Source organism: Virgibacillus alimentarius (assembly GCF_017874635.1).
Taxonomy (GTDB): domain Bacteria; phylum Bacillota; class Bacilli; order Bacillales; family Amphibacillaceae; genus Virgibacillus_B; species Virgibacillus_B alimentarius.
This window is the reverse complement of the sequence record NZ_JAGIKX010000017.1, coordinates 1-57,671: the sequence shown is the minus strand read 5'-3', so window position 1 is coordinate 57,671 and position 57,671 is coordinate 1. Positions and strand designations below refer to the sequence as shown.

Here is a 57,671-nt window from a genome sequence, read left to right as displayed (position 1 = left end):
CGATCGTCCAGCTGTGGCTTAAATACTTTTACAGATAAATTTCCAAACGTCGCACGGCGGACCCTGCGGATGAGTTCTTCTGACTTTCCAGAAAACATACTGCCGCAGATCACTTCTATCCAGCCACTATGTTTCATCACTTGCATGAGCGGGTACTCCCTTCAACATTCATCACAGATTCTCTTTAAGTATTTTACATCATTTAGACAAAAATAAAAACAGGCAGATGGTAGACAATGTGCCTGTTTTTCACGTGAACCGGCAAAAACCCGTTCAGTTTTTACTTCATATTATATTTTTTCTTAAAGCGGTCTACGCGGCCGCCGACTTTGTCTGCTTTTTGCTTCCCAGTGTAAAATGGGTGAGTATCTGAGCTAATTTCAACACGGATTAACGGATAAGTGTTACCGTCTTCCCACTCAATTGTTTCATCTGAATTTTTTGTTGATCCGCTCAAGAATTTAAAGTCAGAGCTTGTATCAAGAAATACAACTTTTCTGTATTCCGGATGAATATCTTTTTTCATTTCATTCCACTCCTTTTTGCCCTGCATCCCCATGGAAACAGAGTTATTGTAAGAGCCGTCATAGGTTTTATACCTTATCTAAACTCACATAAAAAGATTATAACAGTCTGCTTGACTGATTGCAATAGTCTATCCTTATTCGTGACTATTTTATATAACAAAGCTACCGGCTTATGCCTTTTCGCTTCATTTCATCATCCATTAATTGGAGAAACTCCTCGTTATTTTTAGATGACTTGATTCGTCTTAGGAAACGCTCGAGGAAATCACTGGAATCTTTCATTCCTTTTCGGATGGCCCACATTTTGTCAAGATGATCTTTGTCTAGAAGCAATTCTTCTTTTCTTGTACCAGAACGCAAGATATCAATAGCTGGGAAAATGCGCCTTTCCGCTAGTCCGCGATCTAGATGCAATTCCATATTACCTGTCCCTTTAAACTCCTCGTAAATCACGTCATCCATACGTGAGCCTGTATCGACTAAAGCAGTAGCCAAGATGGTGAAACTTCCACCTTCTTCAATATTTCTTGCTGCACCAAAAAATCGTTTTGGACGGTGAAATGCTGCCGGATCAATTCCTCCTGAAAGCGTACGACCGCTTGGAGGAATCACCAAATTGTAGGCACGAGCTAAACGGGTAATACTATCCATGAGTACGATGACATCGCGTTTGTGCTCTACGAGGCGCATTGCACGTTCTAAGACAAGTTCAGATACTTTAATATGGCTTTCAGGCACTTCATCAAATGTGGAACTGACAACATCCACATCACCACTTACCGACCGTTCAATGTCTGTTACTTCTTCTGGACGCTCGTCCACAAGTAAGATAATTAACTTCGCCTCAGGATGATTCGCAGAAATACTGTTAGCAATGTCTTTCAGCAGCATTGTTTTTCCTGCTTTTGGCGGAGATACGATAAGTCCGCGCTGACCAAATCCTACAGGGGTCATTAAATCCATGATTCTCGTTGAAACGTTTTTGGTGCTCTTTTCCAAATGCATTAATCGTTCTGGATATAGTGCTGTTAATGCTGGGAAATGTACACGTTCTTTTGATGTTTCCGGATTTTCATCGTTCACCGCATCAACATGTAGCAGTCCGTAATAACGCTCATTTTCTTTTGGTGGTCGTACCTTCCCGGACACCTTATCCCCATTACGAAGATCAAAGCGGCGAATTTGTGAAGCGGAAATATAGATATCCTCTGCACTCGGGGAATAATTAATTGGGCGGAGAAAGCCAAACCCTTCTGAAGGAATAATTTCTAAAATTCCATCCATAAATAAAAAACCATCTTTTTCAGCTTGTGCTTTTAAAATAGAAAATATTAATTCTTTTTTTGTAAGTTTTGCATAATATGAAACTTTGTATTCTCTTGCTAATGCGTAAATCTCTTTTAATGTTAAGGCTTCCAAGCTTGAAATTGTCAAAGCTGCCATCATATCACCATGCCTATTCATTTTACTTATTTCTCTTATTAAATTAAAAAACTAAAATAGTTTGATAAATGCAATTGAATGTATAAAACAACCTCATATTAGATATGAATTCGTTTATTAAGAGATGGAAGGTTGTCTGTAAATACCTGAAGAATATTTAGAAGCTAGAATAGAAGTTTGCAATCATACGTTGTTGTTCACATTACGGTTCAAATCGTCATACGAACATTCCTTTATATGTTAACCAAACGATACAATTATTAAACATCTTTTATCATACTGGTTTGTCGGCAAAAATTCAACTCTATTTTTTTCAAGCATAGATTTAATAGATAGAGAAGCCAAGATGTGGCTTCTCTGCTTTCTATGATCATTCCCATTTAAAAAGTTATGACTCCATAACTAAGTTTGGCTTTTTATTTAAGCTGTGTTTACCGTCAATAAAACGAACCGTACCACTTTTTGCGCGCATGACAACTGTTTGCGTGGTTGCTTTTTGTCCTTTAAATTGAACCCCTTTTAACAGTTCACCATCTGTAACTCCTGAAGCAGCAAAAATGGCATCGTCGCCACTGCATAAATCATCCATATAAAATACTTTGTTGATATCCGTGATCCCCATCGCTTTACAGCGCTCTCTCTCTTCATCATTCGATGGGACAAGTTTTCCTTGGATTTCTCCACCTAAACACTTTAATGCGACAGCAGCTAAAACACCTTCAGGCGCTCCTCCAACTCCAAATAACACATCGACACCTGTTTCATCAAATGCAGTATTCATGGCTCCTGCTACATCCCCATCCGGAATTAGTTTAATTCTTGCACCTGCTTCACGGATTTCTTCAATTAATTCTTTGTGACGCGGGCGATCCAGAACAACGGCAACAACATCTTCTATTTGTTTATTTTTTGCTTTTGCCACTGCGGCTAAATTTTCTTTTGTGGAAGCATTAATATCTACTGCCCCTACAGCTTCTGGTCCAACTGCTATTTTTTTCATATACATATCTGGTGCATGCAAAAGGTTGCCTCCGTCCGCAATAGCAATAACGGCTAGGGCATTCCAGGTACCTTGTGCTACAATCGATGTTCCCTCTAATGGATCAACAGCGACATCCACCAAAGGGCCACTTCCAGTCCCTAGTTTTTCTCCGATATAAAGCATTGGCGCTTCGTCCATTTCTCCTTCACCAATGACAACCGTACCTTGCATTGGAATCGTATCAAACACATCCCGCATTGCAGACGTTGCTGCATCATCTGCTTCTTCCTTTTTACCTCTTCCCATCCAGCGTGCGGACGATAAAGCAGCTGCCTCTGTAACACGGACGATTTCCATTGTTAAACTTCTTTCCATCGATTCCCTCTCCTTTTTATCCTGTATGTAAAACATAAGATGATTACACTAAAAGTAGCAAAGGAAGGACGCTTAAGCTGAGCGAAGATTGCTTAAACATACCTTCACCACTAGATTTTACTGCATTATAAATTTTGAAATTGCTTCACTTCTTGTTCTGTCATATCTTCACGCCATATGTTTGCACCGAGGTTGTTCAATTTCTCAGTTATTTTTTCATAACCTCGCTCAATATGCTCAATGCCAGTAATTTCCGTAATCCCATTTGCCATTAACCCCGCTATAATGAGGGCTGCACCAGCTCGCAGATCAGAAGCTTTCACCCTGGCTCCTTCTAATTGCACTGGTCCTGATACGATCACAGACCCACCTTCTACTTTTATTGATGCATTCATTCGTCTTAACTCATCAATATGCTTCAGTCGTGCAGAATAAATCGTATCTGTAATTACCCCTGTATTGACTGCCTTGGTTAATAATGACGTGAAAGGCTGCTGAAGATCTGTTGGAAATCCTGGATAAACCAACGTTTTAACATCCACACTTTTCAGTGGCTTCTGAGGCATGATGCGAAGCTGCTCATCTTTTTCTTCGATGGATACATCCATCTCACGTAACTTCGCCAGTAAAGACTCTATGTGTTGCGGAATAACGTTATCAATCGTTACATCAGTTCCTTGGGCAGCAGCTGCGATCGCATAGGTTCCTGCCTCTATTCGGTCCGGAATAATCGTATGCTTGCAGCCGTTTAGAGAAGAAACACCTTCTATTCGAATAACGTCCGTTCCTACCCCTTTTATTTTTGCTCCCATATTCGTCAGCAATGTAGCAACATCAATAATTTCCGGCTCTTTAGCCGCGTTTTCAATCACTGTTTTTCCTTTCGCTCTCACTGCAGCGAGCATAATATTGATGGTAGCTCCCACACTGACAACGTCCAAATAAATTCTTGCTCCAGTAAGCTCTTTAGCACGAAGATAAATAGCTCCTTGTTCATTCGTTACCTCAGCGCCAAGTGCTTCAAATCCTTTAATATGTTGGTCAATTGGACGAGGCCCTAAATAGCAGCCACCAGGAAGCCCAATAACAGCTTTTTTAAATTTGCCAAGCATGGCTCCCATAAAATAATAAGAAGCACGAAGCTGTTTTACTTTCCCGTTAGGCAATGGCATGTCAATCATTTCTGCCGGGTCGATGTGTACGGTTTGTCCATCCCAAGATACATGACCGCCTATTTCTTCTAGTAAGTCTCCAAGTGTATAAACATCCGAAATTTCCGGAAGACCTTCGATAGATACGTCAGAATCAGCCAATATAGCTGCAGGCAGCAAGGCAACAGCGCTATTTTTCGCTCCGCTGACCCTAACCTTGCCATTTAGCAGGTGACCACCTTCAACTAATATTTTCTTCATTTAAAAACCCCACTTTTGAAGCCGTCTCACCAGGGACTTACCCTGTCTTTGAGAAGCTGGCACATTGTTGTAGAACTCACTTTTTCATCATGAAAGCACAGAACATGTATCGCTAACGCTGATGCATGTTCTTGTTTTTTGCAGCTATCAGGAAAAGCAGCAAAGTCTTTCTAATGTTAGCTTGTGCAGCTTTTCCATTATTATGCAATTAATTTTGCTTATTCCAGTCTGCAAGAAACTTTTCAATTCCTTGATCTGTTAATGGATGTTTTACGATTTGACCAAATAGTTTATATGGAACTGTAGCAATGTGGGCGCCATTTACTGCAGCATCAACAATATGTAGCGGGTGTCTGATTGATGCAGCAATAATTTCTGTGTGGATTTGATGCCGGTTAAATATTTCTGAAATGGTTGCAATTAATTGCATCCCGTCATGACCAATATCATCTAAGCGACCTAAAAATGGAGATACATATGTCGCTCCGGCGCGAGCAGCTAACAATGCTTGCGTTGCATTAAAGATGAGCGTTACATTTGTTTTAATATTAAGGTCACTAAATGCCTTTACCGCTTTTAGGCCTTCTAGGGTCATTGGCACTTTCACCGTAATATTAGGAGCAATAGCTGCTAATTCTTTTCCTTCTTGAATCATTCCTTCTGCATCTTCTGCAATAACCTCTGCGCTTACCGAACCTGAGACTACATCCGTAATTTCTCTCAGACGGTCATGGAATGATATACCTTCTTTAGCCACTAAACTTGGATTTGTCGTTACACCTGAAAGCACACCCAGCTCCTGTGCTGCTCGAATATCATCAATATTCGCTGTATCTACAAAAAATTTCATACCTTTCCATCCTCTCCTTTTATATGGTAATTGGATTTTTCCATATTTGAAACGTAAAATGAAGTTTTTATTATCCTTTAAGGCTCGTGATCCAGGATTCAAATAGGCCTTTTATGCTTTTTCTGAAGAACCAAATTCAACACCTATTGCCAATCACTGTCTATATTTACATAAACGTTAGCACTGCATAAGCTATGAAACGCATGCACGAAATCTTGGATCTAAATCAACTACATAATAAGAATACCAACAACTGTGCTAAGGCGCAACAATAGTGTGTCTTTTTTAATTGGAAGATTTCACCTTAGTCAGGTAAATATTGATTTCACTTTTTCAACTACTGCTTTAATATCAAACGGTTTGGCCAAAACCCCTTTTAATAAATGGTACTTATCTGTTTCTCTATCCATTTCTTCTACTAAACCACTCATTAACATAACTGGAACCTGCATGTTATCTTGTTCCATTCGATTCAAAACCTCAATACCATTAATAATGGGCAATCTGTAATCCAAAATCACTAAATCAAAGTGTTTTTTTGCTAATGTATCCAGCGTTTCCTTTCCTGTCTCCGCAGTATGAACCTTATAACCCTCGTTTTCAAAAACATCTGTTAATAATAATCGGATACCAGGCTGATCATCTACAATTAATATCTCTCTCTGCATATCATGACGCCTCTTTTCTTTTTCTTTCTTTACTATTCAAATCCATTCGATAAAGACCCTCACAAATCCTGCCAACGTTACGAAAATAAATTTTATAAAAAAGAACCGGCTTGGGAGCTATATAAGCTTTTCCAGCCGGTTCTTCTTTTTTGACAGTTATAAATGCAAAATATCAATAAGAAAGAAACATCTTGACATCTAGCGAATTATTCACCTTTACGTTGAACTACTGCATTAATAAACCCATCAAATAATGCATGCGGTTTTATCGGGCGTGATTTAAATTCCGGATGAAACTGACAAGCAACAAACCATGGATGATCGTTTAATTCGATAATTTCAACGAGTTTTCCATCTGGGCTCATACCAGAGAAAGTCATACCATTTTCTTCAAATTGCTTGCGATATGCATTATTAAATTCATAACGGTGGCGATGGCGTTCATGAATGACGTCCTCGTTATTATATACATGCTTCGTTTTACTTCCGTCTTTTAATGCACATGGATAGACGCCAAGCCTCAACGTTCCACCCATATCCGCAACATTCTCTTGATCCGGCAAGAGGCCAATAATCGGATGCTCGGTATCCGGGTTGATTTCTTGAGAGTGTGCATGCTCAAGTCCTAATACATTTCGTGCAAATTCAACAGACGCAAGCTGCATACCTAAGCAGATTCCGAAAAAAGGAATTTCCTTTTCTCTAGCATAGCGGATCGCTTCAATTTTCCCTTCAATACCCCGATCACCAAACCCGCCAGGAACAATGATGCCATCCACATGTGACAATTCTTTTTGAATAGATTCTGCTTCTAATTTTTCGGAGTTAATCCAGTGAATGCGAATGTCAGCATCATAGGAGTAGCCTGCATGCTTCAGGGATTCCACGACGGAAAGATACGCATCTGGAAGTTCTACATATTTTCCAACGACACCAATATCAATCGCCTTGGAAAGTCCTCGTACGCGGTCAACCAATTTCTTCCATTCATCCATATTTGCAGGTTCGCAATCGATGCCAAAATGATCACATGCTAGCTGATCCAGTTTTTGCTTTTGCAAGGAAAGGGGCACTTGATAAAGTGTGTCTGCATCATGCATCTCAATTACTGCTTTTTCATTTATATCACAGAATAGTGATATTTTTTCCTTCAGGCTTTTACTAATCGTCATTTCCGTACGCAAAATAATCGCATCTGGCTGGATGCCAAGGGACCGCAATTCTTTAACACTATGTTGCGTCGGCTTTGTTTTTATTTCACCGGCTGCCTTAATGAAAGGTACGAGTGTACAGTGGATGTACATGACATGCTCTCTACCAATATCACTTTTAATTTGTCGTATTGCTTCCAAAAATGGCAGGGATTCAATATCCCCAACCGTACCGCCAATTTCCGTGATCACTACATCTGCATTCGTCGCTTCCCCAGCTCGGAATACTTGATCTTTAATTTCATTGGTAATATGCGGAATAACTTGGACGGTTCCTCCTAAATAATCTCCTCGACGTTCTTTTTTGATGACACTGGAGTAAACTTTTCCTGTTGTAATGTTGCTATATTTATTTAAATTAATATCGATAAATCGTTCATAATGTCCTAAATCTAAATCGGTTTCCGCACCATCTTCTGTTACAAAAACTTCTCCATGCTGATATGGGCTCATCGTGCCAGGATCAACGTTAATATAAGGATCAAATTTTTGAATTGTTACCTTTAAACCTCTGTTTTTTAATAAACGCCCTAGTGAAGCAGCTGTTATTCCTTTTCCTAGTGATGAAACAACGCCACCGGTTACAAAAATATACTTGGTCACTCTTTATCCCTCTTCCTTATATAGTTGTTAGGTTTCACTTTATCACTAGTATGTAATTCATACCTGCATACTATATTGTGCACCTATTATACGTAAAAATAATCACAAAATTTGCAGGTGCCCACTTATAAAAAAAATAAACGCTTCCCCAGCAAATAGGGGAAACGCTTTGATATTTTTATATGATTTCAAGAGCCCAATAGAAATTGTACGCTTAAGGATTAAAAAAGTCAAGATAGCTTTACACGCTATTTTTCTTCCTCATCATCATCGAAATCTTCATCGCCAAATTCCTCATCAAGATTTTCATCCAAACCCTTTTCATACTGTTCATCATTAGATTCTTCATCAAAGTCACCGAAGTCTTCTTCAATATCTAATTTTTCATCTTCAAATGTTACTTTTTTCTCCGCTTTTTCATTTTTCTTCTTTTTCGCCGTCTTTTTCTTCTTCTTCTTTGGAGTTGCTGTTAATGTCTCATCAATTTTTTCTACTGGGTACCAACGCTTCAGTCCCCACATTCCTGAACCTAGCGTGAGGAAGCGACCGTCTAAATTTAAATCGGTATAAAAGGTAACGATTTTTTCATCTGTTTGACTCTCCGTAAATTCTTTTATCTCCGCAATCTTATTAAAAACTTCTTTAAAGTCCATTGCCTTCTGTTCATCTATTAAGATTAATCTTCCAAGTTCAATCATTGACATGTTTTGTAGCTCTTCATGGCCATAGTTTTGTAAACCCACAGTAGCGCACTCCCTTTTCAGTAGTTAAAAAGGGGTTTGACCCCTTAATTTTTAATATCATAACAAGTCTGATTTGCTTTGTCTAGTGAGATCTTATTTTTCGTCTGAATACATTACATGGGCCTTTTGATTTTTCACTTTGCTACAGGCAATGGCCATTAGCTAGTCTTCCCTTTTAATATCAATCGCTTGCAGCAGGAAATGGATTTGTCTGTCAATATATTCTTCTAATGAGAATTGTTTCTGCAGCATCCATCTTCTAAATCCCCACATTTGTCCTTGGACAAAGATATTATTTGCAAGTATTTCTGCATCCGCCTGCTCCATTTTATGTGGCAAACTGGTTATGATCAGATGCTCTAGCATATCAACCATTTCTCTTTCTTTTTTTAATACATATTCCTTCTTTTCCCCCTCTAGGGATTTCACTTCCTGATACATGATGATGACGCCTTCTTGCATCTCATCGATAAGCCGAAAATAAGACTTCGTAACATTTATCAAATTTTCTAAAGAAGGGGATTCATGATCAATGCTTTCTTCTAAACACGCATGTACTTGATCATAAATTGCATCGCAAACAAGAAATAGAACATCTTCCTTGGTCCGAATGTACTCGTAAAGTGTACCAATACTAAAACCTGCTTCCTTAGCAATTTCTCTTGTTGTTGTTTTATGAAATCCCTTTTCCTTAAAAAGGGTTATCGCTCCCTCAATCATCTGATTCCGTCTTTTTTCAATTAATTCCTTGTCTTTGACCGAAGAAAGGATTTGATCTTCTGTCATTTTTATAGAAACCCCCTTCTCTTACATTGTTCACATTCCCGCAACTCTATCCATATTATTCTTTCGTTAGCAGCCTTCCGATTACGAGCCGCTGTACTTCATTTGTTCCTTCATAAATTTGTGTAATTTTAGCATCCCGCATGAACCGCTCCACAGGATAGTCTTTTGTATATCCATATCCGCCAAATACTTGGACCGCTTCTACGGTCACACGCATCGCTGTATCACCAGCATACAATTTTGACATCGCCGATGCTTTTGAATATGGAAGGCCCTCCGACTCCAAATAGGCAGCTTGATAGGTTAATAGACGTGAAGCTTCAACTTCTGTTGCCATATCTGCCAGTTTAAAAGATATACCTTGATTGTGTGCGATCGGTTTTCCGAATTGTTCACGTTCTTTGGCATAATCTACCGCAGCATCAAGGGCACCTTGAGCAATCCCTAAAGCTTGAGCAGCAATACCGTTTCGACCGCCGTCGAGCGTGGTCATAGCAATTTTAAAGCCCTCGCCCTCTTCACCTAAACGATTCTCCTTTGGAATACGACAGTTTTCGAAAATCAGTTCCGTTGTTGGGGAGGAACGAATCCCAAGTTTCTTTTCTTTTTTACCAAATGTAAATCCTTCTGTCCCTTTTTCGACAATAAATGCTGTAATTCCTTTATGGTTTGCATTTGTATCTGTTTTTGCAAAAACAATATAAATATCAGCAACGCCACCATTCGTAATCCAAACTTTATTCCCATTTAATATGTAATCATCATTATCTTTGCGGGCTATTGTTTTCATAGAAACGACATCACTGCCCGCACCAGGCTCAGATAAGGCATAAGCTCCTAATGCTTCTCCTGACGCAAGACGGTATAAAAAGTTCTTTTTCTGTTCTTCGTTCCCGTAAGTATAAATCGGCCAGCTAGCAAGCGATAGATGTGCAGATAAGGTTACACCCGTAGAAGCACAGACACGTGATAGCTCTTCAACTGCGATACAATAGCTGACATAATCTGCATTAATCCCGCCATATTCTTCTGGCCAAGGAATACCCGTTAACCCAAGTTCTGCCATTTTTTCAAAAATCACTCGATCAAAGCGCTCTTCCTCATCGCGTTCAGCAGCTGTAGGTCCAACCTCATTTTCTGCGAAATCACGCACCATTTTTCGTAGCATTTCTTGTTCTTCCGTTAATTGAAAATCCATTGTTTTTCCTCCCCATCCTGATCGCATCCATCATTAATCTTTTAAAATTTGTTTTGCAATCACCATATGTTGTATTTCATTTGTTCCTTCATAAATTTCAGTCACCTTTGCATCACGGAAAAACCGTTCAACAGGGTAATCCTCCGTATATCCGTAACCTCCATGCACTTGAACAGCTTCAACTGCTGTTTTGGTCGCTGTTTTTGCAGCATACAGTTTCGCCATGGAAACTTCCTTCACGCAATGCTTCCCGTTTTCCATCAGCGATGCAGCATGATAGGTTAATTGTTTTGCAGCTTCCACTGCAGTAGCCATATCAGCCAGCTTAAAAGAAACACCTTGATGATGCGCAATTGCTTTGCCAAACTGCTCCCGTTCTTTTGCATAAGCGACCGCCTGCTCAAGCGCACCTTCGCTAATTCCCAGTGCCTGGGCAGCTATCCCGATACGTCCAACATTTAAATTGGACATGGCAATTTTAAAACCTTCTCCTTCTATACCAAGAAGCTGTGTTTTCGGGACGATACACTGATCAAAATTTAACTGCACTGTACTTGAGCCGCGCAGCCCCATTTTCTTCTCGTTTTTCCCTATCTCAAGACCCGGGCTGTTTTTTTCGACAATAAATGCACTAATTCCCTTTGATCCTTTTTCATTACCTGTACGTGCAAACGTAATAAATGTATCAGCTTCCGCTCCATTCGTAATAAATACTTTTGAACCGTTTAAAATATAATGATCTCCTACGTCTATTGCTTTCGTTTTTAAATTGGCAGCGTCTGATCCGGATCCAGGTTCGGTCAAAGCAAATGCGCCTAGGTACTCTCCGCTAGCAAGTTTCGGGACATAACGCTGTTTTTGTTCTTCACTACCAAAATCAACGATCGGATTAGTTCCAACGGAGGTGTGGACAGATAAAATAACACCTAAAGCGGCACTTACCTTGGATATTTCATGGATTGCTATAATGTATGAAATAAAGTCCATCCCGCTTCCACCATATTTTTCTGGAATAGGTATTCCCATCAACCCTAATTCGCCCATTTTCTGGATAATTCCCTCTGGAAATCGACCGTCGCTTTCCATACTTTCTATGTTTGGAGCTATTTCGGCGTGAGCAAAATCTCGAACCATTTTCCGCATCATCACTTGCTCTTCGGTAAAGCGGGTATTCATGCTGGCCCTCTCCCTTCAAGGTGTTTCCTCTTTTAATGATACTGATAAAAACCTCTGCCTGTTTTCTTACCTAACCATCCTGCTTTCACGTATTTTCTCAGCAATGGACATGGGCGATATTTGCTGTCACTAAACCCTTCATATAGCACTTCCATAATATAGAGGCAAGTATCCAGACCGATGAAATCGGCCAATGTTAATGGTCCCATTGGATGATTCATCCCAAGCTTCATGACCGTATCAATATCTTCCGGCGTGGCAACGCCTTCATAGACAGCGAAAATTGCTTCGTTTATCATTGGCATTAGCACACGGTTCGCTGCGAATCCCGGAAAATCCGCCACCTCGACGGGTGCTTTCTGTAATTCTTTTGTCATCGTTTCTATCGTTTCATATGTTTCGTCGCTTGTTTGCAGACCACGGATGACTTCAACAAGCTTCATCACTGGTACAGGATTCATAAAATGCATCCCGATCACTTTCTCTGGTCGGTTTGTTGCCGCAGCAATTTCCGTTATCGGAAGTGATGATGTATTGGATGCTAAAATGGTTTGTTCTGGCATTATTTCATCAAGCTGACGGAACACTTTTGTTTTCACATCCATGTTTTCCACAATCGCTTCAATCACAAGATCACAATGACCGCCATCTTTTATTTGAGTGGAAGTCTTCAGTCTTCCTAATGTCTTCGATTTATCCGCTTCTGTAATTCGTTCTTTATCCACTGCACGTTGCAGTAACTTTTCTATTTTATTTACCCCATTTTGAAGTGCATCTTGATTTACATCATTTAACAGCACCTCATAGCCTGCTTGCATGCAAACCTGCGCTATCCCGGCCCCCATCTGACCTGCGCCAATGACCATTACATTCTTTACTGTCATGAACATATTCCTCCTCCTGAGTGCTTTCTCCAGTTAAGATTTCGGTACTTCAATCAACACGGCGTCACCCTGACCGCCACCACTACAAATTGCTGCAATTCCAAGACCTCCGCCTCGGCGTTTTAATTCATGAATCAATGTTAAAATAATCCGCGCACCACTCGCACCAATCGGATGCCCTAAGGCAACGGCCCCTCCGTTCACATTCACTTTTTCTGAATCAATACCTGCGATTTCACCGCTAGCTAAGGAAACTGCTGCAAATGCTTCGTTAATTTCAAATAAATCAATATCCTCTTTCTTTTTACCGGTTTTCTCCAAAAGCTTATTGATGACCAGGCCTGGTGTTTGCGGGAATTTTTCCGCCTCTATCGCTACCTCCGCATGCCCTAAAACAAATGCCAATGGACTTTTTCCTAACTTTTCTGCCTTTTCATCAGACATTAACACAAAGGCACATGCACCATCATTCACCCCTGGTGCGTTCCCCGCTGTAATCGTTCCATCAGATCCAAAAGCAGAAGGCAATTTCGCCAATTTTTCGATACTAGTATCTTTTCGTGGTGCTTCATCTGTATCAACAATCATTGGATCACCTTTACGACGGGGGACTTCAAGGGCTACAATTTCCCCGGCAAACTTCCCTTCTTCGATTGCTTTTACCGCTCGTTGATGGCTTCGGTAGGACCATTCATCCTGTGCGTCTCTTGTTAATCCAAATTCATTTGCTGTATCATTTCCGTAATTGCCCATATGCACTCCTTGAAAAGAGCAGGTTAATCCATCATGGATCATCATATCTTTCACAGCCTTATCTCCCATACGATTTCCCCAGCGTGCATCGGGTAAAAAATAAGGAGCATTGCTCATGCTTTCCATGCCACCTGCTACAATTACTTCCTCATCACCAAGACGGATGAGCTGATCTGCCAATGTGACACTGCGAAGTCCAGACGCACATACCTTATTGATCGTTTCTGTTTTTACATTCCAAGGGATTCCGGCCTCCCTTGCAGCCTGCCTTGACGGGATTTGGCCTTGGCCTCCTTGCAAAACAGTTCCCATAATCACTTCATCAATTTCAGTGTTTTCCAGTTCTGCACGATCTAGTGCTGCATGTATTGCCTTTCCGCCCAATTTGGATGCTGTAAATGATTTTAGGCTTCCTCCGAATTTTCCAAACGGTGTTCTGGCACCTGATACAATAACGGTTCTTCTCATAGAAAACATCCCCTTCTTTGTATGATTATTTTTGATTCCCACGCTGCTTTCATGATTGAACGCTCGCTCAATTAGCTTATTCTACAAAAGGAGAGAAAAATCCTCCCCTTTTATCATTTCATCATCAACTAGAACGTCTATGCTGTTTTACTATCTTCTTTTGCAAATACAGATAATGCTAGAATTTCAGCAACATCCATCGTACTAATATCTTCTTCTACTTCTTTTGCCTTTGTTCCATCACTTAACATCGTTAAACAGAAAGGACATGCACTTGAAATCATGGATGGCTCCACTTCTAAGGCTTGCTCCGTTCGTGCTACGTTAATGCGGTTACCTGTCGTTTCCTCTGTCCACATTAAGCCCCCACCTGCACCACAGCACATGCCATTCTCACGATTACGTTTCATCTCTACCAATTCGAGCCCTGGAATAGATTTTAAGATTTCTCTTGGCGGATCATATACCCCGTTATATCTGCCCAGATAGCAAGAATCGTGATAAGTTAATCGTTGGTTAATTTCACCGGTTGGTTTTAGCTTTCCATTCATCACAAGGTCAAATAGCATTTGTGAGTGATGATACACTTCTGCTTCAAAACCAAAATCAGGATATTCATTTTTAAAGATATTATAAGCATGCGGATCAATGGTAACAATTTTTGTTACATTGTGTTTATTAAACTCTTTTATATTCTTTTCAGCAATTTCCTGGAATAAAAACTCATTCCCAATACGGCGAGCCGTATCTCCAGAATTCGCTTCTTTATTTCCTAAAATAGCAAAGTTAATCCCTGCTTGATTCATTAATTTCGCAAAGGCAATTGCTATTTTCTGACTGCGGCTGTCGAATGAGCCCATGGAGCTCACCCAGAATAGGTATTCAAAATCTTTATCTTCTTTTTTCAATTCTTTGATTGTCGGGATGTACACCGACTCGTCCAGCTCACGCCATTTAATGCGATCTTTTTTCGATAGTCCCCAAGGATTCCCTTGACGCTCGATATTCATCACTGCGCGCTGGATATCAGAATCCATTTTCCCTTCTGTCATTACGAGGTAACGGCGCAGATCAATGATTTTATCGACATGTTCGTTCATTACCGGACAGGCATCTTCACAAGCACGGCAAGTGGTACAACCGGAAATTTCCTCTTCTGTCATGACATCCCCAATCAAATCGACACTTTCTACCGTTGCTGCGGCTTCCTTATTACCGGCATTAGCTAATTGGTTTCCTTGTGTATTTGAAAATGCAAAGGTTGGAACCCAAGGTGTCTTCCCTGTAACAGCTGCCCCTTTTTCTGTCAGATGATCACGAATTTTAATCATTAAGTCCATCGGTGACAGCATTTTTCCTGTTCCTGCAGCCGGACAAACGTCTGTACAACGGCCACATTCTACACAAGCATAAAGATCAAGCAACTGGAATTGTGTAAAGTCTTCCACTTTTCCGACGCCAAAGGAAACATCTTCTTCATCTTCCATTTCATCTAAATCGAAATTAACCTTAGATAATTTTCCAGGGACTCGCTTACTTAAGAATACATTAATTGGTGCAGCAATTAAGTGCGCGTGTTTGGATTGTGGTACATATACGAGAAAAGCCAAAAGCGTTATCGTGTGTACCCACCATGCAATGAAAAAGACAATCATTGCAGCTGTTGGTGACATCCAACCGAATAATAGTGCGATACCGCTCGCAATTGGAGATGACCAGCTCGCTCCTGTTTCAAACCAGATTTGCATCATCCCATTGCCAAGTAATACGGAAAGCATCAATGTTCCAATAAATATAAGAACTAAACCTGCTTTAAAACCACGCTTTAATCTTACTAGTTTCTCCATGTACCGTCGGTAAAATGCCCAAGCGACAGCTACTAAGATCATTAATGTAACTAATTCCTGAAAAAAGACAAATCCAGGATAAAGTGGCCCAAATGGTAAATGATTACCAGGAGAAATCCCTTTGATAAACATATCAATTGCACCAAACTGGACAAGAATAAACCCGTAAAACATCATGACATGAATCGTCCCCGACTTTTTATCCTTCAGCAGCTTGGACTGTCCAAATACGATTTTTATGATTTTTCGTATTCGTTCTTTTATTTCCCCGTCAAACTCTGATTTCTGCCCTAGATCAATATAGGCTTTCCGTGTTGCTATTACCCTTGCAAACAAGTAAATTGCATAAATGGTAACAGCGATGAATGCTAATAAGTTCACAATCAAAAAGGTATCCATCAACCAGCTTCCCCTTCCTGCACAATATTATGAAAAATGATAACGATTCCATTTATCAGAAATATCTTAGGAGAATTTTCTGATAAATACTATACTACTACTTTAACTATGAATGAGCATTCAGTCAACACCTTTTTAAAAAAATATTTTCCTCATGACCTAACATGAGGAAAATAAAGGGAGTGTTTACATTTTCTCTGGCGCTGTGACACCAATTAAACGAAGGCCATTACGAAGCGTAATGCGCACTGCTTTCATGAGTGCAATACGTGCTTTTGTTCTTTCCGGTTGGTCCTCGTCCAAAACTTTTTCTGCATTATAAAAGCTATGGAGCAAGCTAGCTAAGTCAAAAACATATTGTGTCACTTTATGTGGTGTATGTTTACTTGCAGCATCTGCAATTGTCTTTGGAAACTCCCCTAGTTTTTTTAGTAAATCCACTTCTTTTTCAGTGGTTAAAAGGGTTGGATCCATATCTTGCTCAAAAGAAAATCCTTTGTTTGCTGCTTGTTTTAGCATCGTACATATTCTTGCATGGGCGTACTGTACGTAATAAACTGGGTTTTCATTGGACTGTGAACGGGCCAAATCGAGATCAAAATCGAGCTGCGAATCATTGGAACGTGTTACAAAAAAGTAGCGAACAGCATCTATACCCACGTCACTCATTAATTCGCGAAGGGCCACCGCTTTTCCAGTTCTTTTACTCATACGAAGCTTCTCACCATTTTCAAATAGATTGACCATTTGAATAATTTGCACCTCGAACTTATCAGAAGCATATCCTAAAGCCAAAATAGCTGCACGCATTCTCGGAATATATCCGTGATGATCAGCTCCCCATACGTTAATGATTTTATCAAAACCACGTTCTAGTTTGTCTTGATGATAGGCGATGTCCGGCATCAAATAAGTGTAGCTTCCATCGCTTTTGATAAGCACACGATCCTTATCATCGCCAAAGTCTGTTGAGCGCAGCCATGTTGCATCGTCCTTTTCATAGACGAATCCGCCATCTTTTAGTTTGGCGAGTGCATCATGAATCTTATCATGATAAAGCGTCCGTTCGGAGAACCAATTATCAAAATGGACACGGAAATCCGCTAAATCTTCCTCAATTTTTTTCAGTTCATACTGGAGACCATACTCCTTAAAAAAGGAAAGTCTTTCCGCTCGATCCTTCTCTTTCCACTCCTGTCCATACGCTTCCTTAATTTTTTCGCCAATTCCAATAATATCATCTCCATGATACCCATCTTCAGGCATCGTTACGTTCTCACCAAGTGCTTGCAGATAGCGGGCTTCGACCGAAAGCGCTAACTGATCAATTTGATTACCAGCATCGTTAATATAATATTCACGTTCAACATCATATCCTGAAGCAGCTAGAATATTACAGAGGACATCTCCAAAAGCTGCTCCGCGTGCATGACCAAGATGCAAGTCGCCAGTTGGGTTTACAGACACAAATTCAACCTGCACTTTCTCCCCTTGCCCTGTATTTGTCTTCCCGTAATTTTCATCCGTTTTTAAAATCGTCGGGATAAGCTCTCCTAAATAGTCGTTTTTCATGAAAAAATTAATAAATCCAGGGCCGGCAATTTCTACTTTAGAAATCGAAGCCTTCGAGTGATCTAAATGTTCCATAATATCTTTGGCAATTTGCTTCGGTGCTTTTTTTGCGATCCGGGCAAGCTGCATGGCAATATTGGTTGCAAAGTCCCCATGTGCTTTCTCTTTTGGCTTTTCTAAAATGATTTGCGGGAGCTCTTCCTTTGCAGCAAGATCTGCTTTTAAAACCGCCTCACCAATTTCCTGCTTTAATATATCCTCTGTTTGTGCTAAAACATTCACTTCATGCACCCTCCTCATTATATGTCAAGGTTAAATAATGATCGCGTTTCTCTTTGCCGTTTAATTTTACCGAATAAGCTATTTTCAGCTGACCATTCTGATCTGTACGCAACGGTTGATGTGTGATTGATGATGTAAAAGTCTCCATATGCATTGTACCATAAGGGTGCTTAAAAACACTTTCAGTCGCACGCTGCATGTGGAATTGCTGATTCATCATCACATTCCCTGTTCGCTTGATCGTTACTTTATCAGGCTGAATCGTAATAAAATTTTTGATCCATGCCTTCTCCTCTGTTTGTTCTTCAAAGGTAAGCACAACCATTTGATTTTTTTCATAAAGTTTTCCTCTTTGTCTAACCATGTTATGTTCCTTTTCACCATCATCATCAATGATCGTACAAAGCTCAATAAACACTTCTTTATCGTTATGTCCCATCGTATTCGCTCCTGCTAAGAATAAATCATATAATTCCTTATTATAGCGGGAAAAGGAGGCTTTTATCAATACTAAGGTGAAAACTCTTCAAACAAGTTTATTTCGTCCGTTTTTTTCCAATAATGATGGTAATGTACTCAAATTGGAGCTGTCATCTTATGAAACGAAAACTTGGCAATTTTTTAAAAAAACATCTGCTTCTCACCGGTATATTAAGTACGATGCTAATTGGATTTTGTTTTATTATCGGTGTCTATTTTATTAGCTTTCTGTTGGGCCCACCGAATTTAATGAACCAACAAAATACCGTTTACTACAGTAATAGCGAAGAAGTCATCGGAGAAGAAAATGGATATGGAAGCCGTTTTCACACAGACTTAGATGAAATATCACCGTATTTGATCGATGCTGCCATTGCTGTGGAAGACCGGCATTTTTATGAGCATAACGGCTTCGATTTCAAACGTATTCTTGGTGCGATTATTGATAATATAAAAAACTTATCTTTAAAAGAAGGGGCAAGCACCATTTCCCAGCAATTGGCAAGGAATTTATATTTATCCCATGAAAAAACATGGACAAGGAAATTAAAAGAAGCTTTTTATACCATACGTCTGGAAATGTATTACTCCAAAGACGAAATTTTAACCGCTTATTTAAATACGATTTATTATGGCCATGGAGCATATGGAATCGAAGAAGCAAGCAATTACTTTTTTAACAAATCGGCAGGGGAATTAGATCTAGCAGAAGCGGCTATGCTTGCAGGTATTCCAAAAGGACCGTCGTACTATTCCCCCTTTAATAACATGGAAAAAGCAACGGATCGCAAGGAACACATATTAGAACTGCTGCTTCGCACAAACCAAATATCGGAGGATGAATATAATAGCGCAATAAATGAAAAGCTGAAATTCGCTAAAACGGAAGATACAGAAGAGGATACGATTGCTCCATATTTTCAGGATATGGTTTTAGAAGAAGCGGCTGCATTATTAGATCATAATAAAGAAGCGGTCCGATCTGGTGGTTACCAAATCTTTACAACGCTTGATATCAAAGCACAAAAAAAGTTAGAGAACGCAGTGGAGAAAACCATTCATCCCGCAAGTGACATCGAAACAAGTGCGATTGCTATGGACCCTAGTAATGGAAGTATTCGTGCATTAATTGGTGGTCGCGATTATAAAAAGAGTTCCTTTAACCGCGCCCATAAAGCCAAGCGCATGCCAGGTTCTACGTTTAAACCTTTTCTCTACTATGCTGCTTTAAATAATGGGTATACACCAAGTACAAAGCTCTTGAGTAAACCGACTGTATTTGAACTCGATAATGGAGAGGTTTATGAACCTAGTAATTTTAATGGATACTATGCAGATAAACCGATTACATTAGCTCAAGCATTAGCCTTGTCAGACAATATTTTCGCAGTAAAAACGAATATGTACCTAGGCTCTGATAAACTCGTTGAAACTGCAAGAGACTTTGGGATCACTAGTAAACTTCCCGCCGTTCCTTCACTCGCCTTAGGAACAGCAACCGTATCCGTAGAAGAAATGGTGGCCGGTTATGGAATGCTGGCAAATGGCGGGAAAGAAATAGCATCACATACGATTGAAAAAATTGTAGATCCCCAAGGGAACGTTTTACTGGATCTTGATGATAAAGAAGGCGAGCAAATACTCGATCCAAAACAGACTTTTATTCTTACTCATTTAATGACTGGTATGTTCGATACAACGTTAAATGGTTATATGGCGGTGACCGGATCAACCATCACAGACCAGCTGACACGCACATATGCTGGAAAATCCGGATCGACAGACGGGGACAGCTGGATGATTGGCTATAGCCCGAGCCTTGTCACTGGTGTGTGGACGGGCTATGACGATAACCGGCCAATAGAAGTTGTAAAGGAAACAACATACGCCAAAAATATATGGGCAACCTTTATGGAAGCTGCACATCAAGAACTGCCAGATAAAAGCTTTAGCGTTCCAGATGGGATTATTGGGGTCCGGATTGACCCAGAGACAGGAAAGAAAGCTACTTCCTATTGTCCAACAAGTCGCATGATGTATTTTGAGAAAGGAAAAGAACCAAAAAGCCATTGTACAACCCATTTTCCAGGTGGGAAAAATAAAAAAGAAAAAGAGAAGAAAGGCAAACTGGAGCGACTATTTGATCTATTTAGGTAATAGATAGAGAGGGAATGTTTCACATAGCTGCAGCGGGGTTTCTAACGGCACAAACAATAGGAACAAACGCTGATGATTTGTTGCTCGAGTACGTAACCTTATTGCGCGAGTACATTCCCTCATTGCGGGACCCGTAACCTCAAGCACCATCGTCCAATACAATGAAAAAGAAGCCGACTCCATATAAGGTCCGTCTACCTTATTGAGTCGGCTTCTTTATTGTCCTAGTAATACATGAGTAGCCCATGTACCAATTATTTTACAAATTTCTGATGTAAAGTACAAGATTTTCGCTAAGTATTCATGGTTCAGTCACAAAATGTTCATTATTTTGGAAGTGCTTCTTTTAATTCATCCGTCGAATTATTCCACATGTCTTCGTCGAATTCTACAAGAAAGTCACGCAGTAGCTTTTTTGAATGGTCATCCATATGCTCTACAACGATTTTACCTTTTAATGATTTTTCCATATGTGTTACATGCTGTGGCATTGATTTATACGCACGTTTATTTGGTTTGTCAACAAGCAGCTCACTTCCGGCCACACCAGCAAAATATGGTCCATGATCATTTTTCTCCACTGTAACCCAAACGATCCAATACAATCTTGGGTTTGGTACTTCGCTGCGATCATTTAAATATTTAACACGTCTTTCGATTGCACTTCTTGCGTGCATCGCATCCATATCCACATATGCTTCATTTCCGTCCGGATCTATAATAACCGGTGACATGTTTTCCAAGCTGATGGAACCCATTCCATATCCGCCATGTCCATCCGTAGAGTCATCTTTAATGATGGTAAATGTATTTTTCTTTTTATTTGAAGATTTATCTGAATTCATTCAAGGAATCCTCCTTCACATTCATTTTCTACATCCATTGTAGCATAGGACACGTCCCCTTTTCATTCATCTGACTATATCACCTCGTCGATAAATCCCCATGCACGTGCTATTTCTTCCGCACTGTATTTTTGTTTCGGCTTCAATTCGTGCACTTTTGCCTCCACATCGCTTTTTTCAAGATCGGCAAAATACAGCATGGTTGCGACGAGTTCAAGGAAACGCGAGCTTTGTCCATTTAGCAAGCTCACCTTCTCTTCCATATCAGGCATATCAAGGCTGAATTGATTTAAAAAATCGTTACCTGCCGAAGTGATTTGATAGTGGTATTGATAATAGTGCCCTTTATCCTCTTTGATTTCGTCAAGAAAATGCAAATTACAGAGCTCTTCTACACGTAAAGTAAGCTCCTCCGAATACGGCCCGTATATATGAAAACGATATTTTTCCTCAAACGGGATGTTACATTGCTGCAAAATATAAATGATTTTCTGTAGTTTCTTTCTTCCTGTCACTTTTGTGGCCACATGAAAGAACTTGATTAACTTAGCATGATTAGTCAACAAGTTGACCCTCTCCTTGCCCATACAGTATTTCTTTGATTTGTTTTTTAAGTTTATGATCCTTTACAGCTTCGAGTAAATCTTTTGGAAAATATAGTTTATGGTCTGTTCGCTTTTTACCTGAGATCGACTCGACAATATCCGAATGGCGAGATAATTCCTTCAATTCATGATTAGGCATTTGCAAGTGAATTGGCAAACGCTCTTCCTCTTCTCCAGGTCGATAAAAATCATACGGCAAATCAGATGAAGAGTCAACAACCAAATAATAATCTGGATGAATGCCCACATCCTGGAACAGACGATATAATTCCATCCACTCCTTCATCTGTGTGTTCGGATTAAATTCAATATATTTAAATAGACGACGGTTGATAAACCTTTCGCACAGATCATATAAAATGAAGTCATCTTCCTCTAGCCATGACTGAAAATAATAATAAACTACTGCTTCATCCAACCGCAAATAATCCCTTAACGTAATTTCCTGATTAAAAAATGACTGGAAATGGGTCGGTTTTAATTTAAATGTATAGCCTGTCTCATATAAAAATTTTACCCGATGTAAAATCTTCGATAAAATAACTTCCGCGCTTCTCGTTACTGGATGAAAATAGACTTGCCAGTACATCTGATAGCGGCTCATAATATAGTCTTCCACCGCATGCATCCCAGTCGATTTAATAACAACCTGGTCCTCAATCGGGCGCATCACTCTTAAAATCCGTTCCATATCAAAGTGACCATAACTTACACCAGTGTAATATGCATCCCGCTGCAAATAATCCATCCGATCTGCATCAATCTGACTGGAAATCAGACTTACAACTAATTTGTCAGCGTACGTTTTTGCAATAACATCTGCGACTTGCTTTGGAAATTCAGGACTAACTCGTTTTAAAATACGGTGAATATTCGTATCCTCCAGGATGATTTTCCGAGTAAACTGCTCATGATCCAGTTTAAATACTTTCTCAAAGGAGTGGGAAAACGGGCCATGGCCTAAATCATGAAGTAGTGCCGCACAAAGGCTAAGGATGCGCTCTTCCCTATTCCAATGCGGATAATTCGTAAATTTCCCAATCATCCTTCGAACAATTTCATATACACCTAAGGAGTGATTAAAGCGGCTATGCTCTGCACCATGAAATGTCAAATACGTTGTGCCTAACTGTTTAATTCGACGCAACCGCTGAAATTCTGGTGCAGCAATTAAATCCCAAACAATGCGGTCCTTCACATGCACGTATCGATGTACAGGATCTTTAAACACCTTTTCTTCATTTAATTGTTCATCTTTATATGCCATCCTGATTACTCACCCTATTTCTTTTCATAACTTCACTTGTGTTATATTATATATTAGTTGACCAAAGTAAAAAAGAGATACTGACAACAAGCGAGTAGAAAAAGGAGAAATTATGAAGAACTGGAAAGAAATTATTCAACATGGAACTTTTCGTTACTTCGACCATTCAGGTAACATCGATTTTCACAATAAACCTTATACAGCATTGACATCTTTTGCCATTGATGATGCACTTGCTCATTCCGTTAGTGATCAACTCTCACCTCCCGTCATGCGTCTATGGGTCCATCCAAACACCGTTGTACTTGGAATACCAGATGCACGTTTGCCTCAGATTGAGGAAGGTGTGAAGCAATTAACTGCGGAAGGTTTTCGTGTCATTATCCGAAATTCAGGCGGACTCGCTGTAGCGCTTGATGAAGGAGTTTTAAATATCTCCCTTGTTTTGCCCGGTGTCAAACACATCTCTATTCATGACTGTTACGAGGCGATGGTTAGCTTTGTGCAGCATATGCTTCGCGATTTAACAGATAAAATACAAGCTTATGAAATCGTCGGGTCCTATTGTCCTGGTGACTATGATTTAAGTATCGATGGGAAGAAATTTGCCGGCATTTCACAGCGGCGCATTAAAGATGGAGCATCGATTCAAATCTATTTAGACGTAGAAGGAGATAGTTTCGAGCGAGCAGCTTTAATTAAGCGATTTTATGATAAAAGTAACATTTCCCAAGCATCCCGATTCGCCTATCCGGAAATCAAACCGGAAGTAATGGCATCGTTATCCACATTACTAAATCAACCATTGACGGTGGAAGATATGAAAAAACGCGCACTGGGTACACTAAAAGAACTATGTGACACCATTGTTGAGTCCAACTTTACAAACGCAGAATATGTCACATTTCAAAAACGATATGATCAAATGATCAAACGGAATGAAAAAATCGCTTGCCTGCAATAAAATAAAAAAGAAGCCTGCAGGAAATACTTCTCACTGCAAGCTTTTTTCTTATTTTGCCTGTGCGGCAGTAATCAATGCTAATTTAAAAACATCCTCTGCACTACATCCTCGTGATAAATCATTTACCGGTTTGGTTAACCCTTGAAGTACTGGTCCAACCGCTTCAAATTCACCTAAACGTTCAGCAATTTTATAACCGATATTCCCTGCTTCCAGGCTAGGGAAAATAAATACATTTGCATTTCCTTTTAGCATAGCATCCGGCGCCTTTTTCGCTGCGACACTAGGAACAAATGCCGCATCAAATTGAATTTCGCCGTCAATAACAAGTGAAGCATTTCGTTCTTTGGCAAGTTTAACCGCTTGCTCTACCTTTTCTGTTTCCTCCGACTGGGCGGAGCCTTTTGTAGAGAAACTAAGCATGGCGATTCGTGGATCTATATCAAATAATTTTGCAGTTTCTGCACTTTCCATCGCTATTTCTGCCAAGTCTTCGCTCGTCGGGGCAATATTTATCGCACAATCCGCAAATACATATTTCTCTTCTCCTCTGACCATAATGAATACACCAGACGTCTTATTGATTCCTTCTTTTGTCTTCATTATCTGTAAGGCAGGGCGAACCGTATCCGCTGTAGAGTGTGCAGCACCACTTACCAAACCGTCTGCTTGATTCATATAAACAAGCATTGTTCCAAAATAGTTTTCATCACATAATTGTTTTTCGGCATCCACTTTTGATACTTTCCCTTTACGCCTTTGCACAAAAGCTTCGACCATTGCATCAAACTGCTCATATCGGCTCGGATCGATCAATTGACAAGCATCGATATTCACACCCATCGTCTCAGCCTGTTTCATTACCTTCACTTGATCACCAAGCAGAATTGGAGTCACCATTCCCATTTTGCTTAACTTGCTAGCGGCTTGCAAAATTCTCGCGTCCAGTCCTTCTGGAAAAACAATACGTTTATCCGTCTGTTGGATTTTCGCCTTTATATCATCAAATAGATTACTCATTCATTATCCCTCCTAAGAAACAGGTCTTCCTATTTAAATAATAATCGATCTTCTTCTCCTTTTAAAGAAACTTGGCGCTTGGCAATTTCGACAAATCCATGACAGCCGTATCTACTTTCATGCTAAAACCTTGGCAAGCCACGTCTCGTGCTATTTTTGCCCCCTTTTTCCTAAAAAAGCTTTTCCATGAATATTGTATCCCAATTATGATATAGTAAAAATATATTCATACTTTATTACATAAGGAGAGATTATGATGGTCGAAGCAGTAGAAACCATGGATGGTTGGTATAGTTTACATGATATGCGCGTCATGGATTGGACTTCTTGGAAATTAGCATCAAGTGAAGAAAGAACAGCAGCAATCGCTGAATTTAAAAACCTGCTCACAAAGTGGGAAGACGTAGAAGAAGCTGAGAACGGAAGCCATGTTATGTATCAGGCTATCGGACAAAAAGCAGACTTCATGTTTATGTTCCTGCGCCCGACAATGGAAGAATTAGCTGATTTGGAAACAGCTTTTAACAAAACAAAGCTTGCTGAGTTTTTAATTCCTTCTTATTCATACGTTTCTGTGATTGAACTTGCTAAATACCGTCCACAAGAAGACGGTGTTGACCCAGAGACACTTCCAGAAACACAAGCACGATTAAAACCAATTCTGCCTAAGTGGAACCATATGTCTTTCTATCCAATGAGCAGACGTCGTGAAGGCAATGATAACTGGTATACACTAGAAAAAGACGCTCGCGGTAAACTTCTTTATGAACACAGCAAAACCGGTCGTCAGTATGCTGGAAAGGTAAAACAATTTATTAGCGGATCCATTGGTTTTGATGACATGGAGTGGGGAGTTACCCTATTTGCCCACGATGTGTTACAACTAAAGAAAGTTGTCTATCAAATGCGCTTTGATGAAGCAACAGCCCGTTACGGAGAATTCGCTGAATTTTTTGTTGGCAATCATTTGGCTAAAGAGGATCTGGCTGCATATTTACACGTATAAACACCCTTTTCAAAGGCTGGGACAAAACCCCAGTAAATGTAAAAGAAGTTCGGGAGTCCCGTCTCTAGATGGAACTCCCGAACTTCTTTTTTTTACTTTTCCGTGCGATTTATACTTATTTAGCAATCCCGTTAACTTGCACTGCAGGTGGCTGCTTTCCGCGGGCACGGCCTCAGCCTCCTCGCATGAATCAGATTGTTTTGCCGCTGGATTTAGAAATTAAAGGACCGATGATCGAACCCATTTTTACTTATTCTTGGCTAGTTATGTCCCAACCTTTTTATTTTTACTCTTTCCTGTCATATCGATCAGACCTTTTACATAATCATTACTAGTAGACTTTGCATCAAGATTGAACAAAAGTGAGGTGTTTTTGTGGCAGTTGTTGCTCACACCGAAAAAGACGTGAATTTACTGGCACGGTTAATGCGCGCCGAAGCAGAAGGGGAAGGCAAACTTGGAATGCTAATGGTTGGAAATACAGGCATCAATCGCGTTATCTCGGATTGTTTGGATTTTGAAAGTTTAACATCGATCAGGGATATGGTTTTTCAAAGCCCTGGTGGGTTTGAAGCAACGCAAAAAGGGTACTTTTACCAACGTGCTCGTGAAGTTGATAAACGATTAGCACGGAGGGTTATTCAGGGAGAACGTTTCCATCCAGCCACTAATACGCTATGGTTTTTTGAGCCACCCGGGGCCTGCCCAGCGCAATGGTTTAACCAGTGGAATGTAGGGCGCTATAAAGCCCATTGCTTTTATGCACCTTCATCAGCTGAATGTCCTGCTGTTTATTAGTGTAAAAAGATATTTCAGGAGGTTTTTTTATGAGTGAAAAGAATCATCATGTAAATCAGAGTTATCCAAATTATTATTACCCGCCTGCATCTCCTATGTATTATCCACCTGCATTTGGATACAGGCAAACACCGCCAAACCAGAATCAAAACCAGCAATATCCACCACAATATCCACTATATGCTCAAACGCAACAAGGAGCTGGGAATAACGCACAAGGCATGATGCCGATGGAGCAATCTTATATTGAAAACATCCTTCGTTTAAATCGGGGAAAAGAAGCTACTGTCCATATGACTTTTGAAGGAGATAACCAAAAGATATTTAAAGGAACTGTCGAAGCTGCTGGAAGGGATCATCTCATTTTAAGTGATCCGCAAACTGGAAGAAGATATTTATTATTAATGGTTTATCTCGATTATATTACTTTTGATGAAGAAATTAATTATGCTTATCCATATACTAGTTCCGCAGGGCAAACGGCCACGTACCCTGCAAGATAATTGATACTCCCGATAAAAAAGGGTGACGCACGAAGTCGATCCAAAACGTTATCGATCTTGTGGTCATCCTTTTTTACAAGCATTATGTTTTACCCTAAAAGGGGCGTTGCAAATGAAACATCCATATGAAAAATTTATGAATATCGAATTAGTATCTATCTTGCTTAGTATTTTAGTTGGTGTTGTTGCGTTTATTCAAGGCTATTTATTCCTCATCTTTTTAGCACTTTATCTAGTAGTTATCAGCTTGTCTTGTGATGCACTCATTAAATGGTATACCCATTATAAAAATGAGGCAATCATGCAATTTGTGCGATCTGGCATGCTATTTTTGCTTACGACTTACTTACTGTTAAGCCTATAAAAATTTAACGATAGCATATCCGAGTAATACCCAGCCGACTAAAAAAGCTACACCACCAAACGGTGTTATCATTGCAAGCAATTTTACACCAGTAGTTGAATAAAGGTAAAGACTACCGGAAAATAAAACAATCCCTATGAAAAACATCCATCCGGACCAAAGCAAGCCATTGCTTTGAATTTTTGCAAGCATTAGTCCTACGACAAGTAATGCCATTGTATGAAACATTTGATAATTGACCGCTTTCTCCCAAATTCCTAATGACTTTTCGGAAATTTTACCTTCTAAACCATGCGCTCCGAATGCTCCTAATGCTACAGCTAAAAATCCATTAATAACGCCAAGTAGTAGAAATAACTTCATTTTGTACACGCTCCGTTTCTTTCACGTTTAAAAATCAAAAATTGAGTTTCCATTGGCTTCTTCATGATCCATGCTTTGCTTTTGAACTGTCTTATATTCACTGGATTGCCGTGATTGATTTCCAATCATTGCTTTCATTTCTTCCTGAGAGATCGCTTTCGAGTTAGACGTATCCGTTTCCTGCAATAATAAATCGCATAATAATTGAACATGGGAAACATGTCTTTTCATAACTTCTTCCTTTTCGTGAAATTTCTTCGCCTTTTGTAATTCCGCCATCATTTTATTTATAACGGCTTGATTGGTTATTGCCACCATGATCACCCTTTCGGATCTTTGCCTTTCCAATTATAACATGAATCGTTTCTATTTTCTTTTCATATATGCTTGAGCTGACCAATGAAAATAAGCCCTGGGGTTATCCCACGGCTTATGCTTTCTCTACATCTCTATGATAATATATAAAGATAATCCTTAACATTAAGTAAAGTTCTTCTATGTGATGAACATACCGTATCAACAAAGCCTGTTTTATCGATTCTGCTGCCCATTCGCCAAACTGAAACATGCATGACTCCAAAAAGCCATTCCTAAAATCCACACACCTATAGCTACATTCATTCACAGCAACATCTTATGACCTTGGTTTTCTTAAACACTCTGACTTTGCAAACGTTTACATTCGTCTTTCTCTTGTTCCTTTTTGTAATTATCATACATCCATTGCAGAAATTCCTTTTCTTTCCCTTGCAACTGTCTGCCAAGTTTCTTCCTTGTATCCTCACATACTTTCAAGAAGCTTTCCATAAAGTTAAGATACCCCCTCAAATTGAGTGACCTTATAACACTTTTTTCCATTATAACCCGGTAGCACTAGGATAGCAATACAATTTTTATAAATTTACAAAATTTACTGATAATATGACGCAATTATACAAGACCTGTAAATTTGCGTCATATCACCATATGGGGGAATATTTATACGATTTTCTCATAATCTGGCGATGAATGAACAGAATGAAATTGATCTTTATACACAAGATGCTCTCTTGTGAATTTGGTCGGGCTGTCAATACCAGCAGTAGCAGCCATTTCAAAAACGCCTTGTCGTATAGCAACTAAATAATTGCATACACGGTACTTTTTCTCTTCTACACTTAACCCATTTTGCAGCTTGCGGTCAGTTGTAGCCACACCAACAGGACAATTATTTGTATGGCAAACTTGAGCCATAATACACCCAACACTAAGCATAAACCCTCGGGCAATATTAATCATATCTGCTCCTAAAGCAAGAGCCATTGCAATTTTGTCAGGGGTAAGCAATTTCCCTGAGGCAACCATATGTGTTTGATCTCGGATTTCATACTTTTTCAATAAATCATCAACGAGAGGCAAAGCAGCAAATGTTGGTAAACCAACCGATTGTGCTAATTCATAATACGTTGCACCCGTTCCTCCATCTCCTCCGTCAACGGTAATAAAATCTGGTACAATCCCAGTTTCCTTCATCGCTCGAACAAATTCTTCCACTTGACTTTCATTACCAACCACGATTTTCGTTCCTACTGGCTTCCCACCCACATCGCGCATTTTTTGAACAAATTCAAGCAATCCTCTGCTGTCTGAGAATTCCCTGAATCGATTCGGGCTATCAATTGTCGTCCAAGGTTTTATTTTACGAATTTCTGCAATTTCCTCTGTTACCTTTTCACCTTCTACGTGACCGCCTCGGGTCTTTGCTCCTTGTCCAAGCTTCAATTCAAATGCTTTTACTTGTTCGATATCGCTTTTCTTCTTAAATTCTTCCCATGAAAACTCTCCATCATCTGTTCGTACCCCAAACAGCCCTGGACTTATTTGCATAATCAGGTCCACATCGCCTTTTAAATGATACGGGGACAGACTTCCTTCTCCGGTATTCATCCAGGTTCCTCCAGCCATTCCCAAGCCTTTGGAAAGTGCTGTAATCGCATGATCCCCCAAGGATCCGAAGCTCATTGCTGATTGACCAATAAATCCTTTTATCTGGAAAGGCTTTTCCACCGTATCTTTACCAAGGACGATCGCCTCCTCATCCGGTAAATAATACGGGTTTAAAATCCCTTCTTCATGATGTTCCTTCCTGCTGAAAAGCTTCTCATTATCTATATGATATAATCTCGTTCTTATCTTAGGCTCCTGCTCCAGCTTCATTTCCTCTTTTTGCTTTGGAAACATATGATTTACGATATACAACCCAGATTCATCAAAATCACGTTCCGATCCAAATCCGATCATCCGGTCATTATATTTCGCCGCCTTATATACATATTCAAATTCCCCCCGGTTAAAAGGTTTGCCTTCATTATTATTATTAAATAAATACTGACGTAATTCAGGTCCCATTTTCTCAAGAATATAGCGCATTTTCCCTAAAACAGGATAATTCCGTAATATGGAATGTTCACGCTGCTTCTGATCATGGAAAAAAACACGAATAAACAGAATTAGTGGAACAACAGCCACAATTCCCATGAGAATAATAATTGTAATTAAAAGATCGACTACCACTTTACATTCCCCCATTTACAAAACAATATCAAAAAGTCTTTATATGTACACAAAACCCTCCTTCCCATTTCACCCTGAGACTAAACATAAAAAAACCCCCAAAAGTTAGTTTTCTACGTTAACTTTCGGGGGGTACCGATCCACTCTTTTATGTTTCCTTATTCACTTTTTCTTCCAGTTCTGTCAACCGTGCTCTTAGCTCATCGATATCATCTTTTGTTGCTATTCCCATATCTTTGACGATTTTCTTTGTTTGTTCAAATTGCTTTGTATTCCATTCTTCACTTTTCTGTTCGCCTTTTTCTACAAAGTCATTTAATACTGACTTTGCTTGTTCTTGCGTTAACTCATTTTTTTCCACTAGCTCTTTTAATTTGCTGTCCAATTTCTCCTTCCCGCTAACTGCTGCACCAAGTCCTAATAAAAAACCTTTTTTTAACGTTTCATTCATTTTTTATAGCACCTACCTTCTCGATTGAATCATATAATAATGTTTGACTAAACTTGCGAATAATATTAGAAAAAAGATACCAATGGCAGAAATACTAATCGTCTCAAGTATCGCCAGCGCAAAGTGATTAGCATAGATGGCAAACCCCATGCTGATTAATAGCATGATAAAGCTAGTTATTTCGACTAACAAATAATAATGATGCTTAAGCTTTGCTTGTTGCTTTTCTCTGTCCCACTGCCTATCTTTTTCCCCACTCTCTAACCAATTTAGCATAGCTTTTGGAAAAGAGAAAGCGGGTTGAACTGTTTCTTTTGCAATTTGCTTATAAACGGATTCGGTTATACTCCTTCCCCCAACCCACTCTTTAATCTTTGGCTTTGCCCATTTTTTCAAGTCAGCTTCCGGATAAAGATTGACCAGAATTCCAAAAATAATGGAAATAGCTCTTCCTAAATAAAGATAATCTGCAGGCAGTTGAATTGGCTGATCTTTAATAATATGGCGAACATCTTTCATCAGCTGATCTATCACTTGCGTATCCATTCGCTTCATCGATCCATCTTCATACATTTCAACTGTATGCTCAAGTATTTTTCTCAATTTCCGCTTATTCGCATTCGGTAAGATAAAATTCATTTCCTCAAGTATTTCAATCACATTATCATAATCATCGGTTATTAAACTTTGAATAAGACGCTTAAAATAATGTGTATCCTGCTTCCTTATTTCTCCTACCATTCCAAAGTCTATAATGACGATTGTTCCATCCTGCTGCATTAATATGTTCCCTGCATGCGGATCTGCATGAAAATAGCCATTACTTAAAAATTGATCGATATAAAAATAAAATAAAGATTTCGCAGTCCGCTTCGGGCTGATTTGGTGTCTGTTTAAGAAATGAAGATCTGTAATTTTCGCACCATCTACCCATTCCATAACAAGTACTTTTTTTGTACATAACTTTTTATAATACCCTGGAATATAGATAGAAGATTTGTTATGGTAGCGTTCTTTAAAATAAGTTCCATAATGTAATTCCTGTTCAAAATCCAGTTCTTTCGCCATGACATAAATTAACTCTTGATAAAGCTCGCTTAAATCTGCCTTTTTACCGAATGATGTAAAAGTGGAAATGATCCAAAAAACAATCTTCAGTGCTTTAAAGTCCATGTGAAAAATATCTTGAACCCGGTACCGCTGTACTTTAATGGCGACATCTGATCCATCTTTTAATGTTGCCCGGTATACTTCTCCTATCGATGCTGAAGCTATCGATGACTTGCTTATTTCTTTCAGGTGGTGATCAAGGTTTGCGTTCCACTCCTTTTCCAGAATCGCTTTCGCATAATCAAAATGCATCGCAGGAACACGATCAACAAGTCCTGTTAATTCTTTAATAAATACATCTGGCATGATATCTGCTCTTGTACCTAGAAATTGACCTACCTTTATCAATACACCACCCAGTTTAATTGCATTTCTTCTATATTCTTTTGCCATTTTAATCAAAAGATTATTCCATTTTTGTTTGGTACGTTCATCCCAAATACGATTCCGTATATGAAAAGAATAAATTTGATAAATAAATTTAACTGTCATCCATACAATGATTGTAGTGCGATAAATAATATTGTATTTCAAAGCATTCCTCACCTTCAGCATCTTAATAAACTTTTCCCGCTACACCATTCACAATAAACACTGATTTATACGATAGTGTATGTAAAATAGCAAAAAAAATGAAAGCCTTAAAAAATCTAATTGATTTTATAATCAGCACATTGTATAATTATACATTATAAAGAATATTTATTCTTACGCACGCACTTCAAGGGGGAGACAACGTTGGGGAAGAAATATAAAATAACAGATCATTTACGATTTATTATTCCTTCATTAATTGGCATCTTCTTTTTTATGGTACCAATTAAAATGGAGAATGGATATACAATACCAATTGGATTATTAGCAGATTGGATTCAAGGTGAGCTTGCTGATCAACTATCTGCTATTATGATGATCATTATTGTGCTTACAGCAATCATCACGATAATTGCTAAAATAATTGGCGAAGAAACAATGATGAAGACCCCGTTTTTCCATCAATTGTTTTACGTTAGTCCTTTTTGGGTGATTACAAGAGTCATTGCAGCTATTTTTGCGATCATGGCCTTTTTTCAATTAGGACCCGAAGCCATTCACGGAGAAGCCACAGGACAGGAACTTTTAGACGGGTTATTACATGTTTTATTTGCTGTGTTTTTATTTGCAGGTCTGATCTTACCATTGTTAATGAACTTTGGATTACTGGACTTTTTTGGAACATTAATGACGAAAGTGATGCGTCCCCTTTTTAAACTACCCGGACGGTCATCCATTGATACCTTAGCATCATGGATTGGCGATGGCACAATTGGTGTTTTGCTTACAAGCAGACAATACGAAGACGGTCTTTACACGAAGCGTGAGGCAGCCATTATCGGAACAACTTTCTCTGTTGTATCCATTACATTTACGCTAGCTGTTATCGGAGAAGTCGGCCTTGAGCACATGTTTGTTCCATTTTACTTAACCGTTCTTATTGCCGGATTTGTTGCTGCTCTTATTATGCCGCGTATTCCGCCATTATCCCGTAAACCAAATACGTATATAGATGACAAGTCTACTGCAGTAAGTGAAGAAATTCCAGAAGGTTATAACGCACTTTCCTATGGTTATGAAAAAGCTATTGAACGAAGCAAAAAAGAAACAAGTGTTTATAAATTTTTCAAAGAAGGCGGACAAAATGTGCTGGACATGTGGATGGGTGTCGCTCCTATCGTTATGGCCTTCGGTTTAATTGCACTGATGATCGCTGAATATACACCATTCTTTCAATGGTTAGGCATACCATTTGTACCGTTGCTTGAATGGATGCAAATTCCAAATGCGCAGGAAGCGTCTGAAACTATTTTAATTGGGTTTGCTGACATGTTTCTGCCAGCCGTTATTGGCTCATCCATCGATGCAGAAATAACCCGTTTTATTGTTGCTGCATTATCCGTCACACAGCTCATTTATATGTCTGAAGTCGGCGGTGTTGTGCTAGGATCCAAAGTACCTGTTTCATTTAAGGATTTATTCATTATTTTTATCCTAAGAACGATTATTACACTACCTGTGATCGTTATTATCGCTCATATTATATTCTAAAATAAAAAAACGGAATGCCGATCGTCTTAGCACGACTAAGATCAGTCACGCATACCTTTATATCCCAATTTAAAAATAGCAGGAGTCGCAGTGACCCTGCTATTTTTTATCGAAATGGTCTGTTCTACAACTTCCATTAGGATTCTGATTGTGTTTTGTTCTTTTCATCATTTTTTGGCGATACTAAGTTTTTAATCATCGATGCCTTTCCCTCGATAAAAGGCTGCCAAACACTTAACATTGGTTTACTTGACAATAGAAGCACAATTGCTGCTGCTATCACAGAAAGTCCTAGCAAATCTAACATGTTATCTACCTTAAATAACTCAGCTTGACGGAAATACTGAATGAAAAATCCGTGCAATAGATAAACATATAATGTTCTCGTACCTAAAAAGGTTAACCAGCCATTCTTTTGAGGAACCCATGCCAGTATACTCATTGCCATGATTACTGATGTAGCATATACCAATAAACGTGCAAGTCCGCCATATTCCGGCATTCCTAAGTCACCATACGATTTAGAAGCAAGCAGCCATCCAGAGTTCAGATCAGGTGCAATATAAATAGCGGCTGCTACAATAACCAATACAACCAGGGAAGCTATTTTTACACTTTTACGCTTCAAGAACATCACATGATCTTTTGTCAGCCAGTAGCCGATTAAGAAAAATGGAAAGAAGACAAAAGTCCTGGACAAACTGAATGTATGCCCGATTTCTCCAAAATATCCGACGAGTAACCCTAGTAGCACAGCAAGCGTTACACCTAATGCCGCTGGTATTTTTTTAAACCAAGACAAAAGGATATGCCAACAAAACAGACTAAATAAAAACCATAAAGACCAGTGTGGATAAAACATTCCCACTTGCCAATTTTCTTTTCCGATAAAGAAGTAATAGCCTGTATAGAGGAGTTGGAAAATAATATAAGGAATCAGCAGCTTTTTAGCTAGATTTACGATATACTCCTTATTCCCGGATCCTTTTGCAAAAAAACCTGCCAAAAAAATAAATGCTGGCATATGAAATGTATATATCCACAAATATAGCGTATTTATTTCATGTGATGCGTCAATGAAGGGTTGAATCATATGGCCAAACACCACTAAAAAAATCAATATTAATTTCGCATTATCAAAATATGCATATCTCTTCATGTTCTTCATCCCTTTACAATCGTACTATATTCAATTATATTTCTTTTTTTTAGCGTTTTAAACCAAATCCATTTAAATTACTCCGATTTAACACATCTGTTATTATCTTGTAAACAAAATGAGAAAATGAGTCTGATTTGTAACACAATTCAAATCGAATATGCATGTCCACTAGGAAGAATTGTCCAATAAAAAATGCCCCCTTCTCCTGGAGGCATTTATGTTAAGATGTAGCCTTTTTCTTTGAAGCAGTTGTTTTTCGCTTCGGCTGTTTTGGTTTTGGTTTATCTTTTTTAGCTTTATCCAACGAGGCTTGGAGTGCATCCATTAAATTAGCCACATTATCCGGCTCTTGTTTTCTTTCTTTCCCTGAAACGACTTGCTCTTTGTTTTTCCGCTCCTCAATTAACTCAAGCAAAGCAGTTCGATACGCATCGTTATATTTTTCTGGATCAAATGTCGTTGTTAATTGCTCAATCAGCATTTTAGCAGTATCAATTTCCTTTTTATTCACATTTGTTTTTTCCGGTACATTTGGAACATCCTGTGTATTTCGTACCTCATCCGGATAGTGGATCGTTTCTACAACTAACGTATTCTGGTAGATACGGATGACGGCTAATTGTTCCTTGGACCGAATCATCATTTTAGCCACGCCTATTTTCCCAGTTTCCTCTAAAGCTGTACGCAATAAGCCATATGCTTTTCCTCCACCCTCGTTTGGGGATAAATAATAACTTTTCTCAAAATAGACCGGATCAATTTCATCCAATTTTACAAAATCCATAATTTCAACAGCTTTGTCTCCCTGCTCTTGCTTTAATGCCTTCAAATCTTCTTCATCTAACTTTACAAATTTATTTTTCGCGTATTCATAAGCTTTAACAATTTCATCATTTTCCACTTTCCGATCACATACAGGGCAAACTTTTTCATACTTAATCGGGGACTCGCATTCCTTATGTAGCTGCCTTAGTGAAATATCCTTATTTTCCGTTGCAGCGTGCATTTTAACCGGAATATTCACAAGCCCAAAACTAATCGTACCTTTCCACATCGTGTGCATAAAAACACCCCTCGTATAGTATATTTAAGCTTTTTTTCAGCCTATTAACTCTTACAAATTTACAAAAATCTCATTGTTGATAACTACGCTACCTTCACTACTGGCGGACGGTTTCCGCGGGCATGGCTTGGGCCTCCTCGGAAGAAACCCACTTCCTGCGGGGGTCTCAAGACTCACGCTATTTCCGCAGGAGTCACCACCACCCGTTCCAGGTAACTCAGTTTGTGCATGAATAGTCTGCTGAGTGCTATGCCAAATACGCTGGACGATTCACGGCTGAGGATACTTCCCTGACACGAAATGGGAATCAATACCTGCGATATTAATTTGTGTTGCTTTTTTTAAACAAATTGAACCTTGATAATCAAATATTTAATTAATATTTTTTTGACATATCACCGCAGGTCTTTCGTTGTTAGTTTTTGCGTTTTATATGCTCTTTATGCAGCTAATGCTGCACGAAAATGGACGTCTTATCCTAAAGTTATCAACAAATGTTTGTGAATGATGTGAACAACTTTTAAAAACCCTATTTCTATAACCCCTGAAATGTGGACATATTTTGTGGATAATTAAGGTTATTCCTGTGGATATTGTGTGTAAGTGCGATAAATGTTTCTATCTTCATCTTTATTTGCCGTTACAGTTGTGGATAAAAAGTTTTGGAAAGACGGTATAAATCACGTGCTAAAGTCGCAATTTAATAAGATGGAGGTGTTTTCCTTTGGACGTTATGAAGCCAATTCCCAGTGAAGATATACCAATGGGAGCGGACTGGTTGTATGAAGTAAAATATGATGGATTTCGCTGTGTAATCCATTGGGAAAAAGAAAAAATTACACTTACTAGCAGGAATAATAAAAGTTTAACTGAAAAGTTTCCAGAGATCGTCTCTTTTTTTCAAGGACAACAATCTTTCATCAATGATCTTTTGCCACTTCATCTAGACGGAGAGCTTGTTATTTTAAATAATTCTTATCAAGCTAATTTTTCGCTCATTCAAAAGCGTGGAAGATTAAAAAACCAAACATCTATCAAGAAAGAAGCTAGCAATCGTCCCGCTCGTTTTCTAGCCTTTGACCTTTTGATGCAGCGAGGGAAAAGTGAAAAAAAGACCCCTTACTACAAACGAAAAAAAATGCTTCAGAAGCTTTTTGAAAAAATGAAGACAGAAAATATCTCCAATAAACCTGCTGATTTCGTAGAAGCACATGCCAATCCCCATCAATTACAAGAAATGATTTTTCATTATAAAGGGGAAGGTATTGTTGCTAAACGTAAGTCAAGCACCTACCTTAGCGGAAAAAAACATCAAGACTGGTTTAAAATAAAAAACTGGCGTGTGATCCACGGATTTCTAACACAGCTACATACAAAAAATGACTATTTTACGGTAAATGTTTACGAACAGGAGGCTATACTGGAAATAGGGAAGTGTAAACATGGATTAAGCAAGGAAACTGCAGCAACACTAAAACAACTCTTTTTAACACAAGGAGAAAAACAAGGAGAAATGTACACGTTACCACCAGCAATCTGCACCTCCGTCCGGACGCTTGATTTGTATAAAGAAGAGATTCGCGAGCCAGAATTTTTGGAAGTATTGCCTGATCTATCCCCAAAATCTTGTACAACCAGCCAATTACATCTGGATATGGCAATGATGCCAAAGGAAGTAGAGGCAACGAATACAGATAAATTATTTTGGGCGCATAAAAATTTAACAAAAGGGGATTTTCTTGTCTATATGCGAGAAATTTCTCCATACATGCTTCCATTTTTAAAAAGCAAGGCATTAACCCTTATCCGATGTCCGGATGGGGCTTTAGAGGAGCATTTTTTCCAGAAGCATCTCCCCCCTTACGCACCTTCTTTTATCGAAAGTTTCAAGGAGGGAGATGAAACATTTATGGTATGTAATGATTTAAGTTCACTTATGTGGTTTGCAAATCATGGTGCAATTGAATACCATATCCCCTTTCAGAACATGAAGCAGATGCACCCTGTAGAAATTGTCTTTGATCTCGATCCGCCTGGCAGAGAAAAATTTGACCTTGCCATACAGGCAGCGCAAATCATAAAGCAACTGCTGAATGATTTAGAGCTTATCACCTTTGTGAAAACGTCAGGCAATAAAGGATTGCAAATTCACATACCGATTGAAGAAGGAAGCATGACATATGAAGAAACAGCCATTTTCACACAAGCGATTGCCCTGACGCTCGAAAAGGAATATCCCCAACTATACACAACCGAAAGAATGAAAAACAAAAGAAAAGGCCGGCTCTATATTGATTATTTGCAGCACGGAAAAGATAAGACATTAATCGCTCCTTATTCCGTACGAAAAACCGTTGATGCCACAGTTGCTGCTCCCCTGTTCTGGGATGAAGTGAAACATGGATTAACACCTGATTCCTTTACACTAAATAATGTGGTGGATCGTGTGCAAACATGCGGATGCCCATTTGCAAATTACTTCTCAGCCGGTAAAAAGCAAAGACTGGATAAAATGCTGGAACTAGTAAAAAAATGATGTTAGGAGATAACTAGCCAAGAAGTGACTTTAATTTTATCAGCAGGTATCCGTTTTCATATCTAGTTGACTCGAACGAAAGGCGGCTGACTCCAGCGAGAACAGCACGAGTCTGAAGACCCCACGTGAAATGGTTTTCTTCCGAGGAGGCTGAGGCTGTGCCCGCGGAAAGCAGCCGCCTGCAGTGCAAGTCAACGAGATTACTAAATAAGTATAAAACGCACGGAAAAATAAAATATAGAAGTTCGGGGGTTCCATCTAGAGATGGGACTCCCGAACTTCTTTTACATTTACTGGGGTTTTGTCTCTGCCTGATTCTTCTATAAGGCAATATCTTTTTGGATTGCTGTTTGATCATTAAAAGTTTGTAAATTTAGTTTTCCTAGAACTCGGGATGTCAATGTTCCTGCAAGCATACTATCATTTACATTAAGTGCTGTACGTCCCATGTCAATCAATGCTTCGATGGAGATTAATAACCCAGCAAGTGCAACAGGCAGACCCATCGATGAAAGAACAATTAAGGCCGCAAAAGTCGCTCCTCCTCCTACACCAGCTACACCAAAGGAACTAATGCCTACGATCAGGACCAATTTGATAATAAATTCCGGTGTAAGTGGATTAATCCCTACAGATGGTGCAATCATGACAGCCAGCATTGCCGGATAAATTCCTGCACATCCATTTTGCCCAATCGTCGCACCAAAGGAAGCTGACATATTTGCAATTCCCTGATCAACACCAAGTGAATTTTTTTGTGCTTGAATATTAAGCGGAATTGTTCCCGCACTGGAGCGTGACGTAAAGGCAAAGGTTAAAACAGGTAGTGCCTTTTTCAAATACACCATTGGATTTAATCCGAATGCCCCGACTAATACTAGATGAATGATAAACATGACGAAAATCGCTGCATAAGAAGCAATAACAAATTTCCCAAGCTCCACAATGCCCGCTACATCTGTATTTGCTACGGTTGTCGTAATCAATGCCAAAATACCATACGGTGTTAAACGAAGCACTAACGTTACAATTCTCATCACAACAGCATACACAGCATTTACTATTTTCGTAAACATCTCTGCCTGTTCAGGTTTCTTTCTTCGCACACCTAATACTGCAATACCGACAAACATCGAAAAGATCACAACTGCGATTACAGAAGTGGAGCGTTCACCTGTCATATCTAAAAAGATATTAGACGGAATAAACGCTAGTATTTTCTCTGGTGCCGATAAATCCTGTACTTCTTCAAGGGAAGACTCCATCATGTTTCCTCGTTCATCTTCAGCCTGCCCTGCTTCGATCTGATCGGCGTTCAGGTCAAATAATGCAGCACTTCCTACTCCTACAAGTGCCGCTACCATTGCGGTAGTCACAAGTATTCCGATAATCCACGCTGACATCTTTCCAAGTTCAGATGATTTTTCCAAATTGATGATTGCTTGAATAATAGATACCATCACCAGCGGTACAACAATCATCATTAATAAGCGAATATAGCCGCTTCCTACAATATGATACCATTCAGATGTATTTGCTAATATATCTGAATCTGTCCCGTATATCGCTTGCAGAAGGGCACCAAAAATAATTCCTATTCCCAGACCTGTGAATACACGTTTTGTAAATGATATATGCTTTTTCTGCATCCAGATAAGAAACCCGATAATTGCTAAGAATACGGCAATATTCACACCTAGAAATAAACTATCCATAACCAATCCCCCCTATTTTTTATTTAAAAGCACTTATGACAACTAACCTTATAATTCCTATTAAATTAGTATGCTTTTATACGATACATCGATTTATATTCCATGTCAAGAAAAAAAAAGAAGGTGCGACATCTTATCGACCTTCTTTTCTCTTATATATTCGGTTGTAACTCCATTTCCACATTTCCCCGCAGCGCTCGGGAAATCATACAGCTCTTTTCCGCTTTATAAATCAATTTCCTAAGCTTTCGATCATCTTCCTCAAGAGCATCTTCTTGCAAAGTGACAGATGGTTTATGAATGATTTTTTTATACGTTATCACACCATTTGTTACATCCACAATCCCTTCTGACTCTAGGGACATTTCTTTTAAAGGTAGCTTTGCATGCTCTATCATCGCTGCTAACGTGATAACGTAGCAGGTTGCTGCGGCACCAAGCAGCATTTCATCAGGGTTGGTGCCAATACCCGGTCCGTTCATTTCAGTTGGGATCGATATTTTTGTTTGTAAGTTTCCCGCTTCGATATAACCATCACGATTTCTTCCGCCTGGCCAATCCGCTTTTAAATGAAAATGATGTTCAGCCAATGGAACGCCCCCTTTTACTGATGATCCAGAATTTCCTTTAGCACATTTGCTTGGTTATTTTTTTCATCTTTTGCTGCATATAAAAGTGTCATTTCTTTATTATTTTCTTTTATAAGCTGTTTTAGTTTTTCAAGTTCTTTTTGCTGATCACCGCTTGTTAGTTCCATCTTATATTTTTCCTTAAATGCTGGATACTTCTGCGGATCATGTCCAAACCATTTTCTAAGCTCATTAGATGGCCCTACTTCTTTCATCCAATGATCAAGCCTGGCCTTTTCTTTTGACATCCCTCTCGGCCAGATACGGTCAACCAGAACACGTATACCATCTTCATCTTTCGCTTCTTCATAAATTCGTTTGACTTTTACTGGCATATGACTCACCTCTCTACCTAACGATACCCGTTCTACGGGAAAATAAGCAATTAAGTAAAATCACGTTTGTCCATCGTCTTGCTCTTTTTTCCTGAAGCAAACCATCCAGTTGCTGCTATGCCAACTAATACGATATAGAAGATAAGTTTCCATATTGTTGATTCTGGGAAATCATGCGGAATAAGTGCAATATCCTCATGTGCCAATACCAGAACAGTCAGTTTGATCCCAACCCATCCGACAATGAAAAATGCAGCCGTTTCTAAGCCTGGACGTTTATGCAGCAAGGACACAAAGACATTTGCTGCAAAACGCATGATGATCAGTCCGATCATACCACCGGCGAATACGACAATAAATTGTGCTGTATCTAAACTTCCGATATGCCCAAGGTCAGTTGCAGGAAGTGCTACAGCAAGTGCCACTGCAGCTAGGATGGAATCTACAGCAAATGCTAAATCGGCAATTTCGACTTTAAAAACCGTCATCCAAAACCCGCTTCCTTTTCCTTTGAGCTTGACTTCTTTTTCTTTATGGGCAAACACCTCATATAAATTTTTCACGGATATAAATAGTAAGTATGCTGCACCTAATGCTTGTACTTCCCAAAAGTCAACAAGGAATGAAATAACAAATAAAGAGCCAAAACGCAGGACAAAGGCCCCAAATAAGCCATAAAAGAGTGCTTTCTTCCGTTTTTCTTCTGGTAAATGCTTTACCATAATTGCTAGCACTAAAGCATTATCTGCTGCTAATAAACCTTCCAGCCCAACTAAAACAACCAAAACCCATAAATATTCTACTAGTAATTGCATGTCCATTTCGATTTTATCTCCTTATTAAAAAAAATGTCCTTACTAATAAGTAAGAACCATCAAAAAAGACCCTTACCTATTAGTGGTAAAGGTCTCGCTAACAACGTCCAGTTGCCAAGTAAGCCGGAGATATCATCTCGTAATGACGACTTAATTTGTACAGCTACTCCCCTTTAGGAATATATATAACTTTTTTAAAGCATGTTTATAACATTTCGCTTAACAATTCTTGAGGATTCGGTCCATCATCTCATTCATTGTTGTTTGTAAAATTTCTAATCGCTGTTTACTTTCTTCCATATTTTCGCCTCGAGCACCATAGTAGCATTTAATTTTCGGCTCTGTACCAGATGGACGTAAACAAACCCAACTATCCTTTTCTAGTACATACTTTAACACATTTTCACGTGGTAGTTCAATCGTTTCTTTTTTATCTTCATGCTGCGTGAAAGTCCGAGTGCATGTTAAATAATCCTCAAATTTTTCCACTTTTATCCCAGCTATTTCTGATAATGGATTGTTTCGCATTTCTTTCATCATTTGCTCAATTTGGCGGGAACCCTCTATCCCCTTCAGTGTTATAGAGGACAGTCCTTCTTGATAGTAGCCATGTTTTTCATATAATAGCTCTAAAGCATCCAGCAATGTTTTCCCTTGTCTTTTCCAATAATCAGCCATTTCACAGGCGACGACTGCCGCTTGAATAGCGTCTTTATCACGCACAAAACTCCGAATTAAATAGCCATAGCTTTCCTCAAAGCCAAAAATGAACGTTTCTCCTGTTGCATCATATTGCTTTATTTTTTCGCCAATATATTTAAAACCTGTTAACACATCGACTGTTTTCGCACCGTGAGAAGAAGCGATGGCTCGTCCAAGTTCTGTTGTAACAATGGATTTAATCATTTTACCATTTTTAAAAACATCCTGGTCGATATGTGATAAGAGATAATCCAGTAATAAAGATCCGAGCTGATTGCCAGTTAATACGGAGTATACCCCGTCCTCATCCTTCACTGCGACCCCTAAGCGGTCTGCATCTGGATCGGTTCCAAGCAAAATGTCCGCGCCTTTTTCTTTTCCTTGCTCAATAGCCATTGTAAACGCCTGATGTTCTTCTGGGTTAGGAGAATCAACCGTTGAAAATTCCGGATCGGGTTTTGCCTGTTCTTCAACAATAGCTACATTTGGAAAATTTAATTGTTTCAAACCTTCCATAACAAGCTTGCTTGCTGTTCCATGTAAAGGGGTAAATACAACTTGTAAATCTTTATCCTGCTGAAGGTGCTGTTCTTCCATTTTAGAAATTTGCTTTAATTGCTCTAAATAAGCATGATCCACTTCATTGCCAATCCAATTTAAAAGCCCTTTCTCTTCCAGCACCTCTTTTTCCAAAATAGGAACCGTGAGTTCATTTTCTGTTTGCTGAATGGAAGCAACAATATGATCCGCTTCATCTGGTGTGATTTGTCCGCCGTCTTCGTTATATACTTTAAAGCCGTTGTATTCCGGTGGATTATGGCTGGCGGTAATCATGATTCCAGCTGTGGTCCCTAAATACCTGACAGCAAATGATAAAAGAGGGGTCGGGCGCAGCGATTCAAATACATGTGTTTTAATGCCATACGCGCCAAGTACTTTAGCAGCTTCTACTGCAAATTCCTTGGACATGTATCTTGAATCATATGCAACAACTACACCGCGGTCTTTTACATTTACACAATTAACCTTGATATAATTGGCTAGGCCATTTACTGCTTTTCGCACTGTATAAATATTCATCCGATTCCTGCCAGGTCCTAAAATCCCGCGCATTCCACCCGTACCAAAGGTTAATTCTGTGTAGAAGGCATCCTCTAATGCTACTTTATCCTCTTTCATTTGGTTTAATTCTTTTTTTAATGCTGGATCGAGATCCTGGAATGAATTCCATTTTTCATATGCCTTTTCCCAACTAGTCAATGTTGCATCCCCCTAATACGAACCTTTTTATCTGCTCAAATTTTAACACACTTTACATATTTATTCTATTAAATTCGACGGGGTTCGTTTATGAAGTTTACTATTTTCAATATCAAATAAAAATGGAATATAGGAAAAGAACGGTTTCTATTATTGCCTGATACAGGTAAAATAAGAGATAAAAGACCAGAAAATAGAAAGTTGTGATAATCATGCTGCAAAAACGTTGGTTTCAAACATTAACTTTTTTCATTTTAGTTTTTCTTCTCATTTTATTAATCTCACTTACAAACTTTATCTTTACACCACTGCTAAAGTATATTGGTGCTGTTGCTCTCCCCATAATCGGAGCCGGAATTCTCTTTTACTTGACTAAGCCTGTGATGCACTTTTTTGAGAGATTTAAAATACCACGGGGTATTTCTATTTTATTCGTTTTCCTGCTGCTCATTTTTACTGGCTTTTTGATTACTACATATATCGCTCCAATCGCACAAACACAATTTTTAAATCTTGTTGACAACATTCCAAAAATGGTCGAGGCAGTGCAAGATCTAATTTATTACTGGCAAGCAAATCAGACCGTCATCCCGGATGAGGTTAATAAGACCATTAATAATTTTACAAATAATTTGCAATCCCATTTGGAAAACGTGATGAGTTACCTATTTGGTTTTATCAGTCAGTTAATTAGCTTTATCGCAGCAATTGTACTTGTTCCATTCTTTTTATTCTTTATGTTAAAAGATGGTGAAAAATTAGTACCGCATATTACACAGATTTTCGAGAAGAAAAAGGCGGAAAATATTCGCAATTTACTTCATAAAATTGATGTTACGTTAACAGCATTCATCCAAGGGCAGTTGATTGTGAGCTTTTGTGTTGGTGTACTCTTATTTATCGGTTACATCAGCATTGGGCTAAATTATTCATTAACCCTAGCTCTTTTTGCAATGCTGATGAATGTCATTCCTTTTCTAGGTCCATTTATTGCTGTTGTACCAGCTCTTATTGTCGGTGCATTCCAAGATCCAATGATGATTGTCTGGGTTTCGATTATTACACTGATTGCACAGCAAATTGAAAGTAATTTCATATCACCGAATGTAATGGGACGCGTTTTAGATTTACATCCATTAACCGTCATCACCGTTATTTTAGCAGCTGGCAGCATTGCAGGCTTTTTAGGCATTCTGTTCGCAGTACCGTTTTATGCTATTATCAAAACGATCATTGTCCATTTTTATAAAACATACCAAGACTCAAAAGAACATAAAGACGATGCATTAATCTAAAGAACTTACTTGTTTTCAAACATCTTTTTCCGCTAAACTATCCATAGAGGTGATTTCTAATGACAAAAAAAGAATTGGAAGCCAAATTAGCTGAATTAAAGTCAGATTATGTACGTATCCAAGGAGATATGGATAAATTAGAATTTGTTGGTGGCCGGGTGTCTTCAGCAGAAGAACAATTAGTTCGATTGGAAAAGGAAATAGCGGAACTGAATGATAAGCTGGAGGCGTTTGATTAAGCAGAAATACTTCCTTTTGAAAAAACTGTTTTCTCATACTTTATTTTTATGCCACTGCAGCCCGAAGACATTTCGCTTTTTGCGGGGGAGCCGTGAGCCTCCTCACTCGTATGTTTAAAACAACAACCTTTAAAAATACAGCCTTGATTAAAAAAGCAGATGGTGCCGCGCGGACACCATCTGCTCCTTTTGTTTATGCTTCAAAAACTTTATCCCATGAACTTCTCTTCTTTAGCATCTCTTCTGCTAGCTTTTTGGCTCCCTCAAGACTATGACTAGCTGCCCATCCGCATTGTACTTCGTTACATGCCGGAACTGCATCAGCCTCCAGTACATCATTTAATGTCTTTTCGATCGTATCTAATATTGCCTCGTAATTATCATGATTCAATACGGTTAAATAAAAACCCGTCTGGCACCCCATTGGTCCAATATCCACAATATTGTCATGGTGATTGCGAATTTTCTCTGCCATTAGATGTTCCAGTGAATGAAGTGCCGGCATTTCCATATGTTCCTTGTTTGGCTGTTTAAAACGGAGATCATATTTGTGAATAACATCCCCACTTTCCCCTTTCGTTACACCTGCTAATCGAACATATGGTGCTTTTACCTTGGTATGATCGAGATTAAAGCTTTCTACATTCATTTTCTCTGCCATAACAATTCACCTCACCTATTTATCTATTGCTTCACCTTTACATATAAATGATAACATACTCCTTTTACGTTTAGCTTCTTTTTCAGGTTATACAATGAATTCCAGTCTCAAGCAAGAAAAGAGTGAAGGCCTATTAGCCTCACTCTTATTAGCCTCACTCTTTTGTTCCGTTATTCGTTCCATTACTTCGTTGGTTTTCCAGCTTTGCCTGGATTTTTTTAATTTCTTTATTTGGCGGTGTTAAACTAACAATAATATCGCCTGCTCCAGGAATTGCCTTCGTGTCCTCCGCATAAAATCTAATTTGTCCAGACGGCTTAATAACGTATAAAAATACGGTAGCATCATCTTTTTCTTCGACATATTGTTTATAACTATATTGCTGTGTAATCGTTGTTTGGCGGAAAATATAGCCATTGTTAATTTTTTCATTTAAATCATCCAGCGCCATTTTCTCTTTAAATAAAATACGTCCTCCGATTTTCGATACAATATCACTAGAACTACTGTCTATCTGCCTGAAAGGGCTAATTTTAAATACATTGGTTCTTCCGTATTCAGGCATAAAAGTTGTACATACAAGTGCATTGTACGAATGAAAATCCGTAGCTGCAATTATATACTCATATGGAATCGTGTCCAAGTTATATTCTGTTTGCTCTGACAGCATTTCCCCGTGGTAAAAAGGTACACCCTCTTTTCTTGCATAACGAAGTTTTTCCCAGGAGGAGTCAACAATAATAATAGGTACTCTTGCTTTTCTAAGTGATTTTGCAAGTTCTACGGTAAACGGGTTACTGCCGACAATCAGTGTTCCAGGTCTTCCTTCCATTGATAAATGAAGCTTTTTTGCTAAACCGCGAATCGAGAATCCGTGCGCAATAACCGTAAAAATCACTAGTCCGAACGTTAACGTAGTCAAAATAGAGGCATCTTCATAGCCAGCATCAGTCAGAATCGAAGCAAAATAACTGGAAACCGTTAATGCGACAATTCCTCTGGGTGCAATCCACCCTACTAACGCTTTCTCATTTAATGACAAGTCTGTTTTAATCGTTGAGAGAAAAATGGACAATGGACGTACTGCAAACATCATCAATAATACATAACCGATAATATTTGGACTAAATATTTGCAACAATGTATCCATTTTTAATGAGGCAGTCAGCATAATAAAGATTGCTGATATTAAAAGAATGGACACATTTTCCTTGAAGTGCCTCATATCAGCAACAGAGCTTATTCCCATGTTTGCTAATGTAATACCCATGGCAGTCACTGAAAGCAGTCCCGTTTCATGCATGAATTCATCTGGTATCGTAAAGCATAAAATCACTACGACAAAAACAGCGGGGGACTTCAAGAATTCAGGTATATGTCCTGTCTCAAACATCCAACCAATTCCTCTTCCACACAGCCATCCGAAAATGCCAGCAAAAACAGATCCGACAAAGAATAGAACAAGTGCCGCCCCATTCGGATTCTCAGCCGTCAAATAAGCGATAATTTCAAAAGCAAATACCGCTAAGAGAGCACCGATCGGGTCAACAATAATACCTTCCCATTTTAAAATTTTTGCTGGACGCGGCTTTAATTTTGACTGGCGGAGCAAGGGCATAATAACGGTTGGACCTGTAACAATAAATAATCCACCAATCACAAAAGCGACTGGCCATGATAACCCTGCAATATAATGAGCGGTTAAAGAGCCAAGTATCCAAGCAATAAAAGCACCGATCGTAGAGATACGAAATACAGGCTTTCCAAGGCCTCTTAATTCCTTAAAGTTTAAATTCAAACTTCCTTCAAAAAGGATGATAGCAACTGCAACGGATATAATAGGATTATATAAATTACCGAAATCTTCCTCTGGATTGATGAACCCTAAAATTGGTCCTACCAGCAAACCTGTAACAGACATTACAACAATCGCTGGTATCCGGTAACGCCAGGCTGCCCACTGGGCTCCAATCCCTAAAAGACCGATAAGCATAATTTCAAATAAGATAGATGGAACCATTTGATACCCCCTCATATAAGCGCATGTAAGTTCAAATTGCCTTCCACCAACATGACGATTTTAAATATATAGGGTCAGTTTAAATGGGAAAGAGGAGAATGTAAATACTTTTAATCATTTATATTTTAAAAACAAATTTTTCTCTATTATCATAATAATTAGTAATCGGACACATAATTTTTGAAATTAAAGCCATTAAAATTATTCTACAAATATTGACATAAACTGCGCTTCATTGGTAGTATATATTTTGTTTGATTTGAATGAAATGTCTATACAATTCGATTCCCCTTTTTAATTTTCAGATAATATTGAAAAAGGATACTTTTTTTGAAACTAAATTGTTGCAAGTTTGGGAGGATAACACATCGTGAATAAAAATACATTTATTATAGGTTTTATGCTTTTTGCTCTTTTTTTTGGGGCGGGAAATTTAATTTATCCACCAACACTCGGTTCTGAATCCGGCACATCTTACTGGACCGCAATCGCCGGATTTGTCATCACTGGTGTTGGACTGCCAATACTTGCAGTAACAGCTATTTCATTTGTGAAAAATGATGCAAGAGAATTAGCAAACCATGTACATCCGCTATTCGGGCTTATCTTTACTTCGATTGTATATCTTGCCATTGGACCTTTTTTCGGAATACCACGTGCTGCTACTGTTGCTTATGAAATGAGTGTGGAACCATTCATCGGAGATAAAGCCTCCATGGCATTATTTATTTTTACAACCATATTTTTCGCACTTGTTTTACTTGTCAGTCTTAACCCATCTAAAATGGTTGATCGGATTGGCCAGTTCTTAACACCAATTTTGTTACTCGCGATTGTTGCTTTAAGTATTGGGGGATTTATCCTACTTAAAGACCCACTAGGAGCACCTGGAGAAAAGTATGTAAGTTCTCCATTTTTTACGGGATTCGTAGAGGGGTACTTGACCATGGATGCTATTGCTGCATTTGCATTTGGTATCATCGTTGTAAATGCATTTAAAGAACGTGGAATTTCAACGCAGAGCAACCTTATTAAATCAACTTTAAAATCGGGCATAATAACAGCAATTGGCTTAATTGCAGTCTATGCATCTATTGGTTGGATTGGTGCTAAAATGGCAAGTCAAGGAACCTATGAAAATGGAGGCGAAATTTTATCCAGTGCAGCTAACTTCATGTTCGGTGACTTCGGTACCTTATTACTCGGTATTATTGTTACCCTTGCATGTTTTACTACAGCAGTCGGATTAATCGTTGCCTCAGGACAATACTTCAGTAAAATTATTCCGCTTCCATATCCTGTCATTATCACGATTTGGACATTGGCAAGCTATCTGATTGCAAATCAGGGACTAAATACCATTATTAGCTATTCTGTCCCCGTACTTACTTTCATTTACCCAATTACGATTGTTCTTATTCTCTTAACCTTCACGCAAAGACTCTTTCATTCTTCCAGTGAAGTGTACCGCGGGGCGATTATTGGTACGATGATTGTTAGTATTTATGATGGATTAATAGAATTTGGCCTTGAATTGCCAACAATAACAAGTTTTATGGAAAAGCTTCCATTTTTCACAATCGGCCTTGGCTGGATTGTCCCAGCCTTCATTGGTGCCGCCATTGGCTTTTTATTTTCACGAACAAAAAACTGACGTCTTGCGTCAGTTTTTTTATGAAATGAATCGAGTCTAAGATCGTGAAAATATGTTAGGATAGAAAAATAAAGGAGGATCCCATTGTTAGTGAAAGAGGAAAAAATTCTACAAACCTATTTTGGCTATGAAACGTTTCGTCCCGGACAAAAAGAAACAATCGATAATATCTTGCAAACGAAAAACACACTTGCTGTCATGCCTACAGGTGGAGGAAAATCGTTATGCTATCAAATTCCCGGCCTGTCTAGAGACGGCACAGCGATTATCATTTCTCCATTAATTTCACTGATGAAAGACCAAGTTGATGCTCTAAAATCACTAGGCATACCTGCTACATATATTAACAGTTCGCTATCAGCAAGTGAACAGCAAACACGACTTCAGGATGTCTTTAAAAACAGGTATAAATTTGTTTACGTTGCACCCGAGCGTTTTGAATCCTATAGCTTTACGAATACCATAAAAAGAATCCCCTTATCTCTAGTAGCCTTTGATGAAGCACACTGTATTTCTCAATGGGGGCATGACTTTAGACCAAGCTATCGATCCATCGTTCCTCAGTTAAAACAGCTTGCTAACATTCCTGTATTCGTTGCCCTAACTGCTACTGCTACGGAAGAAGTTATTTCTGATATTCAGCAGCTGCTTCATATAGAAAAGGATTCCGTCATTAATACTGGCTTTGAGCGTGACAATTTATCCTTTCATATTGTAAAGGGGAAAGATCGCACATCTTATGTTCGTTCCTTTCTAGAGGAGCATCCGAATGAATCTGGAATCATTTACACAGCAACACGAAAACAGGTAGATTCCTTATATGAACAGCTTCAGAAGCGAGGATTCTCCGTATCCAAATACCATGCGGGTCTGTCTGAAGAGGCGCGTAAGCAAGCACAAGTTGCTTTCATCCATGATGAGGTAAATATCATGATTGCCACAAATGCATTTGGAATGGGAATTGATAAGTCAAACGTACGCAATATCATTCACTACGCAATGCCAATGAATATCGAGTCTTATTATCAGGAAGCCGGAAGAGCAGGACGGGACGGGGAACCCAGTGATTGTATTCTACTATTCTCACCGCAGGACATTCAATTACAGAAATTTTTAATTGAACAATCCATGATGAATGACGAAGCCAAACAGCTGGAATATCGTAAATTACAGGCCATGATTAATTATTGCCATACACATGGCTGCCTGACTTCTTTCATCTTAGATTATTTTAATGATCAACCCACACAAGAGACTTGTGGACGGTGCAGCAATTGCGTGCACCGCCAGGAAAAAACAGAAATAACTGAAGAAGCACAAATGATTCTTTCCTGTGTAAAAAGAATGGGTGAACGCTTCGGAGTTGGCATGACCGCCAAAGTACTTAAAGGTTCAAAAGACAAAAAGATAAGAGAATTTCAATTAAATAACTTATCCACCTATGGCATTCTGTCCGCTTACACGGAAAAAGAACTGACCGAGTGGATTCACTTTTTAATTGCCGAACAACTCCTTGCTACAGAAGAAGGAAAATTTCCAACCCTGAAATTAAACCGAAACTCTGTGGATGTATTAAAAGGGCAGAGACCCGTATGGATGTATACCGCTCCATTACCGGTTAACGAACAAGCAGACTATCATGAAGATTTATTTACGAAACTGCGAGCATTACGCAAGCAAATTGCCGATGAAAAAAATGTGCCACCCTATGTTTTATTCTCTGACGCAACATTAAAAGAATTAAGTCGTTATATCCCGGAAGAAAAGGAAGATATGCTCGACATTAAAGGAATTGGCGAAAAGAAATACGAACAGTATGGAGAGGTATTCCTGGATGTTATTAAAGGCTGGCGCAAAGATCATCCCGATGTAAAAGCAAAAATACAGATTTCAAGTACTTCACCAGCAAAACCGAAAAAAGACCCGAATGATGACCGGCCAAGTCACATGATTAGTTATCAGATGTTCCAATCCGGAAAATCCATCAAGGATATTGCTCTTATCAGGGAAATGTCTTCCCAAACCATCGAAAAACATTTGTTCAGGGCATACAAAGATGGCTTTCCACTGGCATGGGAGATATTTTTTAATCCTGAAGAAGAGACACAAATTTTAGCAGCATACGAGGAAGTTGCGGAACCTCGGTTAAAGCTATTAAAAGAAGCCTTACCGGAAGCATATAGTTATACAAAAATTAAGGCTGTTTTAGTAAAGAATGATATCATGTAAAGAAAACACAAAGCTATTAAAAAAAGGTTAGGACATAACTAGCCAAGAATAAGTAAAAATGGGTTCGATCATCAAAGGCCGATGATCGAACCCATTTTTCGTTATAATAAATTTTCTGGTTTTTCATATCTAGTTGACTGGAACGAAAGGCGGCTGAGGCCGTGCCCGCGGAAAGCAGCCGCCTGCAGTGCAAGTCAACGGGATTACTAAATAAGTATAAATCGCACGGAAAAATAAAATAAAGAAGTTCGCGAGTTCCATCTAGAGATAGGACTCCCGAACTTCTTTTACATTTACTGGGGTCTTGTCCCAGGCTCTTCCTATTATTTCCCTTCTATATCCAAAGCCCATGTACCGTTTCTAAAAACAGCTTCTGTTGTACCATCTGCTTTTACACCGTCAATGTCTAGCTTTTCTGAGCCAATCATGAAGTCAACATGTGTCAAGCTATCATTCACACCATGCTGATCCAGTTCTTTCTCATCCATTTCGGCCCCGCCTGCTAGGTTTGTTGGATAAGCCTTACCGAGCGCAATATGGCAAGATGCGTTCTCATCAAATAACGTATTATAAAAAATCAGACCGGACTGGGAAACAGGGGATTCATGTGGTACTAATGCAACTTCCCCTAGGCGCTTGGCACCTTCATCCGTATCCAGTAAATGCTTTAATGTTTCTTCCCCTTGCTCCGCCTGATAGTCTACTACTTTCCCGTCTTTAAATGTCAGGCTAAAGTTATCAATGAGGCTTCCCCCATAATTTAAAGGCTTTGTGCTCGTCACTGTTCCATTCACCCCATATTTATGCGGCAGGGAAAATACTTCTTCCGTCGGCATGTTTGGATTAAAAGTAATCCCTTTTTCCGACTCGGCTGACCCGCCTTTCCAAATATGGCCTTTAGGAAGCTCAATTTCTAAATCTGTGCCCGGCGCTTTATAAATTAACTTTTGATAGTTTTTCTCATTTAATATTTCCCTGGCTATTTTCAATGTCTCATTATGCGCATCCCAAGCAGCGACAGGATTATCCTGATCAACACGGACAATTTTCACAATTGCTTCCCATAAACTTTCGATTGCATCATCCTTTGCTTGATCAGGAAAGATTTTTTGCGCCCAGTTCCCAGTCGGGATAGAAATAATAGACCAGGTAATTTTATCATTCATCGTATATTTTCGGAAATTCTTCATCGCTTCCGCACCAGCTTTATTCGCCTTCGCAATCAAGGAAGGATCAATATCCTTCAATAAATCTGGATCGGTGGAGCGGATGGACAGGACAGCTGCACCATCTTCTGCGTACATATCATGTAATTTCACTTTCCACTCCGGATAATGAGCAATTACTTCTTCCGGAGCATTTTTAAATTTGAGCAACGTTAATTCATCATCTACCCAATTAATATGGACATCTTTCGCTCCTAATTCATATGCTTTGCGAGTAACGATTTTAGTAAAATCAGCACCCTCTATCGGAGCATTTATCATTAAAGCTTGATTTTTTTGTAAATTAACGCCTGTACGAAGCGCTAATTCAGCATATTTTTCTTGCGTTTGTTGACGAACCATCATCATACCTCCATTTTAAAAATTTATGAGATTCCCAAGAATATTATTTCATACCATACAGGATTTACCAACTATATGAAAACAATTCAGGTTAAGAATTTTCCTTTGCTTGTTTACGCTCCCAGTACTCAATGCCTGTTTCATCTTCTAATACATCTCTGTAAAACACAGGGTCTTTCCCAGCCTTGCGCTGCTGCCTGTAATCTTTCAGAACACGATTTGCTACTTTAAATAATTTTGTAATCGCATAAAGGTTAATCAGTGCCATGATTGCCATGGTGACGTCAGCAAGTGCCCAGACCAAATCAAAAGAAGCTAAAGCACCAAACACCACCATGACGAGCGCAACGATTCGATAGATAAATAATCCAACTTTACTATCTTTGATATAACCGATATTACTTTCCCCGTAATAGTAATTTCCTAAAATAGAACTATATGCAAATAGAAAGATAGCAATCGCAATGAAAGCGGAAGCCCAACCGCCAACATGAAATTCAAAAGCTTTTTGCGTTAATTGAATACCATCTGCCTTACTTCCCTCATAGCCGCCAGCAGAAATAAGAATAAATCCTGTTGCACTACAGATTAAAATCGTATCAAAAAATACACCCAAGGCCTGAATGAAGCCTTGTTTAGCAGGGTGCGTTACTTCTGCAGTAGCCGCAGCGTTCGGGGCACTCCCCATACCAGCTTCATTAGAGAATAATCCACGTTTAATCCCCATCATAATTGCCGCTCCAAATCCACCACCGGCAACTTCGCGAATACCAAAAGCATTAGCAAAAATAAGTCCAATCATATTAGGAATTTCTGTAATATTCATGATAAGGACATAAATCGCTAGTAAAATATACAAAATGGCCAAAACAGGTACGATAATCTGCGTTACATTCGCAATACTTCTTAGACCGCCAAATATGACGACTGCAGTTAATAAGACAAGGACAATCGCCATGTACTCTGCACCAAATTCAAATTCTCCGGCAAAAGCCAAGCTGATCGTGTTTGCCTGCACAGAATTAAATACAAGTCCATATGTAAATGTAATCGTGATTGCAAATACAATCCCAAGCCAACGTTTATTTAATCCCTTCTCCATATAATAAGCAGGGCCACCCCGATACTGCGTTTTTCCAGGAACTTTATACACCTGTGCAAGTGTACTTTCCACAAAAGCTGTAGCAGAGCCGAGCAGCGCAAGCAGCCACATCCAGAAGATAGCACCTGGACCTCCTGCAGCGATTGCAGTTGCTACACCCGCCAAATTACCAGTTCCAACCCTTGATGCAGCACTTATAGCAAATGCCTGGAAAGAAGATGTTCCCTTTTTACCCGAAGCATCGATTGTTCGTTTATCAAATAATACACGGAACATTTCTGTAAAGTATCTGAACTGTACGAAGTTCGTCTTAAACGTAAACCATAAACCTAACCCAATGAGTACTGCAATTAGCACATACGTCCACAGTACATCATTTACTTCACCTATTATTTTTTCAATTATATCCAAAATAAAACGTTCTCCCTTCTCCCTTTGAAATAAAAGCTATTTATGATATACCCATCTTCTATTTTATACTAACCAAAGCCACAGGAAAATCTCATTCAAAAAAAACTTCACTATTTTTTAGTGAAGTTTTTAATAATAAATAACAACTCCCATCACACCCGACAGAAGGATTACCATTACCGGATTTATTTTTGTAAATAAAAGAAGGCCTAGTCCTGCTATTACAAAAAGAATCCCGATCCACTCAAAGCCCAGCAACTTTGAAGTACCTATCATATCGTTTTGCATAGCAAAATGAATCGCAGCATAGGCAATTAAACCTGTTATAACCGGGCGTAATCCATAAAACGCATCATCCATGAAGTTTCGCTTCTTCATCTTATACATAAACAACGATAGGAGTACAACAATGAGCAGAGAAGGCAAGGAAACAGCAACGGCTGAGATTGCCGCTCCTAACATCCCACCAACTTTATATCCAACAAACACCGCACTGTTTGTTGCAATAGGCCCCGGAGACATACCAGCTATCGCTACTACATCCGTAAACTCTTGTGTTGACAGCCATTGATGTGCTCGCACTTCATATTCAATGACAGGAATCATGGCGTAACCTCCACCAAAGGAAATAAAACCAATTTTAAGAAAAGAAACAAAAAGATTCCAGTACATTTATTTTTCCCACCTTACCCATGTTGATCTGCTCCCTGCCTTGCAACATGCTTTGATGTAACACGTTTTCTATTTAATAAAATACCAATAACTCCACCAGCGATAAGGATAAAAATTGGATGGACAGGTACAAATAAAAATAAGATTAACGCAACACCTGCAATGATACCTGTTACTGTATTAAAGATGGCTGTTTTACCGATGGTAATTGCAGCATACGCGATTAGTGCAACAATTGCCGGGCGAATCCCCATAAATGCAGCTTCAACGATCGGGTTGTGCTGAAAACTCAAAAATAAAGCAGCGAGCGCAACAATGATTAAGAAGGTCGGTGTAACAATCCCGATTGTCCCGGCTATTGCGCCAAATAAGCCAGCTATACGGTAACCAATGAATGTGGCAGTGTTTACAGCAATAGAGCCAGGGACCGTTTGCGCCATAACCAAAACATCTGCAATATCTTTCTCCTCCACCCACTTTTTCTTCACGGTTACAGCCCGCTCCAGTAAAGGAATCATAGCATATCCTCCACCAAATGAAACCGGGCTGATTTTAAAAAAGGTAAAAAAGATATCCCATAGTAATTTTATTTTATTCTTCTCCATACCGACCCTCCAACTACGCTATATAAGAATCAATTACCATACTGCCGGCACCTATTGCAGTAGCATTTTCACCCAGATTCCCATGACTAAAATTCACTTCACATCCAGGATACAAGCTGTTAATTCACTCCGTAGCCGTTTGTACTACGGTCTGAATCGAGTAGGTGACTAACCATTACTTGGTTAGTCGACCTCTCACACCACCGTACGTACGGTTCCGTATACGGCGGTTCAATCTCTTGAGTATC

The 57,671-nt window shown here is 39.0% G+C and carries 52 protein-coding genes (1 of these 52 running past the window's edge); 12 read left to right on the top strand and 40 right to left on the bottom strand.

All coding sequences use genetic code 11. From position 1 onward, the window contains the following. The 17 genes from J2Z81_RS09745 to J2Z81_RS09665 form a co-directional block, all read right to left on the bottom strand. On the bottom strand, window positions 1-146 hold the beginning of the coding sequence (locus tag J2Z81_RS09745; protein ID WP_029269399.1) for a thymidine kinase. It extends 475 nt beyond the left edge of the window; the window shows 146 of its 621 coding nt (coding positions 1-146); it begins with the start codon at window positions 144-146; the stop codon falls past the left edge of the window. A 134-nt stretch (window positions 147-280) separates the two neighbouring features. Then, the gene (locus J2Z81_RS09740; RefSeq protein WP_029269401.1) at window positions 281-526 is read right to left on the bottom strand and encodes a type B 50S ribosomal protein L31; all 246 of its coding nucleotides are present in this window, start codon (window positions 524-526) and stop codon (window positions 281-283) included. A 163-nt stretch (window positions 527-689) separates the two neighbouring features. Beyond that, window positions 690-1,970 (bottom strand): transcription termination factor Rho, encoded by a 1,281-nt coding sequence (rho, locus tag J2Z81_RS09735; protein WP_029269403.1) that lies wholly within the window; start codon window positions 1,968-1,970, stop codon window positions 690-692. Window positions 1,971-2,358: 388 nt separating this feature from the next. Next, window positions 2,359-3,327 carry a class II fructose-bisphosphatase gene (gene glpX, locus J2Z81_RS09730; protein ID WP_029269405.1) on the bottom strand — a complete coding sequence of 323 codons (969 nt, stop codon included), beginning with the start codon at window positions 3,325-3,327 and terminating at the stop codon, window positions 2,359-2,361. A gap of 125 nt (window positions 3,328-3,452) precedes the next feature. Then, window positions 3,453-4,739 (bottom strand): UDP-N-acetylglucosamine 1-carboxyvinyltransferase, encoded by a 1,287-nt coding sequence (locus J2Z81_RS09725; RefSeq protein WP_029269407.1) that lies wholly within the window; start codon window positions 4,737-4,739, stop codon window positions 3,453-3,455. A gap of 208 nt (window positions 4,740-4,947) precedes the next feature. Then, window positions 4,948-5,589 carry a fructose-6-phosphate aldolase gene (fsa, locus tag J2Z81_RS09720; protein ID WP_029269409.1) on the bottom strand — a complete coding sequence of 214 codons (642 nt, stop codon included), beginning with the start codon at window positions 5,587-5,589 and terminating at the stop codon, window positions 4,948-4,950. 308 nt (window positions 5,590-5,897) lie between these two features. Continuing rightward, window positions 5,898-6,257 (bottom strand): response regulator, encoded by a 360-nt coding sequence (locus J2Z81_RS09715; RefSeq protein ID WP_029269411.1) that lies wholly within the window; start codon window positions 6,255-6,257, stop codon window positions 5,898-5,900. Window positions 6,258-6,463: 206 nt separating this feature from the next. Beyond that, window positions 6,464-8,071, bottom strand: a complete 1,608-nt coding sequence (locus tag J2Z81_RS09710) for a CTP synthase (protein ID WP_029269413.1) — start codon at window positions 8,069-8,071, stop codon at window positions 6,464-6,466. A gap of 248 nt (window positions 8,072-8,319) precedes the next feature. Continuing rightward, window positions 8,320-8,814 (bottom strand): DNA-directed RNA polymerase subunit delta, encoded by a 495-nt coding sequence (gene rpoE, locus J2Z81_RS09705; protein WP_029269415.1) that lies wholly within the window; start codon window positions 8,812-8,814, stop codon window positions 8,320-8,322. Between the two features lie 162 nt (window positions 8,815-8,976). After that, window positions 8,977-9,600, bottom strand: coding sequence for a TetR/AcrR family transcriptional regulator (locus J2Z81_RS09700; RefSeq protein WP_226371253.1), 624 nt, complete (start codon window positions 9,598-9,600; stop codon window positions 8,977-8,979). Between the two features lie 55 nt (window positions 9,601-9,655). Beyond that, window positions 9,656-10,798 (bottom strand): acyl-CoA dehydrogenase, encoded by a 1,143-nt coding sequence (locus tag J2Z81_RS09695; RefSeq protein ID WP_029269417.1) that lies wholly within the window; start codon window positions 10,796-10,798, stop codon window positions 9,656-9,658. A 33-nt stretch (window positions 10,799-10,831) separates the two neighbouring features. Next, window positions 10,832-11,974, bottom strand: a complete 1,143-nt coding sequence (locus J2Z81_RS09690; RefSeq protein WP_226371252.1) for an acyl-CoA dehydrogenase — start codon at window positions 11,972-11,974, stop codon at window positions 10,832-10,834. Window positions 11,975-12,006: 32 nt separating this feature from the next. Beyond that, window positions 12,007-12,858, bottom strand: coding sequence for a 3-hydroxybutyryl-CoA dehydrogenase (locus J2Z81_RS09685; protein ID WP_029269421.1), 852 nt, complete (start codon window positions 12,856-12,858; stop codon window positions 12,007-12,009). A 33-nt stretch (window positions 12,859-12,891) separates the two neighbouring features. Further along, on the bottom strand, window positions 12,892-14,079 hold the full coding sequence (locus J2Z81_RS09680; RefSeq protein ID WP_029269423.1) for an acetyl-CoA C-acetyltransferase: 1,188 nt from the start codon (window positions 14,077-14,079) through the stop codon (window positions 12,892-12,894). Window positions 14,080-14,216: 137 nt separating this feature from the next. Beyond that, window positions 14,217-16,325 carry a (Fe-S)-binding protein gene (locus tag J2Z81_RS09675; protein ID WP_226371251.1) on the bottom strand — a complete coding sequence of 703 codons (2,109 nt, stop codon included), beginning with the start codon at window positions 16,323-16,325 and terminating at the stop codon, window positions 14,217-14,219. A 186-nt stretch (window positions 16,326-16,511) separates the two neighbouring features. Next, window positions 16,512-18,179, bottom strand: a complete 1,668-nt coding sequence (argS, locus tag J2Z81_RS09670) for an arginine--tRNA ligase (RefSeq protein ID WP_226371250.1) — start codon at window positions 18,177-18,179, stop codon at window positions 16,512-16,514. A 1-nt stretch (window position 18,180) separates the two neighbouring features. Beyond that, a complete protein-coding gene (locus J2Z81_RS09665) occupies window positions 18,181-18,618 on the bottom strand; it encodes a DUF1934 domain-containing protein (RefSeq protein WP_029269429.1) in 438 nt (145 codons plus the stop codon). Between the two features lie 158 nt (window positions 18,619-18,776). On the opposite strand from J2Z81_RS09665, the gene J2Z81_RS09660 reads away from it, so the two are divergent. Continuing rightward, window positions 18,777-20,816, top strand: a complete 2,040-nt coding sequence (locus tag J2Z81_RS09660; RefSeq protein WP_226371249.1) for a transglycosylase domain-containing protein — start codon at window positions 18,777-18,779, stop codon at window positions 20,814-20,816. 326 nt (window positions 20,817-21,142) lie between these two features. Here the strand turns inward: J2Z81_RS09660 and J2Z81_RS09655 are convergent, their stop codons facing one another. The 3 genes from J2Z81_RS09655 to J2Z81_RS09645 form a co-directional block, all read right to left on the bottom strand. Then, window positions 21,143-21,661, bottom strand: a complete 519-nt coding sequence (locus J2Z81_RS09655; RefSeq protein WP_226371248.1) for a YwhD family protein — start codon at window positions 21,659-21,661, stop codon at window positions 21,143-21,145. Between the two features lie 74 nt (window positions 21,662-21,735). Beyond that, window positions 21,736-22,227 (bottom strand): YwgA family protein, encoded by a 492-nt coding sequence (locus J2Z81_RS09650; RefSeq protein ID WP_029269434.1) that lies wholly within the window; start codon window positions 22,225-22,227, stop codon window positions 21,736-21,738. Further along, on the bottom strand, window positions 22,217-23,533 hold the full coding sequence (locus J2Z81_RS09645; RefSeq protein WP_226371247.1) for an HD domain-containing protein: 1,317 nt from the start codon (window positions 23,531-23,533) through the stop codon (window positions 22,217-22,219). The genes J2Z81_RS09650 and J2Z81_RS09645 overlap by 11 nt, the downstream gene beginning before the upstream one ends. A gap of 112 nt (window positions 23,534-23,645) precedes the next feature. On the opposite strand from J2Z81_RS09645, the gene J2Z81_RS09640 reads away from it, so the two are divergent. Then, complete coding sequence (locus J2Z81_RS09640; protein WP_029269438.1) at window positions 23,646-24,497, top strand: lipoate--protein ligase family protein; 852 nt, start codon at window positions 23,646-23,648, stop codon at window positions 24,495-24,497. Between the two features lie 48 nt (window positions 24,498-24,545). On the opposite strand, the gene pta is transcribed toward J2Z81_RS09640, so the two are convergent. After that, window positions 24,546-25,517 (bottom strand): phosphate acetyltransferase, encoded by a 972-nt coding sequence (pta, locus tag J2Z81_RS09635; protein ID WP_226371246.1) that lies wholly within the window; start codon window positions 25,515-25,517, stop codon window positions 24,546-24,548. A gap of 256 nt (window positions 25,518-25,773) precedes the next feature. On the opposite strand from pta, the gene hemQ reads away from it, so the two are divergent. The 4 genes from hemQ (at window position 25,774) to J2Z81_RS09615 (ending at window position 28,188) form a co-directional block, all read left to right on the top strand. Next, window positions 25,774-26,523 carry a hydrogen peroxide-dependent heme synthase gene (gene hemQ, locus J2Z81_RS09630; protein WP_226371245.1) on the top strand — a complete coding sequence of 250 codons (750 nt, stop codon included), beginning with the start codon at window positions 25,774-25,776 and terminating at the stop codon, window positions 26,521-26,523. 375 nt (window positions 26,524-26,898) lie between these two features. Beyond that, window positions 26,899-27,321 (top strand): cell wall hydrolase, encoded by a 423-nt coding sequence (locus tag J2Z81_RS09625; RefSeq protein ID WP_226371244.1) that lies wholly within the window; start codon window positions 26,899-26,901, stop codon window positions 27,319-27,321. 29 nt (window positions 27,322-27,350) lie between these two features. Beyond that, window positions 27,351-27,824: a spore coat protein GerQ gene (gene gerQ / locus J2Z81_RS09620; RefSeq protein ID WP_029271330.1), complete on the top strand. Its 474-nt coding sequence runs from the start codon at window positions 27,351-27,353 to the stop codon at window positions 27,822-27,824. A 112-nt stretch (window positions 27,825-27,936) separates the two neighbouring features. Then, a complete protein-coding gene (locus J2Z81_RS09615) occupies window positions 27,937-28,188 on the top strand; it encodes a hypothetical protein (RefSeq protein ID WP_029271332.1) in 252 nt (83 codons plus the stop codon). Here J2Z81_RS09615 and J2Z81_RS09610 read toward each other — a convergent pair. The 6 genes from J2Z81_RS09610 to J2Z81_RS09585 all read right to left on the bottom strand — a co-directional run bounded on the left by J2Z81_RS09610 (window position 28,183) and on the right by J2Z81_RS09585 (window position 33,199). Beyond that, complete coding sequence (locus J2Z81_RS09610; protein WP_029271334.1) at window positions 28,183-28,551, bottom strand: DUF423 domain-containing protein; 369 nt, start codon at window positions 28,549-28,551, stop codon at window positions 28,183-28,185. The two genes, J2Z81_RS09615 and J2Z81_RS09610, sit on opposite strands and share 6 nt — an antisense overlap. A 27-nt stretch (window positions 28,552-28,578) precedes the next feature. Continuing rightward, complete coding sequence (locus J2Z81_RS09605) at window positions 28,579-28,866, bottom strand: YwdI family protein (RefSeq protein ID WP_029271336.1); 288 nt, start codon at window positions 28,864-28,866, stop codon at window positions 28,579-28,581. 336 nt (window positions 28,867-29,202) lie between these two features. Next, entirely contained in the window at window positions 29,203-29,358 is a 156-nt protein-coding gene (locus tag J2Z81_RS09600; RefSeq protein WP_198020955.1) for a hypothetical protein, read from the bottom strand. Window positions 29,359-29,529: 171 nt separating this feature from the next. Next, on the bottom strand, window positions 29,530-31,119 hold the full coding sequence (locus J2Z81_RS09595; protein WP_029271338.1) for an FMN-binding glutamate synthase family protein: 1,590 nt from the start codon (window positions 31,117-31,119) through the stop codon (window positions 29,530-29,532). Window positions 31,120-31,252: 133 nt separating this feature from the next. Further along, window positions 31,253-31,555: a phasin family protein gene (locus tag J2Z81_RS09590; protein ID WP_029271084.1), complete on the bottom strand. Its 303-nt coding sequence runs from the start codon at window positions 31,553-31,555 to the stop codon at window positions 31,253-31,255. Window positions 31,556-31,567: 12 nt separating this feature from the next. Beyond that, window positions 31,568-33,199 carry an ABC1 kinase family protein gene (locus tag J2Z81_RS09585; protein WP_226981316.1) on the bottom strand — a complete coding sequence of 544 codons (1,632 nt, stop codon included), beginning with the start codon at window positions 33,197-33,199 and terminating at the stop codon, window positions 31,568-31,570. A gap of 204 nt (window positions 33,200-33,403) precedes the next feature. Here J2Z81_RS09585 and J2Z81_RS09580 point away from each other — a divergent pair, with 204 nt between their 5' ends. Continuing rightward, complete coding sequence (locus J2Z81_RS09580; protein WP_226981315.1) at window positions 33,404-34,750, top strand: YjiH family protein; 1,347 nt, start codon at window positions 33,404-33,406, stop codon at window positions 34,748-34,750. A 136-nt stretch (window positions 34,751-34,886) separates the two neighbouring features. On the opposite strand, the gene J2Z81_RS09575 is transcribed toward J2Z81_RS09580, so the two are convergent. Then, window positions 34,887-35,909, bottom strand: a complete 1,023-nt coding sequence (locus J2Z81_RS09575) for an acyltransferase family protein (RefSeq protein ID WP_029271090.1) — start codon at window positions 35,907-35,909, stop codon at window positions 34,887-34,889. 223 nt (window positions 35,910-36,132) lie between these two features. Further along, the gene (ku, locus tag J2Z81_RS09570) at window positions 36,133-36,975 is read right to left on the bottom strand and encodes a non-homologous end joining protein Ku (protein ID WP_226371242.1); all 843 of its coding nucleotides are present in this window, start codon (window positions 36,973-36,975) and stop codon (window positions 36,133-36,135) included. A gap of 733 nt (window positions 36,976-37,708) precedes the next feature. Here ku and J2Z81_RS09565 point away from each other — a divergent pair. After that, window positions 37,709-39,511 (top strand): DNA ligase D, encoded by a 1,803-nt coding sequence (locus J2Z81_RS09565; RefSeq protein WP_226981319.1) that lies wholly within the window; start codon window positions 37,709-37,711, stop codon window positions 39,509-39,511. 320 nt (window positions 39,512-39,831) lie between these two features. Here the strand turns inward: J2Z81_RS09565 and J2Z81_RS09560 are convergent, their stop codons facing one another. The 5 genes from J2Z81_RS09560 to J2Z81_RS09540 form a co-directional block, all read right to left on the bottom strand. Then, window positions 39,832-41,226 (bottom strand): L-cystine transporter, encoded by a 1,395-nt coding sequence (locus tag J2Z81_RS09560; RefSeq protein WP_226371240.1) that lies wholly within the window; start codon window positions 41,224-41,226, stop codon window positions 39,832-39,834. 152 nt (window positions 41,227-41,378) lie between these two features. Next, window positions 41,379-41,816, bottom strand: coding sequence for an OsmC family protein (locus J2Z81_RS09555; RefSeq protein ID WP_029266657.1), 438 nt, complete (start codon window positions 41,814-41,816; stop codon window positions 41,379-41,381). A gap of 14 nt (window positions 41,817-41,830) precedes the next feature. Next, window positions 41,831-42,190 carry a DUF488 domain-containing protein gene (locus J2Z81_RS09550; RefSeq protein WP_029266659.1) on the bottom strand — a complete coding sequence of 120 codons (360 nt, stop codon included), beginning with the start codon at window positions 42,188-42,190 and terminating at the stop codon, window positions 41,831-41,833. A gap of 50 nt (window positions 42,191-42,240) precedes the next feature. Further along, entirely contained in the window at window positions 42,241-43,011 is a 771-nt protein-coding gene (locus tag J2Z81_RS09545; protein ID WP_029266661.1) for a TerC family protein, read from the bottom strand. Between the two features lie 213 nt (window positions 43,012-43,224). Then, window positions 43,225-44,967, bottom strand: coding sequence for a phospho-sugar mutase (locus tag J2Z81_RS09540; RefSeq protein ID WP_226981314.1), 1,743 nt, complete (start codon window positions 44,965-44,967; stop codon window positions 43,225-43,227). Between the two features lie 212 nt (window positions 44,968-45,179). Here J2Z81_RS09540 and J2Z81_RS09535 point away from each other — a divergent pair, with 212 nt between their 5' ends. Then, complete coding sequence (locus J2Z81_RS09535; RefSeq protein WP_029266665.1) at window positions 45,180-46,262, top strand: AI-2E family transporter; 1,083 nt, start codon at window positions 45,180-45,182, stop codon at window positions 46,260-46,262. A 59-nt stretch (window positions 46,263-46,321) separates the two neighbouring features. Further along, entirely contained in the window at window positions 46,322-46,501 is a 180-nt protein-coding gene (locus J2Z81_RS09530) for an SE1832 family protein (protein WP_029266667.1), read from the top strand. A 193-nt stretch (window positions 46,502-46,694) separates the two neighbouring features. On the opposite strand, the gene J2Z81_RS09525 is transcribed toward J2Z81_RS09530, so the two are convergent. Beyond that, window positions 46,695-47,162, bottom strand: coding sequence for an S-ribosylhomocysteine lyase (locus J2Z81_RS09525; RefSeq protein WP_029266669.1), 468 nt, complete (start codon window positions 47,160-47,162; stop codon window positions 46,695-46,697). 154 nt (window positions 47,163-47,316) lie between these two features. After that, on the bottom strand, window positions 47,317-49,182 hold the full coding sequence (locus tag J2Z81_RS09520) for a cation:proton antiporter (RefSeq protein WP_226371239.1): 1,866 nt from the start codon (window positions 49,180-49,182) through the stop codon (window positions 47,317-47,319). A 367-nt stretch (window positions 49,183-49,549) separates the two neighbouring features. Here J2Z81_RS09520 and brnQ point away from each other — a divergent pair, with 367 nt between their 5' ends. Both brnQ and recQ read left to right on the top strand, forming a co-directional pair. After that, complete coding sequence (gene brnQ / locus J2Z81_RS09515; RefSeq protein WP_156947668.1) at window positions 49,550-50,836, top strand: branched-chain amino acid transport system II carrier protein; 1,287 nt, start codon at window positions 49,550-49,552, stop codon at window positions 50,834-50,836. An 84-nt stretch (window positions 50,837-50,920) separates the two neighbouring features. Further along, the gene (recQ, locus tag J2Z81_RS09510) at window positions 50,921-53,065 is read left to right on the top strand and encodes a DNA helicase RecQ (protein ID WP_226371238.1); all 2,145 of its coding nucleotides are present in this window, start codon (window positions 50,921-50,923) and stop codon (window positions 53,063-53,065) included. A 323-nt stretch (window positions 53,066-53,388) separates the two neighbouring features. On the opposite strand, the gene J2Z81_RS09505 is transcribed toward recQ, so the two are convergent. The 4 genes from J2Z81_RS09505 to J2Z81_RS09490 form a co-directional block, all read right to left on the bottom strand. After that, complete coding sequence (locus J2Z81_RS09505) at window positions 53,389-54,633, bottom strand: aminopeptidase (RefSeq protein ID WP_226371237.1); 1,245 nt, start codon at window positions 54,631-54,633, stop codon at window positions 53,389-53,391. A 91-nt stretch (window positions 54,634-54,724) separates the two neighbouring features. Next, on the bottom strand, window positions 54,725-56,146 hold the full coding sequence (locus J2Z81_RS09500) for an alanine/glycine:cation symporter family protein (RefSeq protein WP_029266679.1): 1,422 nt from the start codon (window positions 56,144-56,146) through the stop codon (window positions 54,725-54,727). A gap of 129 nt (window positions 56,147-56,275) precedes the next feature. Beyond that, window positions 56,276-56,818: a chromate transporter gene (locus J2Z81_RS09495; RefSeq protein WP_226371236.1), complete on the bottom strand. Its 543-nt coding sequence runs from the start codon at window positions 56,816-56,818 to the stop codon at window positions 56,276-56,278. A 14-nt stretch (window positions 56,819-56,832) separates the two neighbouring features. Continuing rightward, window positions 56,833-57,423 carry a chromate transporter gene (locus J2Z81_RS09490; protein WP_226371235.1) on the bottom strand — a complete coding sequence of 197 codons (591 nt, stop codon included), beginning with the start codon at window positions 57,421-57,423 and terminating at the stop codon, window positions 56,833-56,835. Window positions 57,424-57,671 lie beyond the last annotated feature (248 nt).

What these genes read in the sequence shown, in the direction of transcription:
- J2Z81_RS09740 (WP_029269401.1), bottom strand. Translation starts at nt 526, where the DNA reads ATGAAAAAAGATATTCATCCGGAATACAGAAAAGTTGTATTTCTTGAT.
- rho (WP_029269403.1), bottom strand. Translation starts at nt 1,970, where the DNA reads ATGGCAGCTTTGACAATTTCAAGCTTGGAAGCCTTAACATTAAAAGAG.
- glpX (WP_029269405.1), bottom strand. Translation starts at nt 3,327, where the DNA reads ATGGAAAGAAGTTTAACAATGGAAATCGTCCGTGTTACAGAGGCAGCT.
- J2Z81_RS09725 (WP_029269407.1), bottom strand. Translation starts at nt 4,739, where the DNA reads ATGAAGAAAATATTAGTTGAAGGTGGTCACCTGCTAAATGGCAAGGTT.
- fsa (WP_029269409.1), bottom strand. Translation starts at nt 5,589, where the DNA reads ATGAAATTTTTTGTAGATACAGCGAATATTGATGATATTCGAGCAGCA.
- J2Z81_RS09715 (WP_029269411.1), bottom strand. Translation starts at nt 6,257, where the DNA reads ATGCAGAGAGAGATATTAATTGTAGATGATCAGCCTGGTATCCGATTA.
- J2Z81_RS09700 (WP_226371253.1), bottom strand. Translation starts at nt 9,600, where the DNA reads ATGACAGAAGATCAAATCCTTTCTTCGGTCAAAGACAAGGAATTAATT.
- J2Z81_RS09695 (WP_029269417.1), bottom strand. Translation starts at nt 10,798, where the DNA reads ATGGATTTTCAATTAACGGAAGAACAAGAAATGCTACGAAAAATGGTG.
- J2Z81_RS09690 (WP_226371252.1), bottom strand. Translation starts at nt 11,974, where the DNA reads ATGAATACCCGCTTTACCGAAGAGCAAGTGATGATGCGGAAAATGGTT.
- J2Z81_RS09685 (WP_029269421.1), bottom strand. Translation starts at nt 12,858, where the DNA reads ATGACAGTAAAGAATGTAATGGTCATTGGCGCAGGTCAGATGGGGGCC.
- J2Z81_RS09680 (WP_029269423.1), bottom strand. Translation starts at nt 14,079, where the DNA reads ATGAGAAGAACCGTTATTGTATCAGGTGCCAGAACACCGTTTGGAAAA.
- J2Z81_RS09675 (WP_226371251.1), bottom strand. Translation starts at nt 16,325, where the DNA reads ATGGATACCTTTTTGATTGTGAACTTATTAGCATTCATCGCTGTTACC.
- J2Z81_RS09665 (WP_029269429.1), bottom strand. Translation starts at nt 18,618, where the DNA reads ATGGGACATAACGATAAAGAAGTGTTTATTGAGCTTTGTACGATCATT.
- J2Z81_RS09660 (WP_226371249.1), top strand. Translation starts at nt 18,777, where the DNA reads ATGAAACGAAAACTTGGCAATTTTTTAAAAAAACATCTGCTTCTCACC.
- J2Z81_RS09655 (WP_226371248.1), bottom strand. Translation starts at nt 21,661, where the DNA reads ATGAATTCAGATAAATCTTCAAATAAAAAGAAAAATACATTTACCATC.
- J2Z81_RS09645 (WP_226371247.1), bottom strand. Translation starts at nt 23,533, where the DNA reads ATGGCATATAAAGATGAACAATTAAATGAAGAAAAGGTGTTTAAAGAT.
- J2Z81_RS09640 (WP_029269438.1), top strand. Translation starts at nt 23,646, where the DNA reads ATGAAGAACTGGAAAGAAATTATTCAACATGGAACTTTTCGTTACTTC.
- pta (WP_226371246.1), bottom strand. Translation starts at nt 25,517, where the DNA reads ATGAGTAATCTATTTGATGATATAAAGGCGAAAATCCAACAGACGGAT.
- hemQ (WP_226371245.1), top strand. Translation starts at nt 25,774, where the DNA reads ATGGTCGAAGCAGTAGAAACCATGGATGGTTGGTATAGTTTACATGAT.
- gerQ (WP_029271330.1), top strand. Translation starts at nt 27,351, where the DNA reads ATGAGTGAAAAGAATCATCATGTAAATCAGAGTTATCCAAATTATTAT.
- J2Z81_RS09615 (WP_029271332.1), top strand. Translation starts at nt 27,937, where the DNA reads ATGAAACATCCATATGAAAAATTTATGAATATCGAATTAGTATCTATC.
- J2Z81_RS09610 (WP_029271334.1), bottom strand. Translation starts at nt 28,551, where the DNA reads ATGAAGTTATTTCTACTACTTGGCGTTATTAATGGATTTTTAGCTGTA.
- J2Z81_RS09600 (WP_198020955.1), bottom strand. Translation starts at nt 29,358, where the DNA reads ATGGAAAGCTTCTTGAAAGTATGTGAGGATACAAGGAAGAAACTTGGC.
- J2Z81_RS09595 (WP_029271338.1), bottom strand. Translation starts at nt 31,119, where the DNA reads ATGGGGGAATGTAAAGTGGTAGTCGATCTTTTAATTACAATTATTATT.
- J2Z81_RS09590 (WP_029271084.1), bottom strand. Translation starts at nt 31,555, where the DNA reads ATGAATGAAACGTTAAAAAAAGGTTTTTTATTAGGACTTGGTGCAGCA.
- J2Z81_RS09575 (WP_029271090.1), bottom strand. Translation starts at nt 35,909, where the DNA reads ATGAAGAGATATGCATATTTTGATAATGCGAAATTAATATTGATTTTT.
- ku (WP_226371242.1), bottom strand. Translation starts at nt 36,975, where the DNA reads ATGCACACGATGTGGAAAGGTACGATTAGTTTTGGGCTTGTGAATATT.
- J2Z81_RS09565 (WP_226981319.1), top strand. Translation starts at nt 37,709, where the DNA reads ATGAAGCCAATTCCCAGTGAAGATATACCAATGGGAGCGGACTGGTTG.
- J2Z81_RS09560 (WP_226371240.1), bottom strand. Translation starts at nt 41,226, where the DNA reads ATGGATAGTTTATTTCTAGGTGTGAATATTGCCGTATTCTTAGCAATT.
- J2Z81_RS09550 (WP_029266659.1), bottom strand. Translation starts at nt 42,190, where the DNA reads ATGCCAGTAAAAGTCAAACGAATTTATGAAGAAGCGAAAGATGAAGAT.
- J2Z81_RS09545 (WP_029266661.1), bottom strand. Translation starts at nt 43,011, where the DNA reads ATGGACATGCAATTACTAGTAGAATATTTATGGGTTTTGGTTGTTTTA.
- J2Z81_RS09535 (WP_029266665.1), top strand. Translation starts at nt 45,180, where the DNA reads ATGCTGCAAAAACGTTGGTTTCAAACATTAACTTTTTTCATTTTAGTT.
- J2Z81_RS09530 (WP_029266667.1), top strand. Translation starts at nt 46,322, where the DNA reads ATGACAAAAAAAGAATTGGAAGCCAAATTAGCTGAATTAAAGTCAGAT.
- J2Z81_RS09525 (WP_029266669.1), bottom strand. Translation starts at nt 47,162, where the DNA reads ATGGCAGAGAAAATGAATGTAGAAAGCTTTAATCTCGATCATACCAAG.
- J2Z81_RS09520 (WP_226371239.1), bottom strand. Translation starts at nt 49,182, where the DNA reads ATGGTTCCATCTATCTTATTTGAAATTATGCTTATCGGTCTTTTAGGG.
- J2Z81_RS09505 (WP_226371237.1), bottom strand. Translation starts at nt 54,633, where the DNA reads ATGGTTCGTCAACAAACGCAAGAAAAATATGCTGAATTAGCGCTTCGT.
- J2Z81_RS09495 (WP_226371236.1), bottom strand. Translation starts at nt 56,818, where the DNA reads ATGTACTGGAATCTTTTTGTTTCTTTTCTTAAAATTGGTTTTATTTCC.
- J2Z81_RS09490 (WP_226371235.1), bottom strand. Translation starts at nt 57,423, where the DNA reads ATGGAGAAGAATAAAATAAAATTACTATGGGATATCTTTTTTACCTTT.